The organism is Bailinhaonella thermotolerans, from assembly GCF_003594875.1.
GTDB lineage: Bacteria > Actinomycetota > Actinomycetes > Streptosporangiales > Streptosporangiaceae > Bailinhaonella > Bailinhaonella thermotolerans.
This window is the reverse complement of sequence record NZ_QZEY01000018.1, coordinates 111119-168789: the sequence shown is the minus strand read 5'-3', so window position 1 is coordinate 168789 and position 57671 is coordinate 111119. Positions and strand designations below refer to the sequence as shown.

The window sequence follows — 57671 nt, the reverse complement described above, 5'->3', positions numbered from 1 at the left end:
CGAATGGCGCTCCTCGGCCTCCTGAAGGCCACCGGCCCGGCCAGCGGCTATGACCTGGCCAAGCTCTTCGACAGCTCGATCAACAACGCCTGGAAGGCGGGGCACAGCCAGATCTATCCGGAGCTGGCGAGGATGACCGAGGACGGGCTCGTCACGGTCGAGGCCGACGGCCCGCGCGGCCGCAAGACCTACACCCTCACCGACGCGGGCTGGGAGGCGCTGCGCCACTGGCTCGTCGGGCGCGAGCCGGAGCGGCACTGGCGCAGCGAGGCCGCGCTGCGGGCGTTCCTGCTGCCGCTCCTGGACGCCCGCGAGGCCGCCGCGTGGCTGCGCCGGGAGGCGGAGTACTACGCCGAGCGGCTGCGCTCGCTGGAGGAGCTGCGCCACGCCGACGGCGAGGAGTACCCGATGAAGCGGGCCGGGTTCGGCAGGTACGCCCTGGAACTGGGCATCAGCCAGAACCGCCTGCTGCGCGACTGGGCCCTGGACAGCGCCGCCGACCTGGAGCGCCGTGCCGCCGAGGAGGAGAACGAGACGGCGACGGGAGAGGACGCGGCGGAGCGCCGCGCCGGGGACTGACCGCTCAGCCGCAGGACTCGGGCTTGGGCAGGCCCAGGCCGGGAGTGAAGCCCATCCCGCCGAGGTGGCGCTTGAAGAGCACGCGCATCGTGCCCTCGCGGTAGATGCCCTGCACGGCCTTGTTCACGAGGAGGCAGGAGCGCTTGTCGCCGAGGCGCAGGCCGACGCCGTACCGCTCGTCGCTGAGGCGCTCGCCCAGGATCCGGAATCCGCCGCCCGCCTGGACGCCGAACCCGGCCAGGATCATGTCGTCGTTGACGATGGCGTCCACCCGGCCGTCCCGGAGCATGCGGGTGCAGTCGGACAGGTTCGCCGCGTCCACCGGCACCAGCTTCGGGGACCTCTGCCGGGCGCGGGCCACGCCCAGCGACCCGGCCGGCGCGCACAGCCGCTTGCCGTTCAGGTCGGCCAGCCGCTTGACCCGGTCGTCGGCGCGCACCATGACGTCCTGGTGGGCGACGAGGTACGGCCCGGCGAAGGTGACCTTGTTCCGGCGCGCCTGGTTGATCGAGTAGGTGGCCAGGACCAGGTCCACCGCACCGCTCTCCAGCGCGCTCTCCCGCGCGATGCCGACGCTCTCGAACCGCACCCTGTCCGCGGGCACGCCCATCCGCTTGAGGAGTTCGAGGGCGACGTCCACCTCCAGGCCGGCGTACCCCATGGGCCCGCCGCCGAGCAGGGACAGGCCCGGCAGGTCCTCCCGCACGCCGACCGTGATCGTGTCCCCGCCCGCGATCTTCTCCGCCAGCGTCTCCGCGCGCGGGGGCTGGGGCTTGGCCGTGGGACCGGAGGTGGCGGGCGGGCCGCCGCCGATGTTCTGGCTCGCCCACAGGCCGCCGCCGCCCGCGAGCACGAGCGCCGCGGCGGCCGCGGCGTACCACCGGGCCCGGGAGCGCCGCCGCCGTCCGTCCGGCGGGGTCTTCGCGGGGGCCGGGGTCGCAGGAACCGGGGCGGCCGGGGCCGGGGGCTCGCCGGAGGGCCGGGTGGCCGCGGGAACGGGCTTCATCAGCGTGGGCGTGGCCGCCTCGGCGCCCTCGCTCAGCACCTCCTCGGACACGGCGGGGGCGGGGGGCCGGTGCAGGAGGCGCAGCAGGATCTCGTCGGTCTTGGGGCGGTCCTCCGGCCGCTTGCTCAGGCAGTCGGCGATGACCTCGCGCAGCGGCCCGGACAGCGCGCCCAGGTCGGGCTCCAGGTTGAGGATCCCGTTGAGCACGGCCGCGATCGAGTTCGCCCCGAACGGCGGCGCCCCGGTGGCGGCGAAGACGATCGTGGACGCCCAGGCGAACACGTCGGTGGCGGTGCTGACCGGGAGGTTGGAGATCTGCTCGGGGGCCATGTACGCGGGGGTGCCGATGGCCTGGCTGGTCAGCGTGCCCGTGCCGTCGAGCATGCGGGCGATGCCGAAGTCCACGACCCGGGGCCCGTCGGGGGCGAGCAGCACGTTGTCGGGCTTGAAGTCGCGGTGGACGATGCCGGCGTGGTGGATCGCGGTGAGCGCGGTGGCCGTGCCGATCGCGAGGCGGTCCAGCGGGGTCCCGCTCAGCGGGCCGCTCGTCTCGACGACCTCGCGCAGGGAACTGGCGTCGATGTATTCGCTGGCGATGTACGGCGCGTCGCCCTCGATGTCGAAGTCGAGCACGCGGGCGGTGCAGAACGGCGCGACGCGCTTGGCGGCGGCGAGTTCCCGGCGGAACCGGGCGCGCGACGCCTCGTCACCGGCCAGCCGCACGTGCATCAGCTTCACGGCCGCCAGCTCACCGGTGTCGCTCTTGCCGAGGTAGACGATTCCCTGACCGCCCTGGCCAAGCCGCCCCGCCAGCTCGTAGTCACCGAGCCTGCTCGGATCCCCCGGGTGAAGCGGCACGATGTCCGGCATCACGCCCCCTGTGGAAGTACATCCCCGGCCAAAGGGTACTTGAGCGGGCAGGCCGCCGATCCCCGCGCCGCCCCATCGTTCAGCGTCCGTTACCCACGCGAGACCCCGGAGCCCCTTACCGGTGCGGCTCCCGCCCGCCGTACGGCGTGAGCCCCGCGAGGGGCGCGGACGGGTCCCGGGCGACGCGGCGGGGGCGCCCCGGCCGCGCGGGCCGGGCCCCGCCTCACAGGTCGGGGTCGGTGAGCTTGGCGACCAGGTCGTCGATGCGGACGGTGTTGGCGGCCACGGCGGCGTACATCTGGTCGGACTCCAGGAAGCCGAGGTGGCGGGCCACGAGACGGGAGGCGCCGCTGGCCTCCAGGTCGAGCAGCTCCAGGCCGCGGGCCTCGATGGCCTTGGCGAGCATGCGGCGGCCCACGGTGGAGACGTCGTCGGCGCGCTGCTCGGTGAGGGCGCGGTGGATGAGGAGGCGGGCCGCGGGGGTCTTGACGTCGCGCAGCCACTCGGGCGAGGGGTTGGCGTCGGGGGCGGTGAGGATCTCGACGACCGCGCCGTTGTAGAGGCGGGAGTTGAGGGCGGCCAGCCGGCCGTTGACCAGGACGCCGATGGCGTGGTTGCCGATCTCGGGGTCGAGGGCGTAGGCGAAGTCGATCGGGGTGGCGTGGGCCGGCAGCGGGATCACGTGCCCGCGCGGGGTGAAGGTCGCGATGGAGCCGGGGCGCAGGTCGCCGCGCAGGCTCTCCAGGAAGTCGGCGGAGGTGGCGTCGTTCTGCCAGGCCAGCAGGCGGCGCAGCCATTCGAGGTCGATGCGGCCGGTGACGGTCTCGGCGGCGCTCGCCGAGGCGGCGTCGGCGATCGAGGCGGCGATGCCGTACTCGGCCATCCGGTGCATCCGGGTGCTGCGGATCATCACGTCGAGGACGCTGCCGCCCTGGTCGATCACCCGGGTGTGCAGCGAGCGGTACATGTTGAAGCGCGGCAGGGCGATGAAGTCCTTGAGGTGGCCCGGGATCGGGTGCAGCGCCGCGTGGACCGCGCCCAGGGCCACGTAACACTCCTGGTCCAGGCCGTCCACCAGGACCAGGATGCGGAACATCTCGGCGGGCAGGAGGCCGTCGAGGTTGCCCTTGGTGTCGGTGTGGATGGCGTACAGGTGGCGGCGGTGCAGGACGACCTGGCCGCTGACGTTGCTGTCGGCCAGGGCCTCGCGGAAGCGCTGGAGGGCGGGTTCGAGCTGGCGGCGGGCCTCCTCCTCGCCGGCGGCCACGGCGGCGGCGCAGGCGGCGTGCTCCTCGGGGAAGAGCGAGGCGAAGCACAGGTCGTCCATCTCGCGTTTGAGGGAGTACATCCCCAGGCGCTCGGCGAACGGCACGAGGAGTTCGAGGCTGGCGCGGGCGATGCGCTCCTGCTTGTGGCGGGGCTGGAAGCCCAGGGTGCGCAGGTTGTGCAGCCGGTCGGCGAGCTTGATGACCAGGACCCGCAGGTCGGCGGCCGAGGTGAGGATCATCTTGCGGAACGTCTCGGCCTCGGCCGTGACCCCCCATTTGGAGCCGTCGAGCTTGGTCACGCCGTCCACGAGGACCGCGACCTCCTCGCCGAACTCGGCCCGCAGCTCCGCGATGGTGTAGTCGGTGTCCTCGACCGTGTCGTGGAGCAGGGCGGCGGCGATGGTCGGGGTGTCCATGCCCAGGTCGGCCAGGATCTCGGCGACCGCGAGCGGGTGGGTGACGTACGGCTCGCCGGACTTGCGGAGCTGGCCGTCGTGCAGGCGCTCGGCGACGAGGTAGGCCCGGCGCACCACGCTCAGGTCGGCCTTGGGGTGCTGGAGGCGGTGGTTGCGCAGCAGGCCCTCGGCGGGGCGCAGCTTGTCGGCGTCCGGCCTGGGCCGCGCCAGCCTGCCCGCCGCCGCCCGGAAGCGGCGCGTGGCGCCGCCTTGGCCGCCTCCTGGGCCGCCCCCTGCACTCGCCATGTATTTCCTCCGACACGCCACCGGTTACCGCTGATGATAGGCGGTTCCGTAGAGATGCCACCCGGCGGACGGGATCCCCGTCTCCGGATGGATGCGAGCTCGATTTCCAGTCGCAACAGAATCAAGGAAAAGGGCCACCCGGATACCGGGTGGCCCTCATCTCAACGTCCTCAGGCGGACATCTTCTTCCGCAGGTTCTCGTCCAGGGCGGCGAGGAAGTCCTGGGTGGTGAGGTACGGCGTGTCGCCGCCGACCAGGAGCGCGAGGTCCTTGGTCATCTGACCGGCCTCGACGGTCTCGACGCAGACCTGCTCCAGCTTCTCGGCGAACTCGGTGACCTCGGGGGTGCCGTCGAGCTTGCCGCGGTGGGCCAGGCCGCGCGTCCAGGCGAAGATGGACGCGATGGGGTTGGTGGAGGTGGGCTTGCCCTGCTGGTGCTGGCGGTAGTGGCGGGTGACCGTGCCGTGGGCGGCCTCCGCCTCGACCGTGCGGCCGTCGGGACTCATGAGCACCGAGGTCATCAGGCCCAGCGAGCCGAAGCCCTGCGCCACCACGTCGGACTGCACGTCGCCGTCGTAGTTCTTGCAGGCCCAGACGAAGCCGCCGTCCCACTTGAGCGCCGCGGCGACCATGTCGTCGATGAGGCGGTGCTCGTAGGTGATGCCGGCGGACTCGAACTCGGCCTTGAACTCGGTCTCGTAGGTCTCGGCGAAGATGTCCTTGAAGCGCCCGTCGTACGCCTTGAGGATCGTGTTCTTCGTGGACATGTACAGCGGGTACTTGCGGTCGAGCGCGTAGCGCATGGTGGCGCGCGCGAAGTCGCGGATCGACTCGTCGAAGTTGTACATGCCCATGGCGACGCCGCCGCCGGGGAAGTTCGCGACCTCGAACTCCATGGGCTCGGAGCCGTCCTCCGGCTTGTACGTGATCGTCACGGTGCCGGGGCCGGGGACCACGAAGTCGGTGGCGCGGTACTGGTCGCCGTGGGCGTGACGGCCGATGATGATCGGCTTGGTCCAGCCGGGCACGAGCCGCGGGATGTTGGACACGACGATCGGCTCGCGGAAGACCACGCCGCCGAGGATGTTGCGGATGGTGCCGTTGGGCGACCGCCACATCTTCTTGAGACCGAACTCCTCGACGCGGGCCTCGTCCGGGGTGATGGTGGCGCACTTCACGCCGACGCCGTACTGCTTGATCGCGTTGGCCGCGTCGATCGTGACCTGGTCGTCGGTCGCGTCGCGGTGCTCGATCCCGAGGTCGTAGTACTTGAGGTCGACGTCCAGGTAGGGCAGGATCAGCTGGTCCTTGATGAACTTCCAGATGATCCGCGTCATCTCGTCGCCGTCGAGTTCGACGACGGGATTGACTACCTTGATCTTGGACATGTGTTGTGGTTCTCCTTCTGCGAAACCGGCCAGCTTGTTCTTTTTGGGAGGCTCACTGGCCGTGAGGTTATCGGACGGCCGGACACGCTCCGGATGGTGGGCGTGCCGCCGTCACGGTGGACGTCTCCCCCCGGCGCTTCCCCCGGTCCGCCCCGTGCGGGCTTCCCGGGGACGAGGCTCAGGCCGTACCGAGTCGGCGCTTGTGCGAGTCAGTCCGATATGAGCGACATCAAATAGGGCGCCCCGAGGATGAGGGCGGCCAGCCCGGTGAGGGTCAGCACGTCGAGCACCCGGCCGCGGACCGCCAGCAGCCCGGCGCGCGCCCCGGGCAGCACGGCCCGGAGCACCGCCCCGGCCAGCAGCGAGCCCGCGATCACCGGCAGGCCCCGCTGGTGGCCGTACAGCGCGACGACCCCGAGGCCGGCCAGCACCCCGAGGAACACCAGTGTGTACGGCACGGCGGCGAACCTCGGCGGGCGCTCAGCGCGTGAACTCATGTATCTGCCTACCCCCGCTCGGCAATCGGCACCCACTTCTGGTCGCGTTCGCCGATGTACTCGCTGTCGGGGCGGATCAACCGGTTGTCGGCGTGCTGCTCGATCACGTGCGCCGTCCAGCCCGCCATGCGGCTCACCGAGAACACCGGCGTGAACAGGTCAGTCGGGATGCCCAGGTAGTGGTACACGGTCGCGGCGTAGAAGTCGACGTTCGGCCGCAGCCCCTTCTCCGCCAGCACGACCTCCTCCATCTCGTGCGACATCCGGTAGTAGCGGTCGTCGCCCGAGGCCTCGGCCAGCTCCCTCGACATCCGCCGCAGGTGCGTCGCCCGGGGGTCCTCGGTCTTGTAGACGCGGTGCCCGAAGCCCATGATCTTCTCGCCGCGCGCGAGCCTGTCGCGCGTGGACTGCGCCACGTGCGCCGGGTCCAGCCCCTCCAGGGTACGCATGACCTGCTCGTTCGCGCCGCCGTGCAGCGGGCCCTTGAGGGTGCCGATCGCGGCGACCACGGCCGAGTGCATGTCGGACAGCGTCGCGGCGCAGACCCGCGCCGCGAACGTCGAGGCGTTCATGGTGTGGTCGGCGTGCAGGACGAGGCAGGTGTCGAAGATCTCCACCTCGCGCGGGGACGGCTGCCTGCCGGTGATCTGGAGCAGCAGGTTGGCGGCGGTGCCCTGGGCCGGGTCGGGGGTGGGGGCCTCGGCGCCGGTGCGCGCGGCGTGGTAGCGGCCGACGAGGACGGCCTGCTGGGCGGTCAGCCGGGCGGCCTTGCGCAGGTTGGCGTCGGGCTCGTTGGAGTTCTTGTCCGGGTCGTCGGCGCTGCCGAGCGAGATGAGCGTGCGCAGCGCCTCCATCGGGGACTGGCTCGCGGCCACCTCGTCGATGTTGGCCTCGGCCAGCGCGCCCAGCTCGCGGCCCGCGACCAGCTCCGCGGAGTAGGCCTCCAGCTCGGCCCGCGTGGGCGGCGCGCCCCGCTGCAGGAGGTGGGCCACCTCCTCGAACGTCGCGTTCCCGGCGAGTTCGTGGATGTCGTAGCCGCGGTAGAACAGACGACCGGCGCGGCCGTCGATGTCGCTCAGCGCGGTCGACGCGGCGACGACATCGGCGAGGCCTTTGGTGGGCTTCTCCGCCATAGGTGAATCCTCCTGAGGAAATCGGACGAAGTCTACCCGCGAGATACACCAGCCGACCGCTTTGGTCCAGACCACTGGATGGGCTCGATTCTCCTTACGTACAAGGCGATTCCGCATCCCCACTGCGGGGTAAGCCGGGTGTGTAGCGACAGTGACGGCGGGCTGGCCTTCAGGAGGTACTGCCGTGGAGGGGCCGTTTATCCGCATCGAGGACACCGGCGAGGTGTCAGCGCTGCGCCCCGAGGTCACAACGGTCGGACGAGGCCGCGGCGTCGACGTACGTCTGAGCGATCCCAGCGTGTCCAGGTTGCACGCCGAGTTCGTTCGGCGGGGTCCGTACGTCTACGTGGTGGATCTCGGCCTTTCTCGCAACGGCACCAGGGTCAACGGCCGTCCGATAGCGCGAAGAGTGCTTGAGGACGGCGACGTGGTGTCCTTCGGAGCCGCCCGATGCAGGGTCGGCGGCCTCCCCCGGGAGGACGTGTCGCCCGACCTCGAGCTGCGCCGCGCCGCGGCGCCCGAGCTCACCCGGCGCGAGGTCGACGTGCTGACCTCGCTGTGCCGGCCGGCCCTGTCCGACGAGGCCTTCGTCGCCCCCGCCACCGCGCGGGAGATCGCCGAGGACCTCGTCGTCACGGAGGCCGCGGTCAAGCAGCACCTGCTGCGGCTCTACCAGAAGTTCCGCATCCCTGAGGGCACCAACCGGCGCACCCGCCTCGCCAACGAGGTGGTCGCGCTGGGCCTGGTCAGGCCGATGCCGGTGGTCCCGTCCCAGCGGGACCGCAGGGCCAGCTAAGCCGGGCTGGACCGCTCCAGGCCCCCGGGGAGGCGAGGCCCCGGGGGAGTCGCGGGCCTTGGGCGTACGCGTGCCCGGGGAGCGGCCGGCACGGCGGCGCGCCTAGCGGAGGGAGCGTTCGGCGGACTCGACGACGTTGGCCAGGAGCATGGCGCGGGTCATCGGGCCGACGCCGCCCGGCATGGGGGCGACGTATCCCGCGACGTCGCGGACCTCGGGGGCGACGTCGCCGACGAGGCCGGCGTCGGTGCGGGTGATGCCGACGTCGAGCACGGCGGCGCCGGGCTTGACCATGTCGGCGGTGATCAGGCCGGCCACCCCGGCGGCGGCGACGACCACGTCGGCGTTGCGGACGTGGGCGGCCAGGTCCCGGGTGCCGGTGTGGCACAGGGTGACCGTGGCGTTCTCGCTGCGCCGGGTGAGCAGGAGCCCGAGGGGGCGGCCGACGGTGACGCCGCGGCCGACCACGGTGACCTCCGCGCCCTTGAGCTCCACGCCGTACTCCCGCAGGAGGGTGACGATGCCGCGCGGGGTGCAGGGCAGCGGGGCCTCGTGCATGAGGACGAGGCGGCCGAGGTTGACCGGGTGGAGCCCGTCGGCGTCCTTGGCCGGGTCCATGCGCTCCAGCACCGCCTGGGTGTCGATCTGGGGCGGGAGCGGGAGCTGGACGATGTAGCCGGTGCAGGCGGGGTCGGCGTTGAGCTCCTCCACCGCCCGCTCGACCTCGGCCTGCGTGGCGTCGGCCGGCAGGTCGCGGCGGATCGAGGCGATGCCGACCTGGGCGCAGTCGCGGTGCTTGCCGGCCACGTAGGCCTGGCTGCCGGGGTCGTCCCCGACCAGGACCGTCCCCAGCCCGGGGACCACGCCCTTCTCCGCCAGGGCCGCCACACGTCCCGCGAGATCGGCCTTGATCTTGGCCGCGGTCGCCTTGCCGTCGAGAATCTGCGCGCTCACGTGAGTAATCCTGGCAGGCGGCCCGGCGGAGCCGCCACCCAGGTCCGCCTGCGGCCCCGAGCGGGGGCCGCGGCGGCGCGGGTCACTCGCCCGGGTCGGGGGCGGGCTTGCGGCGCACCGGCAGGTAGTCCATCGCGACGCCGCCCATGAGCACTCCCGCGGCGCCCGCGCCGAGAACCGCGAACTCGCTGTGGAGCGCGGCGTTCATCAGGGCGAAGGCGTTGAGCCAGATCTCGATCACGAGGGGACTCCTTGGGGAGAGGAGGGAGCGGCTTCGGCAGAGCCTACGTGGCGGGGCGGCGTGCTTTCTCCCCCTTCGCCCGAATCGATCATGAACGGCCGCGGTGCGCGAGTGAGTTCGGACACATCCGGCTTTGCTCTACAGCTTGTAGTACTACAGTTAGTGGTACGACAACGTGTAGAGCCTCCGGGGGCGATGAATGGACGCGCTTGACCTGGCCCGATGGCAGTTCGGTGTGACGACCGTCTACCACTTCCTGTTCGTCCCGCTGACGATCGGGCTCTCGGTGCTCGTCGCGGGTCTCCAGACCGCCTGGCACCGCACCGGCGACGAGAAGTACCTCCGCCTCACGAAGTTCTGGGGCAAGCTCTTCCTGATCAACTTCGCGATGGGCGTGGTCACCGGCATCGTGCAGGAGTTCCAGTTCGGCATGAACTGGAGTGAGTACTCCAAGTTCGTCGGGGACGTGTTCGGCGCCCCGCTCGCCCTGGAGGGCCTGCTCGCCTTCTTCCTGGAGTCCACGTTCCTGGGCCTTTGGATCTTCGGCTGGGACCGGCTGCCCAAGCGGATCCACCTGGCCACGATCTGGTGCGCCGCGATCGGCAGCAACCTGTCGGCGTTCTTCATCCTGGTCGCCAACGCCTGGATGCGGCACCCGGTCGGCTACGAGATCGACCCGGTCACCGGCCGCGCCGAGATGAACGACGTGGTCGCCGTGTTCACCAACCCGACCGCGCTCATCACCATCCCGCACGTCGTCGCGGGCGCGTTCCTGGCCGCCGGCGGGTTCATCGCCGCGATCAGCGCCTGGCACCTGCTGCGCCGCCGCGAGACCGGGGTCTTCCGCACCTCCCTGCGGCTGGGCCTGGCCGTGGTCGCCGCCGCCGGGCTGGTGTCCGCGGTGACCGGCGACCTGCAGGGCCGGATGACCGTCCACGACATGCCGATGAAGATGGCCGCCGCCGAGGGGCAGGCGCACGACGCCGAGGCCGCCGGGTTCTCCGTGGTGAAGGTCGGCGACTTCGACCTGCGCGTGCCGTACGTCCAGAGCTTCCTGGCCACCGGCACCCTCGACGGGCGGGTCGAGGGCGTCGAGGACATCCAGAAGAGGTACGAGAAGATCTTCGGGCCCGGCGACTACCGGCCCAACCTGACCGTCGTCTACTGGTCCTTCCGCTTCATGATCGCCTTCGGGATGGCGTCCTTCGGGCTCGGCCTGCTCGGGCTCTGGTTCACCCGGCGCCGCCGTACGGCACCGCGCTGGCTGCTGCGGGCCGCGCTGCTGGCGCTGCCCGCGCCGTTCGCCGCGATCATCACCGGCTGGATCCTCACCGAGATGGGCCGGCAGCCGTGGACCGTGTTCGGCGAGCTCCAGACGGCCGCCAGCGTCTCCCCCGGCGTGAGCCTGGCGCAGGTCGCCACCTCACTGACGATCTTCACCCTGCTGTACGGCGCGCTCGCCGCCGTCGAGGGCTACCTGATCGTCCGGCACGTGAAGGCGGGGCCGCCGCCGGTCGAGCCGGAGCCCCGCGAGGGCGCCGGCGAGCCCGCCCCCGAGCCCGCGCTCATGTACTGACCCCCCGCCCCCGCCCCGCTGACCTCCCCTGACCCCCTCTGACCCCCTCTGACCTCCGCTGATCCCCTCTGAGACTTCTGACAAGGGCCGACCATGGAACTCACCACCATCTGGTTCGTCGCCATCGCCTTCCTGTGGACCGGATACTTCGTGCTGGAGGGCTTCGACTTCGGCGTCGGCGTGCTGCTGCCGCTGCTGGGGCGGCGTGAGCACGAGCGCCGCGCCGTACTCGGCACCATCGGGCCGGTCTGGGACGGCAACGAGGTCTGGCTGATCGTCGCGGTCGGGGCCAGCTTCGCGGCCTTCCCCGCCTGGTACGCCGGCATGCTCAGCGGCTTCTACCTGCCCATGCTCGCCGTGATCGTGGCGCTGATCCTGCGCGGCGTCGCCCTGGAGTACCGGTCCAAGGTGGACTCCGACCGCTGGCGCGCCTGGTGCGACCGGGGCATCTTCGCCGGCAGCCTCGTGCCCGCGTTCGTCTGGGGCTCGGTGTTCACGACCATGGTCCGCGGCGTGCCGATCGACGCCGAGGGGGTCGTCCGGCTCGGCGCCCCCGACGCCGCCGCGCTCCTCGGCGGCGCGGCCACGCTGGCCCTGTTCACCCTGCACGGCGCGGTCTTCCTGGCGCTGAAGATCGAGGGCCCGCTGCGGCGCCGCGCCCGCCGCGCCGCGCTGGCCGCCGCGGCCGGGGCCGTGCCCGTCGTCGCCGCGCTGCTGCTGGTCATCCAGCGGGAGCAGGGCGACGACCTGACCGCCACGCTCGGCCTGGGCGCGATCGTCGCACTCGGGGCCGCCACCTTTCTCACCTGGTTCCAGCGGGACGGATGGGCGTTCGCCGCGACGGCCGGAGGGATCGTCCTGACCAGCGTGACGGTGTTCCTGTCCCTGTGGCCGAACGTGCTCCCGTCCTCGATCTCCCCGGCGTACGACCTGACCGCCGAGGCCGCCGCCGCCGGGCCGTACACGCTCACGATCATGAGCTGGGCGGCGCTGGTGCTGGTGCCGTTCGTGCTCGCCTACCAGGCGTGGACCTACTGGGTCTTCCGCAAGCGCCTGGTCGCCTGACCGCCCGTGCGCCCCGCCCCGCCGTACGGCGGGCCCGCCGCGGACCTGGGGATCGGCGGTCCCGGCGGGGCGGGGCGCACGCGGCGAGGTGGCCGCCTCCCGGCACTCGGGGGGCGGCCACCTGTTTCTCCGGGGGTGTCAGGGCGTGGGGCGCCGGGTCAGCAGTTGCCGTCGGTGGAGCGGCCCTTGAGCCGGTCCTCGATCCACTGCTGTGTCGGGCCGAGCGCGGTGTACATCAGGGCGGCGTGCTCGCCCCGGAGGTACTGCCGCCACTCCAGGTTCGCGCCCTTGCCGCACCACTCCGCGCGCAGCGTCTTCGCCTGGGCGAACGGGATGATCTCGTCGATCAGCGAGTGGTACATCAGCACGGGCATCGCCGGGGCGACGCCGCCGAGGCGGTTCTCCTTCAGCCGGGCCTGCCAGGCGGGGGTGTTGAGCAGGTCCACGTCCACGAAGTCCGACATCCGCTTGCCGATGCCCTTGGGGATGGCCTCGGCCAGGCAGTCGTCACGGCCGTCCTCCAGCAGTTCCCGGCCCTTCTCGTTCAGGTGCTCCTCGAACGGCAGCTCGGGGTAGGCGCTGGTCAGCCCCACGGCCGCCGCCGCCAGGAACATGAAGAACGGGCTCCCGTCGAGCGACTTCGCCACCGCGTCCAGGTCCGCGGGGGTGCCTCCGGCCGCCACGCCCTTCACCGGCAGCTCGGGCGCGTACGACGGGTGGAGCTGGGCCGCCCAGCCCGCCGACGCCCCGCCCTGCGAGTAGCCGACGACGGCCATCGGGGCGTCCGGGCGCGCGCCGTACCTGGGGAAGCGGACGGCGGCGCGCAGGGCGTCGAGCACCACGCGGCCCTGGGACTGGCCGACCATGTAGGTGTGGTCGCCGGGGGTGCCGAGCTTCTCGTAGTCGGTGACGACCACGGCCCAGCCCTTCTCCAGGTAGGACTTGATCGCCAGGCCCTCGTAGTCCTGCCCGAGCGTCAGGCCCCAGGACGGCGCGCACAGGTCGCCGAGGCCCTTGGTGCCCACCGCGAAGGCGACCAGCGGGCGCTTGCCCAGGTAGATGCCCTTGGGGACGAAGTACGACCCGGTGACGGCGATGCGCTCGCCGGTCGCGCTGGTCGAGTGGTACATGATCCGCCAGGAGTGCGCGTCGAGCCTGAGCGTCTTGGCGGGGTCCGCGTACGCCGTGATCTCCTCGTGCCGGATCAGGTCACCGGGGTTCCCCGGCGGCAGCGGCGACGGCGGCTGGTAGAAGGGATGGGTCTGGGGGGGCGCCGCGTGCGCGGGCGGCACCAGGGCGGCGGCCACGCAGACCGCCGGGAGAAACGCTGCGAAGAATCGCGCCCAACGTCGTCTCATGCCCGCAGATGCTCCGCGAAAGCGACATCACGGGCTATTCACGCCCCTCATACAAAGCGGCACGCGACTGCTCATGTGACGTACAACACATCCCCTGGCCCATGGGCGGGCCAGGGGCGCGTCCGGTACGGCTCACGCCGGGCGGGAGCCGTACCGGACCTGACAGGCGGCCGGGGGCCGGGACCGTCAGTGGAAGAAGTGGCGGGCGCCGGTGAAGTAGAGCGAGATGCCCGCGGCCTCGGCGGCGGCGATGACCTCGTCGTCGCGGATGGAGCCGCCGGGCTCGACGATCGCGCGCACGCCCGCCTCGGCGAGGACCTGGAGGCCGTCGGCGAAGGGGAAGAACGCGTCGCTGGCCCCGACCGACCCGGCGGCCCGGTCACCCGCGCGGGCGACCGCGAGGCGGGCGGAGTCCACCCGGTTGACCTGGCCCATCCCGACGCCGACGGTGGCGCCGCCCGAGGCGAGCAGGATCGCGTTGGACTTGACCGAGCGGCAGGCGCGCCAGGCGAAGGCCAGGTCGGCCAGCACCTCCTCCGAGACCGGCTCGCCCGCCCGCAGCTCCCAGCCGGCCGGGTCGTCGCCCGCGGCGTCGATCAGGTCGGCGGACTGCATGAGCACGCCGCCGGAGATCGGCCGCCACTCGGCACGGGGCAGGGCGGACGGCGCGGCGCACTCCAGCAGGCGCAGGTTCTTCTTCTGGGTGAGCAGGTCCAGGGCCTCGGGCGCGAACGACGGCGCCACCACGACCTCGGTGAAGATCCCGGAGATCTGCTCGGCGAGCTGGAGGGACACCTCGCCGTTGACCGCGATCACGCCGCCGTACGCCGACACCGGGTCCGTCTCGTGCGCCTTGCGGTGGGCCTCGGCGACGTCCGCGCCGACCGCGATGCCGCACGGGTTCGCGTGCTTGATGATCGCCACGCAGGGCTCGGTGAAGTCGTAGGCCGCGCGCCGCGCCGCGTCGGCGTCCACGTAGTTGTTGTAGGACATCGGCTTGCCGTGCAGCAGCGTGGCCTGCGCCAGTCCCGGGGCCGCGCCCGCGTCGGCGTAGAGCGCGGCCTTCTGGTGCGGGTTCTCGCCGTACCGCAGCGTGCCCCGCCGCGTCCACACCGCGCCGGCCACGTCCGGCCAGCCCGACTCGGCCGCCTCGGTGTCGGGGGCGTACGCCGAGGCGAACCAGGAGGCCACGGCCACGTCGTAGGCGGCGGTGTGGGCGTAGGCCCCGGCCGCGAGCCGGGCCCGCTCCTCCCGCGTGAACCCGCCCGCCTCGACCGCCTTGAGCACCTCGCCGTACGACCCGGGGTCCACGACGACCGCGACCGTGCCGTGGTTCTTGGCGGAGGCGCGGAGCATCGCCGGGCCGCCGATGTCGATCTGCTCGACGCACTCGGCCGGGGACGCGCCCGAGGCGACGGTCTCGCGGAACGGGTACAGGTTCACGACCACGAGCTGGAACGGCGCGATGCCCAGCTCGTCGAGCTGCGCGACGTGCGCCGGGTTGCCGCTGTCGGCGAGCAGGCCCGCGTGCACGGCGGGGTGCAGCGTCTTGACCCGGCCGTCCAGGCACTCGGGGAAGCCGGTCACCTGCTCGACGGGCGTGACCGGCACGCCCAGCCCGGCGATGCGGGCCGCCGTGCCGCCGGTGGAGACGATCTCGACCCCCGCCTGGTGCAGGCCCCGGGCGAGCTCCTCCAGCCCGGTCTTGTCGTAGACCGCGATCAGTGCGCGCCGGATGGCGATGCGGGTCACGTGAAAGATCCTCTCCGGTGTTCGGTGACGCTGCGGTGTTCGGTGACGCTGCGGTGTTCGGTGACGCTGCGGTGTTCGGTGACGCTGCGGTGTTCGGTGACGCTGCGGTGTTCGGTTGGCGCCGGCCCCGGGACGCGGCGGACCGCTGCCGGGGCCGGCGGGTGGGAGGCCGCCGGTGGGCGGTCAGGGGGCGCCGATGCGGACCTTGCGGCCGGAGACGGTCCAGCCCTCGCGCGCCATGCGGCCCACGACCTCGACGAGCAGCGCGCGCTCGACGTGCTTGATGCGTTCGTGCAGGGCCGCCTCGTCGTCGCCGGCGAGCACCGGCACGACCTCCTGCGCGATGACCGGGCCGGTGTCCACGCCCTCGTCCACCAGGTGGACCGTGCACCCGGTCACGGTCACGCCGTACGCCAGGGCGTCGCGGACCGCGGTGGCCCCGGGGAACGACGGCAGCAGCGCGGGGTGCGTGTTCACCACCGGCCAGCGGCTCAGCACCGCGGGGCCCAGGATCTTCATGAACCCGGCCGAGACCACCAGATCGGGCTCGTGCTCGGCGATCGCGCCGGCCAGCGCGCGGTCCCAGTCCGGGCGCGTAGGATGATCGGACAGACTGACCGTGAAGGCGGGCACCCCGGCGCGTTCCGCGCGGGACAGCCCCTCGATGCCGGCGCGGTCCGCGCCGACGGCCACCACGCTCGCGCCGTACTCCTGGTCACGGCAGGCGTCGAGCAGTGCTTGCAGATTGCTTCCCGTGCCGGAGACCAGCACGACGAGCCGGGCGGACAGGGCTACTCCTCGGGGCTGAGGCGGGCTGTGGACGCGCGTGGACGGTGCACACGGCGTCAGCGGGCACACTGGAGTGCGGGCGCACGCGTGCTGCGTGCTTCCGATCCGTCGCGGTCACCATATCGGTCCCCCGCGCGAAGGAGGAGGTCAGGTTGGCGACACTCGGGCAGACGCCCACCCAGCAGCCCGTCGAGACCGAGGGGCGCAGGTCTCTGCTGCTCGGAGTCGCGGGCCTGGTCCTCACGGTGGTGATGCTCCCCGTCGGGCTCGCGCTCGACGTGCTCGCGCTCCTCATCGGCCTCCGCGCGCGCCGCCGGGCCCGCCGCGACGGCCACCGGCTGGCCACCGCCCGCTGGGCGATCGTGCTGGCGGTGATCGGCCTGGTCATCGGCATCCCGGCCCTCGCGACGCAGGCGTACATGTGGAACGAGGTCGTCGCCTACAACGACTGCGTCACCGGCGCTAACACGATCGCCGCGGAGAACGCCTGCGTGGACGGCCTGGAGAAGGCGTTCGAGAAGAAGTTCAGCCTCCCCGAGGGCAGCCTGAACCTCCCGTTCCGCCCGTAACCCCCCGCAACCAGGCGTCTCGTGGCCGGGACCGCGTCAGTCCCGGTCCCAGGCGTACGGGTCGAGGTAGATGCGGTGCCCGCCCCGGTCGTCCGACTCGTCCACGATGTCGGACCTGGGGCGCGTCTGCGGCGGATCCACCCGCACCACGGGGATGGGCTGCGTGTCCGCCTCCGTCGCGTCCATCCAGTGCGCGCCGCCGCCCCGCTGCCCCGCCCTGGCGATCCGCCGTACGGCCGTCGCGGCCCTGGCCGCCTTCCCCGGTGACGCGCCGGCCGAGCGCCGGATCAGGTACCAGTTCCACAGGCCCGCGCCGACGGCCGCGCCCATGCCCACCTCCAGCGCGGCGCTGAACGCCACCTGCCAGGGCGACGGGCCCACCTCGGCCAGCCGCCCCCCGCCCAGCGGCCCGCCGGACAGCGCGGCCAGCGCCGCGGCCGCCGCCGCCGCGCACACGCCCACCACGAACCCCCACAGCGGCGCCGCCTCCAGCGCCGGGGTCGGCAGCATGCGGATCGTCGTGACGCCCCCCGCGATCCCCGCCGCGAACGGCACGGCCAGCACGGCGAGCGCCCACGGCGACGCCGGTCCCGGCTCGGGCAGCGCCGCCAGCAGCGGCAGCGCGGGCACCCCGCCGAGGCTGACCCCGGTCGGCGCGACCAGCGTGCCCGCGCCGACGGCGAACCCCGGTCCGAGGACGTACGACATGCCCCAGATCGCGGCGTTGGGCAGGAAGAGGAGCTGGATCAGGATCAGCAGCACGCCGCCCACGAAACCGGGCGCGAGCACGGACGACAGGTCCGCGGCCTGCCCCAGGTTGGCCGCCAGCGCGACCACGACCAGCAGGAACCCCCCGCCCAGCAGTACGGCGACCGCGCACGCGGCGCCGGCGGCCAGGGACCGGGCGCGCTCGGTCAGCAGCCGCATGATCGAGCGCCAGGGGCCGAGCGTGCGGCCGGTGGCGATCGCCCCGCCGGCGAACGCGATGACGAAGTGGCCCAGCAGGGCCTGCCCGACGGACGGCGTGGTGAGCGGGTTCCGCGCGATCAGCGCGAGCAGCCCGGCCAGCAGCGCGTACGGCGCGCCGAGCGAGACCCCGCCCTGGAGCACCAGCCTCCACTGCGCGCGGCGGTCCTGCGGCGCGGGGCGGCGGAACTCGGCGTCGCGCGCCATCCACACCCCGGCGCGGTAGAGCAGCCAGCAGGGCAGCGCGGCGAGCCCGAGCGGGAGCAGGCCGACCGTCCCGCCCTTGATGGCGAACCCGGCGTGGTGGGCGACCAGCCACAACTGCGCGGACGTGCTGAAGACCCCCGGCAGCCCGGGGCCGAGGCCGCCGCTCGGCGAGGCGATCCAGCCGAGCAGCGTGATCGTGGTCAGGACGGCCAGGCCGACGCCCAGCGTCCAGACCGCCGCCAGGAACCCGGACACCGGCAACGGGCGGCGCGGCTCGTCGTCCCCGGACTCGCCGGGCAGCCCCGCCGCGCTCCGGATCTGCTCGATAAGGGCGGTCACGCTACCCAATGGTCGCAGCCCCGGGTCCCAGGAACCCGGTACGAACCACGCGTGTCGCGCGTATCCCTCCCCCGCGTCCCCGCCCGGCCCTCCCCCGCGTCCCCGCCCGGCCCTCCCCCGCGCCGATCCCGCGCTTTCGCGCCCGCGTGGCCCGCGCGCGGAGACGGAGACGCCCCGGCCCCCGCGAGGGGAGCCGGGGCGCGGCCGTACGGCTGTCGCCTAGCGGGACTTCATGATCTCGCGCATGAGGCGCGCGGTCTCGCTGGGGGTCTTGCCGACGCGGACGCCGACCTTCTCCAGCGCTTCCTTCTTCGCCTGGGCGGTGCCGGAGGAACCGGAGACGATGGCGCCGGCGTGGCCCATCGTCTTGCCCTCGGGGGCGGTGAAGCCCGCGACGTAGGCCACGACCGGCTTGGTGACGTGCTGGTCGATGTAGGCCGCCGCGCGCTCCTCGGCGTCGCCGCCGATCTCACCGATCATGACGATGGCGTCGGTCTCGGGGTCCTCCTGGAACGCCTGGAGGCAGTCGATGTGCGTGGTCCCGATGACCGGGTCGCCGCCGATGCCCACGGCCGTGGAGAAGCCGATGTCACGCAGCTCGTACATGAGCTGGTAGGTCAGGGTGCCGGACTTGGACACCAGGCCGATGCGGCCCTCGGTGGTGATGTCGGCCGGGATGATGCCCGCGTTGGACTTGCCGGGGGAGGCGATGCCGGGGCAGTTCGGGCCGATGATCCGGGTGCGGTTGCCGGTGGCGACCGCGTGCGCCCAGAAGGCGGTGGTGTCGTGCACCGGGACGCCCTCGGTGATGACCACGCACAGGCCGATGCCCGCGTCGATGGCCTCGATCACCGCGTCCTTGGTGAACTTCGGCGGCACGAAGACGACCGACACGTCCGCGCCGGTCCGCTCCATCGCCTCGGCGACGGTGCCGAACACCGGCAGGCCCTCGTGGGTCGTGCCGGCCTTGCGGGCGTTCACGCCGCCCACGATGTTCGTGCCAGCGGCCAGCATGCGGCGGGTGTGCTTGGTCCCCTCCGAGCCGGTCATGCCCTGCACGATGACCTTGCTGCTGTCGTTGAGCCAGATCGCCATTACCGCACGCTCCCCGCGGCAAGCTCGGCCGCCCTGCGGGCCGCCTCGTCCATCGTGTCCACCTGCTCCACCACCGCGATGTTCGCGTCGGTGAGGATCTGCCGGCCCAGCGCGGCGTTGTTGCCGTCGAGGCGCACGACCAGGGGCCGGTCCACCGTCTCGCCGCGCTCGCCGAGCAGCTTGACCGCCGACACGATGCCGTTGGCCACCGCGTCGCAGGCGGTGATGCCGCCGAAGACGTTGACGAAGACGCTCTTGACGTCGGGGTCGGACAGCACGATGTCCAGACCGTCGGCCATCACCTCGGCCGAGGCGCCGCCGCCGATGTCGAGGAAGTTGGCCGGCTTCTGCCCGCCGAACTCCTCACCGGCGTACGCGACGACGTCGAGGGTGGACATGACCAGGCCCGCGCCGTTGCCGATGATGCCGACCGTGCCGTCGAGCTTGACGTAGTTGAGGTCCTTGGCCTTGGCCTTGGCCTCCAGCGGGTCCTCGGCGGCCTTGTCGGCGAACCGCTCCTCGTGGTCGGCCTGCCGGAACGCGGCATTGTCGTCGAGGGTCACCTTGCCGTCGAGCGCCATCACGCGGCCGTCGGAGGTCAGGATCATCGGGTTGACCTCGACCAGGGTGGCGTCCTCGTCGACGAACACCATCCACAGCTTCTCGATCAGCTCGGCGGCGCCGTCCAGCGCCTCGGCCGGCAGCCCGCCCGCCTCGGCGATCTCCCGGGCGCGCGCCCGGTCCACGCCGGTCAGCGCGGACACCGGGATCTTGGCGACCTTGTCGGGGGTGGTCGCCGCGACCTCCTCGATGTCCATGCCGCCCTCGGCCGAGCAGATGGCCAGGAAGGTGCGGTTGGCACGGTCGAGCAGGAACGAGAAGTAGTACTCCTGGGCGATGGAGCTGGCCTCCTCGATCAGGACCTTGTGGACCGTGTGGCCCTTGATGTCCATGCCGAGGATGTCGGTGGCCTTGCCGTACGCGTCGCTCGCGTCGTCGGCCACCTTGACGCCGCCGGCCTTGCCGCGGCCTCCGGTCTTCACCTGCGCCTTAACGACGACCCGGGAGGAGCCGGCGGCGGCGAACTCCTCCGCCAGCGCGCGAGCCTGCTCCGGGGTGTGGGCGACCTTACCGCGCGGCACCGCGATGCCGTACTCCGCGAAGAGCTCCTTCGCCTGGTGTTCGAACAGGTCCACGAGGGTCCGTCCTTGCCTTTATAGGTCTTGTTGCTTGCCTTGCGCCTACTGGTGTGCGTGGCTCTTTTCCGCTGGTGAAGCCTAGCCGTCGGGCGGGTGTGAATATGCCGGAGGGTCCATGTTCACCGGCGGCCAGGTGGCGCAGGACTGGGCGAACCCCCACGAACCAGGCTATGCCGCCGCCGTCAGGGCGCCGCGGACCCAGTCGACGATCTCCGTGGTGGTCGCGCCGGGCGTGAAGACGCGGGCCACGCCGAGCCGTTCCAGCTCGGGGATGTCCGCCTCGGGGATGATGCCGCCGCCGAAGACGACGATGTCCTCCGCGTCGCGCTCGGCGAGCAGTTCCATCACGCGGGCGAAGAGGGTCATGTGCGCGCCGGACAGGATGGACAGGCCGATCGCGTCGGCGTCCTCCTGGATCGCGGCGTCCACGATCTGCTCCGGCGTCTGGTGGAGGCCGGTGTAGATCACCTCCATGCCCGCGTCGCGCAGGGCTCGGGCGACGACCTTGGCGCCGCGATCGTGCCCGTCCAAACCGGGCTTGGCTATGACCACGCGAATCCTTGCCAGGGCACTCATGGACGGCAGCCTAACCGCCGCCTATCCCCCGCTCCACACCCGCCCGGGCCGCTCCGGGACCTCGCCGAATGGTCACTCAAGGAACCGGACAAATACCTCAGAGAAGCATTTATCTCCAATTCATCGGTACGGCGTGAGCCCCGACGGCACCGGGCTTCCCGCTCTCCAGTGGCCGAAAACCGCGATCTCATAACTTTTCCAAGTTACATGGGTCAAATCGTGATGCCCCTGAGACGAAAGCGCGGCATGATTTCGGCCGTCCCTAGCAGTCGAGCACCCCTCTGACGGGGAGAGGTAACTCTCTGATGAAGCGTTTCACCACCCTGGCCGCCTCCGCGGTCATCGTTCCCGCCCTCGGGCTCGCCGCCGCCCCGGCCGCGTCGGCCGCCCCCAAGCCGGCGCCCGCCCCCAAGAACCCGGTGGAGGCCCTGGCCAAGGCGCTCGCCAAGGGCACGACCCTGACCCGCAACGCGAACGCCACCATGGACTTCGGCGACGGCGTCAAGCTGACGGTCTCCGAGTCGGGCGTCCTCAAGCTCAACTCCAAGGGCGTCTTCGCCGCCGACACCACCTCCAAGGCCGCCGCCTCCCGCGCGGACAAGGGGACCGAGGTCCTCCCGCTCCTCGGCGCGTCCCGCACGATCCTGCTGAACGGCACCGCCTACCTGCAGAGCCCGATCTTCAAGGACCGGCTGCCCGCGGGCAAGACCTGGCTGAAGGTCACCGGCAAGGACCTGCACGGCACGCAGATCTCCGGCGGGTCGGCCTTCGGGCTCGTGGACGTCTTCGAGCCCGGCGTGGCCAAGTACCTCGTGACCAAGTCGGCGGTCAAGCCCGGCGGCGCGGTCGACGGCGTCAAGAAGACCACGCTGTACTCGGGTTCGGCCACCGTGGCCGAGCTCGCCAAGGTGTCCAAGACCCTGCGCGACGCGCTCGGCCGGGACGCCAAGGGCAAGGAGGCCAAGCAGACCATCGTCAAGTGGGGTCTGTGGGCCGACGCCAACCAGCTCCCGGTCCGCCTGACCACGAGCATGGGCCTCAAGGGCGACAAGGCCCCGCTGATCAAGGGCATCGAGCAGTTCAAGAAGTGGGGCGCGCCGGTCAGCATCGTCGCCCCGCCGGCCGAGCTGGTCGCCACCCTCGACGAGCTGCGCGACGGCAAGGACGAGGAGAGCCAGGAGAGCTTCGGCAACCCGCGCTTCCTGCCCAAGCTCTTCATCGACAAGAAGTGACCCGAGCCGCCGCCGGCTCATAGCGGTCCACTGCTCCTGAGAAACCCGTTCACCACCTTCAGATGACGCCCGTACGGCCCGGCGGCGGCCGTACGGGCGTCCTCCCGAACGAGGAGTACGTGTCATGAAACGCTGGCTCACGGTGGGGTCCGCCGCCCTGCTGATCACGCTCGGGGCCTCACAGGCGTACGCCGCCGAGGCCGCGGTCGCGCCGAAGAAGCCGAGCGGCCCGGTCGAGGCCCTGGCCAAGCAGTATTCCAAGGGCACCTCGCTCCGGTCGTCCCACTGGATGACCTTCCGGAGCTCGGGCCAGGTCCTCGCCCGCACGCACCAGAGCGGCAAGGTGCGCGTCGGCAGGTACGGCCCGGTGGCGTCCGACCGCACGACCAAGATGACGGTCGCGGCGCTCGGGCAGCTCGCCCCGGCCAGCCGCGTGATCACGATCAACGGCGCCAGCTACATCACCGGCGGGGGCCTGGAGAAGGTCCTGCCCCCGGACAAGAAGTGGCTGCGGGTCCACCGCAACCCCGGCAGCTACGGCGACATCAACACCGCCGACCTGATCGACGTGCTGGAGCCCGGCACCTTCAAGACCGTGCTCGCGCGCGGCGGCCGCAAGGTCGGCAAGTACAGCTACGCGGGCAGCATCACCGTCGGTGAGCTGCAGAAGTTCTCCAAGAGCTTCCGCGAGAAGTCGGCCGGCATCACCATGACCGCCCAGCAGCGCCGCACCCCGGTGCGCTGGAAGCTCTGGGTCGGCGCGGACCAGCTCCCCACCCGCATGACCGCGAGCTACGACTACACGTACAAGCGGGTCAAGGGCACCATGACCTTCGAGTCCACCTACTACGCCTGGGGCAAGCCCGTCTCCATCGCCGCCCCGCCGGAGTCCGAGGTCGCCGACAAGGACGACCTCAAGGACCGCGGGCCGGGGAACATCCCCAACCTGCCCGGCATGCCGCGCCTGGTCACCACGGTCGAGCGTCTCTGACCGCCTCGTTCGCCGAGAAAGGGCGCGCCCCCCACCCCGGGGCGCGCCCTTTCCCTTTCCGTGCCCGTTCACCCGTGCCCGTTCGCCCGCGCCCCGGGCCGTACGGCCTGAGCCCGTACGGCCTGAGCCCGCACGGCCCGGGCCCGCGCCCGCCGTACGGCCTGAGCCCGCACGCCCGCACGGGCGCGTCCGGGGTCAGGGGTAGGGGCTCCTGATCACGGCGACGGAGAAGCGGTAGCTGTACTCGCCGCTCTTGGCCCAGGTGAGGTCCCAGCGGCGGCCCTCGACGGCGGTGAGGCCGAGCGAGCCGAGCTTGTCGTCGCCGACGAGGTCCTCGTCCCACAGCTCCAGCGTGAGCTGGGTGTTGGGGGCGACGACGAGGTTGGCCCAGTTGATGTTGTGGTCTCCGGCCGCCCGCACGTTGCTGCCCTCCGGGCAGTCGGCGCGGGAGGAGTCGAAGACGATGCAGTCGTTCTGCGCGGTGCTGATGCCGGGGTACTCGCCGGGCCAGACCAGGCCGTTGCCGCGCCGGAGCAGGTACAGCTCGTCGTGCCCGGACTCGGAGATGTCCTGGGCGTAGACGCTGATGAGGCGGACCAGCAGGTCGCCCGGGGCCTGGGCGCGCGCCGGCGCCGCGTGGATCAGCGTGAGCGCCGCGAGGAGGGCTGTGAGGGCGGCGATGCGCCGCCGTACCGTCGTCATGCGCCCAGCCTGGCGGCCCCCACTTGCCGATCGTTTTCGGCCGACTAGTGGGGCCCGTGCCCGCACGGCGGGCGGCGGGGCGCCGCCGGCCGTGCGGGCGCGCGGGTCAGAGCTTCTCCACCGGGGCGTAGGCGAGGAGGAGGGTCTTCTCTCCCACGTCGCCACCGAAGTCGATCTTGGCGCGGGTCTTCTCGGCCGCGCCCTCGACGGCGGTGACCGTGCCGAGGCCGAACGAGTCGTGGGTGACGCGGTCGCCGACCTGCAGGGAGGGGACGACGCGCGCGGCGCGGGAGGCGGCCGTGGCGCCGCCGCGGCTCACCGCCGCGGTCTTGGGGGTGCGGCGGGGGTCGTTGCGCCATTCGAGCAGGTCCGCCGGGACCTCGGAGATGAACCGGGACGGCGGGTTGGCGGCGGGCGCGCCCCAGGTGCTGCGCATGGTCGCGCGGGTGATGTAGAGGCGCTCCCGGGCGCGGGTGATCCCGACGTAGGCCAGCCGGCGCTCCTCCTCCAGCTCCTTGGGGTCGCCCAGGGAGCGCATGTGGGGGAAGACGCCGTCCTCCATACCGGACAGGAACACGACGGGGAACTCCAGGCCCTTGGCGGTGTGGAGCGTCATCAGCGTGACCACGCCGTCGCTCTCCTGCCCGCCCTCGGGAATCTGGTCGGCGTCGGCCACCAGCGACACCTGCTCCAGGAAGTCCACGAGCGTGCCCTCGGGGTTGGCCTCCTCGAACTCGCGGGCCACGGCCACGAGCTCCTGGAGGTTCTCGATCCGGCTCTCGTCCTGCGGGTCGTCGGAGGCCTCCAGCTCGGCGAGGTAGCCGGTCTTGGTCAGCACCATCTCGGCCAGCTCGGCCGGCGGGGTCTCGGCGGCGGCCGCGCCCAGCTCGTCGAGCAGCGCGGCGAAGTCCTTCACGGCGTTGAGCGAGCGGGTGGCCAGCCCCGGCACCTCGTCCACGCGCGCGATCGCGTCCCGGAACGCGACGCGCTCCCGCGAGGCGAACGCCTCCAGCATCGCCTCGGCCCGGTCGCCGATGCCGCGCTTGGGGACGTTGAGGACGCGCCGCAGCGACACCGTGTCGGCCGGGTTGGACAGCACGCGCAGGTAGGCCAGCAGGTCGCGGACCTCCTTGCGCTCGTAGAACCGCACCCCGCCGACGACCTTGTACGGCAGGCCGCAGCGGATGAAGATCTCCTCGAACACGCGGGAGGCGGCGTTCGTCCGGTAGAACACGGCGACGTCACGCGGCCGCACGCCCTCGTCGTCGGAGAGCTTGTCGATCTCCTGGGCGACGAACATGGCCTCGTCGTGCTCATTGTCCGCGACGTATCCGATGAGCTTGGGCCCGGCGCCCTGGTCGGACCAGAGGTTCTTGGGCTTGCGCGAGGTGTTGCGGGAGATGACGGCGTTCGCGGCGGTCAGGATGTTCTGGGTGGAGCGGTAGTTCTGCTCCAGCAGGATCGTGCGCGCGTCGGGGTAGTCGCGCTCGAACTCCAGGATGTTGCGGATCGTCGCGCCCCGGAAGGCGTAGATCGACTGGTCGGCGTCGCCCACCACGCACAGCTCGGCCGGGGCCACCGCGCCCTCGCGCACCACGTCGCCGTCGGCCGTGCGCAGCTCCGGGCGGCCCACCAGCTCGCGGATCAGGACGTACTGCGCGTGGTTGGTGTCCTGGTACTCGTCCACGAGGACGTGCCGGAACCGCCGCCGGTAGTGCTCGGCCACCTCGGGGAAGAGCTGCATGACCGTGACCGTGAGCATGATCAGGTCGTCGAAGTCCATCGCGCCGGCCTGGAGCAGCCGCTGCTGGTACTCCCGGTAGGCCTGGGCGAGCGTGCGCTCAAGGTGCGTGCTCGCCTGGTCGGCGGCCGACTCGTAGTCGATCAGCTCGTTCTTCAGGTTCGACACCTGGGCCGAGAACGACCGGGGCGGGTAGCGCTTGGGGTCCAGGTCGAGCTCGCGGCAGACCATCGCCATGAGCCGCTGCGAGTCGGCCTGGTCGTAGATCGTGAAGCTGCCCGGGTAGCCCAGCCGCTTGGCCTCCGACCGCAGGATGCGCACGCACGCCGAGTGGAACGTCATCACCCACATGGCCCGGGAGCGGGGGCCGATCAGCTTGTCGACCCGCTCCTTCATCTCCTTGGCGGCCTTGTTCGTGAAGGTGATCGCCAGGATCTCGCCGGGGTGGGCGCCGCGCTCGGAGATCAGGTGGGCGATGCGGTGTGTGAGCACCTTGGTCTTCCCCGAACCTGCCCCGGCGATGATGAGCAGCGGGTTTCCTTCGTGGAGCACGGCCTCGCGCTGCTGGGTGTTGAGACCGTCGAGCAGCGGGTTGTGATGGGTTCGGGTGGGCACCCTCCAAGGGTATGGCCGTCCGCCGGCATCCTCTCCCCGATCACTCCCGCCGGTGTACGGATCGTCCTCCCTAGGATGGAGAACATGCTGGACGACGCGGAGGTCAAGAAGGTCCTGGTCGTTACCGCCCACCCTGATGACGTGGACTTCGCCGCCGCCGGCACGGTCGCCGCGTGGACGCGCCGCGGGGTGGAGGTCGTCTACTGCGTCGTCACCGACGGCGACGCGGGCGGCTTCGACCGGCTCGTGGACCACGGCGGCATGGCGGCCCTGCGCCGGGCCGAGCAGGAGAACGCCGCCAAGGCCGTGGGCGTCACCGACGTGCGCTCCCTGGGCTATCCCGACGGCGTGGTCGAGGCCACGCTCGGGCTGCGCCGCGACATCACCCGCGTCATCCGCCAGGTGCGCCCGGACCTGGTGCTGACCCAGAGCCCGGACCGCGACTACGCGCGGATCGCGCCCAGCCACCCCGACCACCGCGCGGTCGGCTCGGCGGCGCTCGACGCGGTCTACCCCGACGCCCGGAACCCGTACGCCTTCCCCGAACTCCTCCTGGAGGAGGGCCTCGCGGCGTGGACGGTCCGCGAGGTGTGGCTGTCGGGCGGGCCCACGGCCGACCACTTCGTGGACATCACCGACACCTTCGAGCAGAAGGTCGCCGCGCTCCGCGCCCACGAGAGCCAGACCGGCCACATCGAGGACGTGGCCGGCTTCCTCCGCCCCTGGCTGTCGGCCAACGCCGAGCGGGCCGGCCTCCCCGCGGGCCGCCTCGCCGAGGCGTTCCAGGTCGTGGACACCGCCTGATCCCCCGGCGTACGGCTCACGCCCCGCCCCTCCCGCGACGGGCGGCGGTGGCACGGCGGGTCGCGGCGGGCGGCCCGCCGTACGCCCAGGGCCGGGTCAGCGGGGCTGGCGCTGGCGGGACAGGTCGGCGGACCCGACGATCTCGTCGTACGCGGTGGAGTGCTTCGGGTCGGCGGCGAGGGTGTAGAAGACGACCTTCTCCGGCGCGGCCAGCCACACCTTGACCGTGAACCTCTTGCCGTTCTTGCACGGCACCTCCCACTCGCGGTAGTCGAGGCGCGGCCCGCCGATGCGGCGGGTGCTCGACTTGCTCACGAGCTTGGACCCCGCCACGTCGGCGAGGTCGGAGTCCGTCGAGCCGGGGGCCATGCAGTGCGCCGGGTCGCCCGGCACCCAGCCGTCCTTCTCGTTCAGGCGCTTGGCGGGCCAGTCGGTCCGCTCGTACGGCTCCAGCAACTGCTTGATGTTGAGCGCCGGGCCGCCGGACTTGTCGCGCCCGGGCGGGAGCACCTCGGCGTTCGTCGCGTTGACGCCGCGCAGCTTCCACCCCTCGGGCAGGCGCATCGAGATCCCGTGCCAGGTGGAGGCGTCGTCCGCGGAGGCCGGCGGCACGGATGGCAGTGACGACTCGGGACCCGGCGTCTCCGCCGGCGCGGCGGTGGCCACCGCGGTGGGAGTGGGCGACGCCGACGTGGTGGGCGACGCCGCCACCGCACCCGGTCCCTGCTCTGTGCCACAGGCCGCAACCGTCCCCGTCAGGGCGACCAGGCCCGCCACGGCCCCGATCCGAACTCGCACCCGGACTCCTCCCGTCGTCGGAGCCGCCCATAATAGCCAGTTCACCCCCACCCCCGAAGAAGATCGGCAAGGTCGGGCCTCTCCCCCGAAAACCAGCAAACCCCACCAAGAACCTTCCCGTGATCTCGCGATTCCGCGCCCACCCCCGTCGTCCCCGACACCTCCCGTGGCGCAAGCCCCGGCACGGAATCGCGAGATCACGGGGATGGGGCCGCCCGGCGGACCCGGAGGTCGAACCGCCCGGCGGGCCGGGGAATGGAGGGCCGCCCGACGCGCTCCGGAGCGGGGACCGCCGGGGGTCCGGGGACAGGCACGGTCGCACGCGATCCAGGCGGGCGGAGGCGCGGGACCGGGCTGCGCGGCGGAGCCACGAGGCGGGGCCGCACGGCGCGGAGCACGTCACGCGAACCACGAGGCGGAGCCGTGAGGCGGGAATCGCGGGGGGCCACACGGCGCGGCTCATGGTGCCTGGCTGCGCGGGGCGGGCGGTGGGGAGAAGGTTAGGGGAGGGGCTTTCGGCTGGGGGCCGGGGGGCGGTTCAGGGTCCAGGCGAAGGCGTAGCCGAGGGTGTTGGTGGCCAGGTGGAGGGCGGCGGGGGTGAGGAGGCTGCCGGTGCGGGAGCGGAGTTCGCAGAAGAAGGCCCCCGCCAGCGCCGTCAGGGCCACCGAGCCGGTCACGACCTTGGCGCGGTCGAGGCCGCCGACCATCTCGCTGTACGCGGGGTTCTGCTCCACCAGGCCCTGGGCGGGGAGGACGTGCCAGAGGCCGAACAGCGCGGAGGAGGCGGCGCTGGCCGCCGTGTGGCCGTGGGTGCGGCGGAGCATGCCGTACAGCACGCCGCGGAACGCGGTCTCCTCCAGCAGGACGGTGCCGAAGGGGACGTTGACCAGGGCCTCGGTGAGCAGGGCGCGCGGGGTGAGCTTCGCGGCGCGCTCGTCGCGGAAGAAGCGGCGGGTGGCCGGCAGCGCGGCGCCCGCGGCGTAGGCCGCGCCGACGAGGCCGAAGAGGGCTCCGCCCACGGCCAGGCCCCGGCGGGCGTTCGCGGCGCCCAGCCCCAGGTCCTCCCAGGTGCAGCCGTCGCGGCGGGCGATCGCCACGAGGGCGGCGGAGGCGGCCACGGAGGTGGGAACGTACAGGCGCGGGGCCAGGCGGTTGTTGAGGACGTTGGCGGCGGTCAGGACGGCGAGGGACTGCCAGAGGGCGCTGCGGGTAGCCACTCGACCAGGTTAAGGTCCTCCGGCCCGCGGATGACGAAGTCGTTCACGTCGCGCGGCACGCCCCCGGCCACGGCGACGATCCGGGCCGCCGCCGCGCCCACCTCGGCCATCAGCTCGCGCGTGGGCCGCTCGTCCTCGTCGCGCATCGCGAACGCGTAGACGTGGCTCCCGTCGGCGGTCCCGTCGCGCTCGAAGTACACCTCGACGGGCGAGGAGTCCCCGGTCAGCCAGTAGCTCTCGGCCGGGTCCCCCGCCGTGTCCCAGCGCAGCCCCGGGAACCAGGGCTCCAGCAGCGCGATCAGGTCCCGGGCCGGGAGCGCCCGCGACGCCCCGCCGATCTCCAGCAGGTCCACGTCGTGCTCGGGCGGCGCGGGCGGGTGGCAGAGGCCCGCCAGCCGCGCCGCCAGGCCCCGCCGGAGCTGGTTCCCGGTCGCCGGGGGCCCTGCGACGTGGAACCCGACCGGCCAGCCGGGCGGGACGCCGTCCGTCCCCGGCGGGATGTCCACGGGCCCCCGCACGGTCAGCACGCCCGCCGCGCGGATCACGTCCCCGTCGAGGTAGGCGTCCGGGTCCATCAGCCGCACGTATTCGAGCAGGCCGGGCGCGTCCACGACGTACGGCAGGAGCACGCTCGGGCCCTTGCGCACCGACCTCAGCCGGCCGTCTCCGAAGATTCCCACCCGGGGACGGTGTCACGCGGCGCTTGTGACCGACTTGCGCCGCGATTGCCGCCATCCGACCGGAAAGCGGGACATGCGCCTCTCCTGCGGCGTCATCCCGCCCCAGATGCCCTCGGCCTGGCCCGTGCGCTGCGCGAACGCGTGGCACTCCCGCACCACCGGGCACCTCGCGCAGATCTCCTTGGCCCGCCCGACCTGCTCGGCCGCGAGCACGTTGAGCGGAAAGAAGATCTCCGGGTCCGCTCCCTGGCACGCCGCCCGCTTCGACCATTCGTTCCCGACGGCCATCGCCCCTCCTCCATCGAATACCGATCACGCTAGGAGGAACGGTCATGCCGGGCATCCGCCGCGGGAAGGCTTCGCACCACCTTCCCGCGGCGTACGGCCACGCCCTCGGACTCCCCCTCGCGAGGTAGTCTCCGGCGCTCCCCCAGTCGCCGACTTGCCGCCGTCTTGGCGTCCCGGCCCCGCGTCCGGCCCCGTCTGACCTGGTACGGCTCACGCCCGCCGCGGCCCGTACGGCGGGCGCGGGCCGTACGGCGGGCAGGCGGACGGGCGGGCAGGCGGACAGGCGGAACGGGGGGCAGGCGGGACGGGAGGTCAGGCGGGACGGGAGGTCAGGCGGACGGGGCGGGGGCGGGGGCGCGGCGGCGGGGCCAGTGGAGGACGAGGGCGGCGCCCAGGGTCATCGCGGCGATCAGGAGGAGGAGCTGCACGTCGTAGTGGATCTCCCGGGTGGGGAAGAGCCGCACCGCGAAGTGGAGGCCGGCGTGGACGCCCGCGGACATCCAGACCGCGCCGGTCCGGGCCCGTGACGCGCCGCACGCCAGGCCGAGCGCGACCGCCTGGAGCACGTACAGCAGCTTCTCGCCGGTCCCCTCCGCCGCGCTGTTGGAGATGATGTGCAACGCGCCGAACACGACCGACGTGACCAGCAGGACGGCCGCCGGCGACAGCGAGCGGGACAGGGTGCCGAACAGGTGCCCGCGGAACAGCACTTCCTCGGGGAACGCCTGCCCCAGCACCGGGATCGCCAGGATCAGCGGCAGCAGGGCCAGGTCCTCGCCGCCCAGGAAGGGCGTCCACTCGGCGGCGCCCAGGGCGACGGCCGCGGCCGAGGAGGCCACGACGGCGCCCATGCCGACCAGGACGCCGGCCACGGCCTGGGGGAACGCCCGGCGGTTCCACCGCAGGCCCACCTCGGCCCACGGCTCCCTGGTCGCGTACTTGCGGTAGAGGGCGACCAGCGTGAGCGCGACGACCGTCGTGGCGATCGGGTACACGATCTGGAACGCCGTCGAGCGGCCGAGCAGCGCCATGGTCAGCAGGCCGCTGCCGAGCACGGAGACGAACATGGCGGCGACCGTGATCAGGGACGCCCACAGCGGATGGGTGAGTCTGCGCATGCCGGCGACGCTAGGCGCGCGTCCCCGCCGGGGACATCGGGCCCGCGGACGAATCAGGCATGACCTTCGTCATGGGACCCGCGGCGGATGTGGGCGCGGACGGGCGTTGACTAGGGTGCGGGGCGTGGCGCTGTTTCGCGATCCGGATCGCCCCCCGCTGCTGCACGCGGTGTTCTGGCTGGTGTTCCTGACGACGGTCGTGCTGCGCCTGATGGTCCCCGCCCCGCCGGAGGTCCTGGCCGCCTTCGGCGCGCTGATGGCGGTGGTCGCCGGGCTGTGGACGGCGCTGGCGTGGTCCCCGGCGGCGAGCCCGCGGCGCAAGGCCGTCGCGTTCGCCTTCCTGGTCGCGGCCACCCTGATCGGGCACGTCTGGAGCCGCACGCACGCCGCGCTGGTGCTGCTCGCGATGGCGAACATCGCCCTGGTGTACGGCACGCGCGTGGCGGCCGGGGTGCTCGTGGCCTACTTCACGGCGTCCTTCCTCACGATGCCCCTCCTCCTGGGCCAGACCTGGGAGATCGCGGCGACCGACACGGTGTGGATGTCGCTGATGTCGGCGTTCGTGCTGGGCATGGCGGCGGCGATGCGGGAGGCGCGGCGGCGGCGCGAGGACGCCGAGCGGCTGCTCGAACGCGTCCGGGAGCTGACCGTCGCCGAGGAGCGGGCGCGGATGGCGCGGGACATGCACGACTCGATCGGGCACCAGCTCACCGTGATCAAGATGGGGCTGGAGAACGCCGAGCGGTTCCGCGACCGCCGCCCGGACGACGCCTGGGCGGAGGTGCGGCAGGCCAAGGCGATGACCGCCGAGGCCCTGGCCGACGCGCGGCGCTGGGTCCGGGCGCTGCGGCCGCTGGCCCTGGACGGGCACGTGGGCCGCGCGGCGCTGGAACGGCTGGCGCGGTCGTTCGACGGGACGGGGGTGCGCGTGACGTTCGAGGTGGACGGGGACGAACGCCGCCTGGACCCGGACGCGGAGCTGGTGCTCTACCGGGTGCTCCAGGAGGGGCTGACGAACGCGCTGCGGCACGCCCGGGCCCGGCGGGTCACGGCCCGGCTCAGTTTCGGGACGCGGGAGGTGACGCTGGTCGTGGGTGACGACGGGGCCGGGGACGACCGGCAGCGCGGGTCCGCGGCGTACGGCTTCGGCCTGTCGTCGCTGGCCGAGCGGGTGCGCGCGGCGGGCGGCACGCTGCGGGCGGGCGACGCGGACGGCGGCGGGTTCGAGGTGCGCGCGAGTCTCCCGGCGGCGCGGTCGTGATCCGCGTGCTCCTGGTGGACGACCAGGTGCTGATCCGCGAGGGGCTGCGCAAGCTGCTGGAGATCGAGGACGGCGTCGAGATCGTGGGCGAGGCGGCGGACGGGGAGGAGGCGCTGGCGCTGGTGGCCGGGTGCCGGCCGCACGTGGCGCTGGTGGACGCCCGCATGCCGCGCATGAACGGAGTCGCGCTGATCTCCCGGCTGACGGCGGAGCACCCCTCGGTGGCGGCGCTGGTCCTGAGCACGTTCGACGAGGACGAGTACGTCTTCGGGGCGCTGCGCGCGGGCGCCCGCGGCTACCTGCTCAAGGACTGCTCGCCCGAGGAGCTGGTCGCCGCCGTCCGCAAGGCGCACGAGGGCGAGACGGTCCTGGACGGGCCGGTCGCGGCGCGGCTGGTGTCGGAGCTGGCCCTGACGCCGCCGCGGCGCGCCCCCGCGCCCGGGGACCGGCGGCTCTCGGCGCGGGAGCTGGAGGTGGCCGCGCTCGTCGCCCGGGGCGCGTCCAACCGGGAGATCGCCGCCGCGCTCCGCATCACGGAGGGCACGGTCAAGAACCACGTGAGCAGCACGCTCCGCAAGCTCGCCCTCCGCGACCGCACCCAGCTCGCGCTGCACTTCTCCGAGGGCTGACCCGCGCCGCCCTCCCCTGCCGGCGCACGCGCCCCGCCGTACGGCATGAGCCCCGGCCGTACGGCATGAGCGCGCCCCGCCGGCCGTACGGCGTGGGCGGGGCCGGGGCGGGTCAGACGAGGCGGCGGGCGGTGGCCCAGCGGGACAGCTCGTGGCGGTTGGAGAGCTGGAGCTTGCGCAGGACCGAGGAGACGTGGGTCTCGACGGTCTTGACCGAGATGAACAGCTCCTTGGCGATCTCCTTGTACGCGTAGCCGCGGGCGATCAGGCGCAGGACCTCGCGCTCGCGCTGGGTCAGGGAGTCCAGCTCGGGGTCGATGGGCGGGGCCTCGGTGGAGGCGAACGCGTCCAGCACGAACCCGGCCAGCCGCGGCGAGAAGACCGCGTCGCCCTCGGCCACGCGCACGATCGCGTCGGTCAGCTCGCTCCCGGAGATGTTCTTGGTGACGTATCCGCGCGCCCCGGCCCGGATCACGCCGATGACGTCCTCGGCCGCGTCCGACACCGACAGCGCGAGGAACCGCGAGCCCGTGGAGAGCGCGCGGCGCAGCACCTCGATCCCGCCGCCGCCGGGCATGTGCACGTCGAGCAGGACCACGTCGGGCTTCAGCTCCCCGATCGCGGCGACGGCGGAGTCCACGTCGTGGGCCTCCCCCACCACCTCGACCACCGCCCCGAGCTCGGCCCGCACCCCCGACCGGAACAGCCGGTGGTCATCCACGATCACCACTCGAACGCTCATGCCTGCTCCCTCTTGACCGTCAGCTGCCATTCGGTGCCCTCGCCCGGGGACGTGCGCAGCCGGGCGGATCCGCCGTTGCGTTCCATCCTGCCAATGATCGACTGGCGCACGCCCATGCGGTCCTCGGGCACGTCGGCGAGGTCGAAGCCCTTGCCGCGGTCGCGCACGAAGATGGTGACCTCCTCGGGCTCCGCCTCGGCGTACACCGAGATGACCGGGGTCTCGGCGTGCTTGGCCGCGTTGACCAGCGCCTCCCTGGTGGACTGGAGCGCCGCGCCGAGCCGTTCGTCCAGCGGGCAGTCGCCCACGCACACCACCTCGACCGGGATGCCGTGGTCGTCCTCCACCTCGGCCGCGATCCGCCGTACGGCCGCCGCGAGCGTGGCGTCGGCGTCCTGCCTCGGCTGGTAGAGCCAGTTGCGCAGCTCCCGCTCCTGGGACCGGGCGAGCCTGGCCACCTCGCGGGGGTCGTTCGCGTTGCGCTGGATCAGCGTGAGCGTGTGCAGCACCGAGTCGTGCAGGTGGGCGGCCATCTCGGCGCGCTCCTCCTGCCGGATGCGCTCGCGCCGCTCCCGCCGCAGCTCGGCCATCAGCCGCATCAGCCAGGGCGCGGCCACCAGCGCGATCCCGGCGACCACGACGACCGTGAACAGCAGCCCGGACGAGGCCCGGACCAGCTCCCCCTTGGCGGCCAGGAACCCGACGAGCCCGCCGGCGATCAGCAGGACCCCGGCGAGGATCCGCAGCCAGGCCTGCCGCGTCTGGCCCATGGTGGAGCTCATCCACCGCTGCCGCTGCGCCGGGTCCGCCTGCTGGAAGAGGATCAGCGCGCCGATGCCGCCCACCGCGAGCGGCCAGAACGCCACCCCGCCGGCCCCCGCGCCGGTCAGCGTCGAGATCGCCCCGAGCGCCACCCCCAGCGCGATGTACGCCGCGAACTGCGACCAGTCGCGCCGGGGCTCCTCGCCCTCGTACGGCTCGCTGGGGGTGAAGATCCACAGTGCCGCGTACGCGAGCACGCCCACCCCGTCCAGCACCGTCAGCAGCAGGAACGCCAGCCGCAGCACGACGGGGTCGAGCCGCAGTTGCCGGGCCATGCCCTGGCACACCCCGACGAGCAACCGGCCCTCGGCGGCCCGCACCATCCGGCCGCCCTCTTGTTCCCGCACCTCACGCATGATGCCGCCATACAAACACGGCCGCGCGCCCGCCCACATCCGGGCCGTCCCCTGACAACACCCTGACCTCCGCGGGCACTCGTGATCCGCGCGCCCCGGCCCGCGCCGCCCCAGGTCGGGGCCCCGGGCGGCGGAGTCGGCCCGTGACCCGGATCGGGGTCGGGTCAGGGTCGTCCCGGATGGCGGCGGGCCCCGGGGTGGCGGGACGATGGGTGTCATGGACGAGAACGCGCCGGCGGCGGCCGGACCCGGCGAGGGGGCCGCGGAGCCCCGCCGGCTGCACCGGGCCGCCGAGGGCCGGATGGTGCTGGGGGTCTGCGCCGGGCTGGGGCGCGCCACCGGCATCGACCCCGTCCTGTTCCGGGTGGGGTTGGGCCTGCTGGTGCTGGCCTCGGGCGTCGGCGTCATGCTGTACGCCGCGGGGTGGCTGCTCATGGGGGACCCGCAGGGGCGGCCCTCGTACCTGGAGCAGTGGACCTCGCGCCGGTTCGAGCCGGAGACGGTGCTGGCGCTGATGGGCGCGGTGTTCGCGCTCGGGGTGGTCGTCAACCTCGGGGCCGGGGGCGTCGGCCGCCCCACGATCGTGGTCGCGACGGTGTTCGTGATCGTGCTGCTCGCCGCGCACGCGCGGGGGGCGGACCTGCGGACCCTGATGCGGACGCTGCCCGAGCGGGTCTCGCGGAGCCGGGTGACGCCCGAGGAGGCCAACCGCCCCTCCGCGCCGCCGCCGGTGCCGGGGCCCGCGGACGAGCCGTTCGCGCCGCACGGGCCGTACGCCGGCCGCGCCGCCGACGGGGCCTACCGCTGGTCGCGACACCACGCGGCGGCGGCCGCCGCGCCCCCGGCGGGCGCTCCCCCCTCGCCCGGAGCCTCCGTTCCGCCCGGCGCCCCGCCCGCGCGCGGCGCCTCCGCGGCGGGCGCGCCGTACTCCTGGCCGCCGTCCGCGGCCGCCGGGGGCGCGCCCCACGCGGGCGGGGCGCCCGTGCCGCCGGGACCGGCCCGGGCCGGGACGGGCGCGCCGCCCCCGCGCGGCGGGGCCGTGCCGTACGGCGAGGCGATGCCGTACGGCGGCGCGGGCGCCGCGGCGCCACCGGCGAAGCGCGGCAAGGCCGGGAAGGAACGCCGGCCCCGGACGTTCCTCGCGCTGCTGACGCTGCTCGCGGCGGTGGCGGTCGGGGCGGCGGTGGCGGGACACCTGCCGGGCAGGCAGGACATCGCCTCCCCCGTGCTGGGCGGGGCGGTGCTGATGACGGTGGGAGCCGGGCTCGTGGTCTCGGCCTGGTACGGACGGGCGACGTCGCTGGTCGCCGTGGGGACGGTCATGTCGCTGGTGCTCATCGGGGGGTCGGCCGTGAGCGGGACGCCCAAGCGGTTCGGGGATCAACGGTGGGAGCCCGCCGGGGTTCCCGAGGCCCGGCAGGAGCACAACCTGGCCGTGGGCAGCGGCCGGCTGGACCTGACGCTGCTGACGCTGGCCCCGGGGTCGCGCACCCGCGTCGAGGCGGCCGTGGGGCTGGGCGAGATGGAGGTCATCGTGCCGGCGAACGCCCGGGTCGAGGTGACCGCGACGTCGATGCTGGGGGACGTGCGGATCGACGGGCGCATGCGCGGCGGCGCCAACGTGCGGCACGAGCGGGTGATCGAGGCCGAGCCGGACGCCGGGCCCAACCCACCGGTGATCGAGCTGCGCGTGCGGGCGAGCCTGGGGGACGTGGAGGTGCGCCGTGGGTAAGCGCCTCCACCCGACGGACTGGTTCGCGCTGCTCTGCGGCGTGATGTTCATCGGGATCGGGTGGCGCTACGCCGCCGGGCCCGAGCCCGACCCGCTGGTGATCCTGCCGGTGCTCCTGGTCGGCCTGGGGTTCGCGGGACTCCTGGCGATCATCGCCAAGCTCGTGCGCAAACGCTGAGGCCGCGCCGGGGCCGCGCCGGGGCCGCGAACCCCGTGAAGGGTCTAGGCGGGCCCTCCGTACCGGCATACGTTGGCATTCATCCCCTGATCGGCCCCCTGTGCTGTGGGAGGGCGAATGGCCAAGATCAATGTCAACGTCGACGGGGTCGGGCACGAGGAAGAGGTGGAGCCGCGCCTGCTCCTCGTGCACTTCCTCCGCGACCGGCTGGGCAAGGTGGGCACCCCGGTCGGCTGCGACACCGGGAACTGCGGCGCCTGCACGATCTCCATGAACGGCAAGAGCGTCAAGAGCTGCTCGGTCCTGGCCGTGCAGGCGGACGGCGCGCACCTGGTGACCGTGGAGGGGCTGGCGTCGAACGGCGACCGGCACCCGCTCCAGAAGGCCTTCCACGAGGAGCACGGGCTCCAGTGCGGCTACTGCACGCCCGGCATGCTCATGGCCGCGCTCGACCTCCTCAAGGAGAACCCCGACCCGGCCGAGGAGGACATCCGCGCCGGCCTGGAGGGCAACCTGTGCCGGTGCACCGGCTACGTCAACATCGTCCGGGCGGTGCAGCGCGCGGCCCGGGAGATGGCGGGTGAGCGGCCGTGACCGTCACCCCGACACCCGCCGAGGTCCGCCAGTCCGAGGTCGGCCGGGCGCGCCGCCGCAAGGAGGACGCGCGGCTGGTCACCGGGCAGACCCGGTGGACCGACAACATCCAGGCGCCCGGCCTGCTGCACATCGCCTTCCTGCGCAGCCCGATGGCGCACGCGCGCATCACCCGCGTGGACGTCTCCGCCGCGCGCGAGATGCCCGGCGTCGTGGCGGCGTTCTCCGGGGCCGACTTCGGGGCCGAGCAGGGCAGCCTGCCGTGCGCCTGGCCGGTCACCGAGGACATCGTGATCCCCGACCACCCGCCGATGGCCACCGAGACCGTCCGGTACGTCGGGGAGGCCGTGGCCTGCGTCGTCGCCACCGACCGGTACCGCGCGGCGGACGCGCTGGAGGCCATCGAGATCGACTACGAGCCGCTGCCGCCCGTGCTGGACCTGGAGAAGGCGCTGGACGCCGACAGCCCGCTCGTGCACGACGCGGGCAACCGGGCGTACACCTGGACGCTGAGCAACGGCGACGTGGAGGCTGCCTTCCGCGACGCGCCGGTGGTGATCTCCCGGACGTTCCGGCAGCAGCGCCTCATCCCCGCGGCCATGGAGCCGCGCGCGGTCGTCGTGACCCCCCTCGGCGACGAGTACACCGTCCACACCTCCACGCAGATCCCCCACATCCTGCGGTTCCTGCTCGCCTCGGTCACCGGGGTGCCCGAGCACCGGCTGCGCGTGATCGCGCCGGACGTCGGCGGCGGCTTCGGGTCCAAGCTCCAGTGCACCGCCGAGGAGGTGCTCTGCCTGCTGGCCGCCAAGCGCCTGGGCAGGCCCGTGAAGTGGACCGAGTCGCGGTCGGAGGGCAACCTGACCGTGCACCACGGCCGCGACCAGCTCCAGCGGGTCCAGATCGCCGCCGAGGCCGACGGGCGGCTGCGCGGGATGAAGATCGACCTGCTGGCCGACATGGGGGCGTACCTCATGCTGGTCACGCCCGGCATCCCGCTGCTCGGCGCGTTCATGTACAACGGCGTCTACAAGATGGCCGCCTACGACTTCCGCTGCACCGGCGTGTTCACGACCAAGATGCCCACCGACGCCTACCGGGGCGCGGGCCGGCCCGAGGCCACGTTCGCGATCGAGCGGCTCATGGACGAGCTGGCGGCCGAGATCGGCGTGGACCCGGTCGAGGTGCGGCGCCGCAACTGGATCACCCATGGGGAGTTCCCGTACGACACGGTCGCCGGGCTCACCTACGACTCGGGCGACTACGAGGCGGCGACGGAGAAGGCGCTGCAGCTCTTCGGCTACGACAAGCTGCGCGCCGAGCAGAAGGACCGCCGCGACCGCGGGGACACGGTGCAGCTCGGGATCGGGATCTCGACCTACACCGAGATGTGCGGGCTGGCCCCCTCCAGGGTGCTCGGGCAGCTCGGCAACGCCTCCGGCGGCTGGGAGCAGGCGGACGTGCGCGTGCTGCCCACCGGCAAGGTCGAGGTCGCGACCGGCGCGACGCCGCACGGCCAGGGGCACGTTACCGCCTGGAGCCAGATCGCCGCCGACGCGCTGGGCGTGCCGTTCGAGGACGTCTCGGTCGTGTACGGCGACACCGCCGTGGTGCCGCGCGGCTGGGACACGTACGGCTCGCGCTCGCTGGCCATCGGCGGCGTCGCCGTACACCTGGCCTGCGAGAAGGTCAAGGAGAAGGCGCGCAGGGTGGCCGCGCACCTGATGGAGATCGACCCGGGCGACCTGGAGTACGCCGAGGGGGCGTTCCGGGTCCGGGGCGCGCCCGCGGAGCAGGGACGCTCGATCCAGGAGCTGGCGGCGGCCGTGTTCAACGCGCACGACATGCCCGAGGGGATCGAGCCCCGGCTGGACTCCAGCGCGACCTTCGACCCGGCGAACTTCTCGTTCCCGCACGGGACGCACCTGTGCGCGGTCGAGGTGGACACCGAGACCGGGTTCACGAAGATCAGGTCGTACGTCGCGGTGGACGACGTCGGGACCGTGGTGAACCCGCTGATCGTCGACGGGCAGGTGCACGGCGGCATCGCCCAGGGCATCGGGCAGGCGCTCTACGAGGAGGCGGTGCACGACGCCGAGGGCAACCTGCTGACCACCACGCTCGCCGACTACCTGGTGCCGTCGGCGGCGGACCTGCCGGCGTTCGTGACCGGGAGGACGGAGACGCCGGCGACCTCGAACCCGCTCGGGGTGAAGGGCGTGGGCGAGGCGGGCACGATCGCCTCCACCCCCGCCGTCGTCAACGGGATCGTGGATGCCCTGCGCCACCTCGGCGTCCGCGACGTCCAGATGCCGTGCACGCCGGAGCGCGTGTGGCGCGCGATCGGAGGGGCCTCGTGATTCCCGCCCGGTTCGACTACGCGCAGCCGACCTCGCTGCCCCAGGCCGTGAGCGTCCTCTCCGACGCGGGCGAGGACGCCAAGGTGCTGGCGGGCGGGCAGTCGCTGCTGCCCCTGCTGCGGATGCGGCTGGCGTATCCGTCCGTGCTCGTGGACGTCGGGTGCGTCTCCGAGCTGCGCGGTGTGCGCGACGAGGGCGACCACCTGTTCGTCGGGGCGATGACCACCCAGCACGACCTGGTGCGCGACCCCCTGATCCGGGAGCACTGCCCGCTGGTCTCGCTCACCGCCGCGACCGTGGCCGACCCGGCCGTACGCCATCGGGGGACCATCGGCGGCTCCCTGGCGCACGCGGACCCGGCGGGCGACCTCCCGTCGGTCGCGGTCGCCCTGGACATGGTCTTCGTCACCCGCTCGCCCAGGGAGGAACGCCGGATCGCCGCGGCCGACTTCTTCCTGGACTACCTGGAGTCGGCGCTCGAGACCGACGAGATCCTGGTCGGCCTGGAGATCCCCAAGCTCGGCCCGGGGTGGACCTACCACTACGAGAAGTTCCACCGCACGGCGCAGGCCTGGGCGATCGTCGGGGCCGCGGTCGCCGTGCGCCGGGCCGACGGGCACATCGCCGAGGCGCGGATCGGCCTGACCAACATGGCCCCCGTGCCCGTCCGCGCCTCGTCGGTGGAGGCGGCGGTCGCGGGCGCCGCGATCGACGACGACGTGCTCCGCCGCGCGTGCGCCACGGCCGACGAGGGCACCTCCCCCGCGTCGGACCTGCACGCCACCCCGGAGTACCGCCGCCACCTGGCCCGGGTCCTCACCCGCCGAGCCCTCGCCACCGCCGCCCGAGCCTGACCCCACCCACCCCTCGGACGCAACCACCCCAGGCGAGCCCCCCTCGCCGTGATCATGCGGTTTTACGCACAGGTTGTGACGAAAACTGCATGATCACGGCAAGAGGAAAGGACCGCCGCAAACGCCACCACCACGACGGGCACCAGCCCGTTCCCGCCAGGCAGTTTCCCCGCCAGGCAGTTCCCCGCCAGGCGGTTCCCCCGCGAGCCGGTTTCCCCACGAGCCGGCTCCCCCGCGAGGTGGCTTCCCCGCGAGGTGGCTTCCCCATGAGGTGGTTTCCCCATGAGGTGGTTTCCCCATGAGGTGGTCCTCCAGGGGGTCCCTCCTTCGTCGTGATCATGCAGTTTTGCGCACACGGTGTGATCAAAACTGCATGATCACGGCGAGAGGGAAGGACCGCCGCGGACGCCACCGCCGCGACGGGCACCAGCCCGTTCCCGCCAGGCAGTTTCCCCGCCAGGCGGTTCCCCCGCGAGCCGGTTCCCCCGCGAGGTGGTTTCCCCGCGAGGTGGTTTCCCCATGAGGTGGTTTCCCCATGAGGTGGTTTCCCTATGAGGTGGTCCTCCAGGGGTCCTTCCTTCGTCGTGATCATGCAGTTTTGCGCACACGGTGTGATCAAAACTGCATGATCACGGCGAGAGGGAAGGTCCGCCGCACGGCGAGGGTGAGGGGCTTGGCGGGTGAGGGGATGGGGGGAGTCGGGGGGTTCGGCGTACAGAGGGTGACCGAACGTGCATGATCGGGGCGAGAGGGTGGATTCACGGGATCGGGGGGTGTCGGTAGGGTCTGCGTAGCGTTGAGGAGGCGGGTATGGCGATGCGGTTCGAGCACGAGTTCACGGTTCCGGTGCCGGTGGAGCGGGCCTGGGTGACGTTGCTCGACGTCGAGGAGGTCGCGCCGTGCATGCCGGGGGCCACGCTGGACTCCCGCGAGGGCGACGTCCTCACCGGGCGCATCAAGGTGAAGGTCGGCCCGATCACCGTGACGTACCGGGGCCGGGCCGAGTTCACCGAGGTGGACAAGGACGCCTATACGGTGACGATCAAGGCGGCGGGCAAGGAGGCGCGGGGTCCGGGGACCGCCGACGCCACGGTCCGGGCCCAGCTCCACGCGGACGGCGAGCGGACCCGGGTCGCGGTGCGCACCACGTTCTCGGTGACCGGGCGGCCCGCCCAGTTCGGCCGGGGCGTGATGGCCGAGGTCGGCGCCAAGCTCATCGACAAGTTCGCGGCCAATCTCGCCGCCCGCCTCCAGGCCCCGGCCCCCGGTGACGCCCCCGCGTCCGGGGCCCCGTCCCCCGCCGCCGAGGCCGCGCCGGCACCCGCCGCCACGGGGGCCGCCTCCGTCGCCGGCCGGGAGACGGCCGACCCCACGGCGGTCGCGGCCGCCGCCGTCGCGGCCGGGCCCGAGACCCCGCCCGCCGCGCCCGCCCCGGCGGACCAGCCCGCCCCCGTGCCCTCCGAGACCGCGGCCTCCGAGACCGTGCCCTCCGAGACCGCGCACCAGACCGCGCGCGAGGCCACCCCCTCCGAGGCCACCCCCTCCGAGGCCACCCCCTCCGAGACCGCGTCCCCCGAGACCGTGTCCCCCGGATCGACCCCCTCAGCGGGCGCGCCCTCCGAAAGCACGCCGGCCGCCGAGGCGGGCGGGAGCCGTACGGCGGGCGAGGGGAGGCGGCTGAGCGCGGTTCCCGAGCCCGGGCGGCCCGCCGAAAACGAGGCGCTGGACCTGCTGGAGGTGGCGGGCGCGCCGGTGCTGAAGCGGGCCGCGCCCGTGCTCGCCGCGCTGGCCGCGATCTTCGCGATCGTGTGGATCGCGCGCCGCCTCGCACGTCGCCGGTAATCCGCCGGACAACGGTGATCAAGGCCCTGACCAGGCCAGTTTGCCGTCTCTGCCGGTCGGGTAGCCCCGGGTTCGGAAAGGCTCGTCACCGATCGTTCGGGGGGACGGATGACACGGCCCGATTGCAGCGTGCTCGTCATCTCACGCGGCTGCGCGGAGCGGCTGCGGCGGGCGGTGGAGTCGGTCCTCGGGCAGTCGCTCCGCAACCTCGAGGTCATCGTGGTGGACCCCGCCGGCGACGCGCGCGCGACCGTCGCGGAACTGGCCGAGGAAGACCCGCGCGTGCGCCACCACCGCCCCCCAGGCGACGGCGACCCCCGCGCCCAGCGCGACGACGGGCTGGACGTGGCGCGCGCGCCGTACGTGATGTTCCTGGAGTCCGGCGACGAACTGTCCCCGCACGCCTGCAAGAGCCTGCTCCTGGAGATCGAGCGCACCGGGGCGGACTTCGTGACCGGCGCGGTGCGGCGGGTGGCCGAGGGCGAGAGGCGGGGCCCGCTGTGGCACCCGCGCCTGTTCACCCCGCAGCGCGTGGTCGCCGACGTGCGCGACGAGCCGGAGGCGCTGTTCGACTGCCTGGCCACCAACAAGATCTACAGCCGCGACTTCCTGGAGCGGAGCCGGATGCGGTTCCGCGACGGCGCCCGCCACGAGGACCCGCTCTGGGCGATCCAGGCGTACTGCCTGGCCCGCCGCTACGGCGTGGTGCCGTGGGTGGTCTACCACCGGCGGGTGAGCCGGGAGGGCGGGCCGGGCTCCGGCGGCCGGGACCACCTGTCCGGCCTGGAGCGGCGGATCGCGGCGGCCCGGCTCGCCGACGGGTTCCTGGCCGCGTCGGGCCGCGCCGGCCTGCGCGCGGCCGCGGACTTCCGCTTCCTCCGCCAGGACCTGCGCCCGTACCTGGGCGACCTGCCCGGGCGCCCCGCCGAGTGGGTGCTCGGCCTCGCCCGCGTGGCCGTGCCGTACCTGGACAGGATCCGCCCGGCGGCGATCGCGCGGCTGCCCCGGATGGAACGCGTCTGCGTCCGGCTGCTGCGGTCCCACCGGCTTGAGGAGGCCGTGGAGGCCGCCCGCTGCTTCGACGGGGAGCTGCCCCCGCGCCACGTCTCGTACGCCGGGGGCCGGCCGTACTGGGGCGGCGAGCCGGGGGACCCGGAGCTGGACCTGACGGAGCTGGGGCTGCTGGACCGCCCGTTCGCCCAGGCGCCGCTGCGTCACGACTGCGAGGTGCTCGGGCTCGGCGGCACGACGCTGGCGCTGCGCGTCCGGACCTACGACCCGGCGCGCGTGCTGCCCGCCGGCCCCGTCACGGCGGAGCTGCGGGTGGCCGCGCGCCCGGGCGATCCGCTCCGCCACCGGTTCGAGCTGGAGCCCGCGGGCGAGGGCCGCTTCACCGCGCGCGTCGAGGTGGACCTCGGGCTCGTGCCGTACGGCGGGCGGGGCCCGGACCGGACCGACGAGCCGCGGATCGTGATCGCCCGGGGAGGCCGGGAGAACGCGGCCCCGCTGCGGCCCGCCCTGCCCGCGCGATTGACCGCGGAGGTGGGCGGGCCGGGACGGCGGCGCACCGTGCGGGTGATCGCGGGGTCCACGCTGAAGGTGGGCTGGCGGCGCGCGGGGCTCGCGCGGATGCCGGAGGCCGCGGCGGGCCGGGCGCGGCGGGCGGGCGCGGCGATCTCCCTCCACGTGCCGGACCGGCTGGTGTACGCCCTGGCGGCGAGGCTGCCGATGCGGCGGGACCTGGCGGTGTTCGACGCCGCCGGGCGGTACGACGGGGACCCGCGCGCGATCTACGAGGAGGCGCGGCGGCACGGGCTGCCGCTGAAGGCGGTCTGGGTGCACGACGGCTCGGCGCGCGGCTTCCCCGGCGACGCCGAGGTGGTCCGCCGCCGGAGCCGCCGCCATCTGGTCGCGATGGCGCGGGCGCGGTACTGGGTGGCCGACCACGGCCTGCCGCCGCTGTTCGCCAAGCGGCGCGGCAACCGGTACCTGCGGACGGGATACGGGCAGGACCTGGAGCCGGCCCTTCTGGAGCCGCGGGCGGGTGAGAAGCCCGCGGCGCGCTGGGACGCCCTCCTCGCCCCGAGCGCCGGCTTGGAGCGCGCGTTCGCGCCCCTGCACGAGCACACGGGGGAGATCCTCCGGACCGGCTCCCCCCGCAACGACGAACTGGTGCGCTGGGACGAGCCCGGGCGGCAGGAGACCGCGGCGGCGGCCCTGCGCGCGCTGGAGATCCCGGCCGGGCGCCGGGTGCTGCTGTACGCCCCGGCGGGCCGCGACGACGCGCGCGGCCGGCGCGCGCGGCCGGACCTGGACCTGGACCGGCTGGCGGCGGCGCTGGGCGGCGAGTGGATCGTGGTCCTGCGGCCGCACCCGTCCGGGCGGCACGCGATCCCGCCCCGGCTGCGGGGGTTCGTCCGGGACGGCATGGGCCTGCGGCTCAACGACCTGATCCTGGCCTCGGACGCCCTGCTGACCGACCGCTCCCCGCTGACGCGGGACTACGCGGTGACCGGCCGGCCGATCCTGCTCCACGCGGCCGGCCGCGAGCGCCGGCCGGACGACGGGGACCTCGTGCCCGGCCCGGTGCTGGAGACCGCGGACGAGGTGGTCGCGGCGCTCGGCGACCTGGACCGGGTGCGCGCCGAGTACGCCGAACGGTACGCCGCGTTCCAGCGCGCCTGGTGCGAGCGGGAGACCGGGTACGCAGCCAAGGCCGTGGTGGACGCGTTCTTCGCGGACGTGCCCCGGAGGGGCTGACCGATGCCGCGCGAGGTGATCCTGTTCGGCCTGGAGAACGACGCGGCCGGCGAGGAGCCGCGCGCGCTGCACCTGCTGGCGCAGGGCCTGGCGGTCCGGGGGCACCGGGTCACGCTCGCGGGCGTGCTGCCGGCCGCCGAGCCCGTCCGCCACGTCGCGGACCCGGCGTACGACCTGGTCACGCTGTACGACCGGCGTCCGGGGCGGCTCCTTCGCGACGGGCGGGGGCGGCTGCGGCGGGCGCGGGCCGAGATGGCGCGGCGGTTCGAGGCCGCGCGCGGCGGCCACGTGGTGATCGCGTCCCCGGGGGCGAGCGACTGGCTGCGGCACGTGCCCGCGCCGGGCCTGAGCAGGATCGGGCGGTGCGCCCGGTCGTACCGGCAGGCCCGGCTCGACCCCGCGCACCTGCGGATCATCCGCCGCGACTACCCGGGCATGGCCAGGTCGGTCTTCCTCACCGAGGAGGACGCACGCGCCTTCGCCGCCGAGCGCCTGCCCAACACGGCCGCGATCCCGGACCCGCTGGCCTTCTACCCGGCCGAGCCCGCCGCGCTGGCCCGGCCGCGCGTGCTCGGCGTCGGGCCGCTGACCTGGCGGGCCCGGTTCGACCTGCTGATCGGCGCCTTCGCGGCGGCGGCCGGGCGCGTGGACGAGGTCTGGGAGCTGCACCTGATCGGCGAGGGCCCGTGGGAGGAACGGCTGCGCGCGCTCGCGCTCCACCTCGGCGTCGCCGACCGGGTCGCGTTCCGGGGCCGGGCCCGCGACCTGGCCAGGGAGTGCGCCGAGGCCTCCATCGTCGCCGTGACCGGCGAGTTCGGCGGACCACCGCCCGCCCTGCCGGAGGCCGCGGCGTACGGCGTGCCCGCGGTGTCCTTCGACGGGCCGGGAGGGATCCGGTCCCTGGTCGCGCACGACCGGACCGGCGTCCTCGTCCCCCCAAGCGACGAGGACGCCTTCGCCGGCGCCCTGACCCGCCTCATGCGCGACCGCGCCCTGCGCCTGCGGATGGGCTCGCGGGCCCGCGAGCACGTCTCCCACCTGCGCCTCGAACGCGTCCTCGACCGGTGGGAGGAACTGTTCGAGGAGATCGAGCGCTGACCTGACCGCCCGTCCCCCGGCCGCCCGTCCCGGCGGCCCGCTCGGAGGCGGTGCGCTCGGAGGCGGTGCGCTCAGAGGCCGGGGAAGAGCCGGTCCACCACCCGCCCGGCGGCGTTCCCGTCGTCCAGGTGGCAGAACCTCTCCCGGAACGCCTCGTACCGCGTCCGGTACGGCCCGGCGTCGGGCTCCCGCAGCGCGTCGATCAGCTCGTCTCCCGTGCGCACGAGCGGGCCGGGGGCCTCGGACTCCAGATCGAAGTAGAAGCCGCGCAGGTCGTCCCGGTAGTGCTCCAGGTCGTAGGTGTAGAAGACCATCGGGCGGCCGGTCCCGGCGAAGTCGAACATCAGCGACGAGTAGTCCGTGACCAGGACGTCGGTGATCAGCAGGAGCTCGGTGACGTCCGGGTAGCGCGTGACGTCCCGCACGAACCCGGTCGCGTCCTCCGGCAGCGCGTTCGCCGTGTGCAGGTGGCCCCGGACCAGCAGCACGTGGTCCTCGCCGAGCGTGCGGCGGGCCCGGTCCAGGTCCAGGTGCACGTCCAGCCGGTACCGCCCGCCGCCGGCTCCCCGGTCGTCGCGCCAGGTCGGCGCGTACAGCACGACGCGCTTGCCCTCGGGCAGGCCCAGCCGCGCCAGCACCCGGTCCGCCGTCTCCTCGCGCCCCTCCTCCCGGTGGAGCGGGTCGTTGCGCGGGTACCCCGACTCCAGCACGGCGCCGCCGTACCGGAAGGCCCGCTGGAAGATCGGGGTGCTGAAGGCGTTCGGCGAGACGAGCAGGTCCCACTTGGCCACCTCCAGGGAGAAGCGGCGCAGGTAGTCGGACCCGGTGGCGAACCTGACGGTCCCGATGTCGTGGCCCACGCGCTTGAGCGGCGTGCCGTGCCAGGTCTGGACGTACGTCTGGCCGGGGCGCTTGACGTACCAGTCCGGCTGGTTGTCGTTGGAGATCACGTGCGAGGCGGTCCCCAGGGCCTCGTAGTGCTCCCGGCTGCCGCGCGCCACCACGCGCGTGCCCTCGGGCGGGACGACCTGCCCGTCCGCGCTCACCCAGACGCACTCGCCGGAGTACCCCCGCGCGACCAGCTCGCGGTGGATCTCCCGGGGGCTGTCGGAGTACTGCCGCCCGCGCCAGGACTCGAAGACCACCAGATCGCGTACGACCCTGGCCCGGTGCACCGGGTAGTCCCGCTCGGCCAGCACGCGCTGCGCGTACCTGCCCTCGGCCCCGCCCAGCGCGCGCTGCACCACCAGGCACGCCCGGTCGCCCCGGTAGAAGTGCGGCTGGAACCGGTGCATGCCCAGCTCGCGCGGGTCCGGCAGGTCCTCCAGCAGCCCCTGGGACAGGTGTACGGCGCGGTCGCCCGCCGCGCCCCGGGTGAGCAGGTCCCACGAGCCCGACCGCAGCGGCGTGAGCTCGCCGTACAGCGGCATCGCGGCCGGGGCGAACTCGCCGGTGAAGTGGCCGCCCGACCAGCGCAGCGGCACGCCGTGCTCCTCGCCGGTGCCGCGCCGCCGCAGGATCAGGCGGTCCGGGCGGTCCTCCGGGTCGGTGTAGTCGCCGGCGATCGTCAGGCGGCCCCCGGCGGTCCAGGCGACCTCGGTCAGCACGGCGCGCACCGAGCGCTCGACGAAGCTGAGGTTGCCCGCGCGGGTGCGCACGAGCGCGATCTCCCGGCTGCCGACGCCGAACCGCGTCTCGGCCAGCGCCCGGTCGGCCGCGACCCGCACCGGCCGCCGACCGTGCGTGTCCAGGTACAGGTCCCAGTGCACGCCCGCGTCCAGCACGTCGGTGGACGTGCGCACCGCGTGCTCGGGCGGCGTGGTCACGGCCAGCTCGACCAGCGGCACCCGGGCCCGGAACCCGCCGCGCACGCTCTTGTCCGCCTCGACCGGGACGCGCAGCTCCCGGGTGCCCCGCCGCAGCCGCAGCAGCAGCTCGCGGTCCTCCAGCGCCGGGCCCCAGCCGCGCAGCTCCAGCACGTCCCCGGCGAGCGCGCACACGCCGACCGCCGCCGAGACCGGCTGCACCTTCACCGTGAGCACGTCGTCCTCGGACGCCATCGCCCGCAGCCACACCCCGGGCGCGATCTCCCGGCCGGGCGAGCGCCGCGCCGGGCTCCCCGAGGGGACCGCGAGGCCGCCGCGCCGGGTGAGCCCCCGCGTCGTCACCTCGACCTGGAGCTCCCAGGACGACGCCGAGCCGGGGCCGAACGCCGCCGGGTCCACGTCCGCCTCGAACCCGGACCAGTTGTAGCAGACCACCGCCTGGTCCGACCCGGCGGTCACGTCCGGGCGGCAGACCCGCCGCACCGGCAGCGCGAGCCTGCGCCCGCTGCGGGTGTTGCGCAGCCACGCCTTCAGCTTCGCGTCGCGCTCCCCCGACAGGTCCAGCCCGGGCACGTAGGCGTGCCCGGAGACGCTCAGCCGCCCGTCGTCGCGCCACCGCACCCGGTCGGCCCGGCAGACCAGCTCCAGCTCGTCCTCGGCCACCCGGAACAGCTCGCGCGGGAACCGCCGGTCCTCCCGCAACGGGTGCTCGGCGTGCCAGCGGCGCAGCCGCCGCGCCACCGGGGCCTGGCCCCGCCCCTCGCGCGCCGCCCGCTGCTCGGCCCGCAGCTCGTCGGCCATGCCGTGGGCGACCAGGTGGTACATCAGCCGCTCGGCGAACGGCAGCGCCGACAGCACCTCCGGCGGGACCGTCGCCAGGTACTCCCCCACCAGCGTCAGCAGCCGCTCGCGGTACTCGTCGTCGGCGGCGTCGAACTCCTTGACGTACAGCGGCAGGTCGCTGCGGAGCACCAGCTCCTCGTACCGGTCGCGGAGGTACGGCGTCGCGTGGGAGCGCATGAAGTCGCGCACCCGGCGGATCGAGGCGAGCCGGGCCGCGAGGTTCTCGGCCTGCGTCCGGAGCTGGGTGATCGAGGGCTCGCCGGACTCGCGCTCGCGCCAGAAGTACACCGGCGCGCTGAACACGTCCACCGAGCGGGCGAGCACGTGCGCGGGGATCGTCACCGGCGCGTCCTCGTACAGCCCGGCCGGGAACTCCAGCCCGTGCTCGTCCCAGAAGTCGCGCCGGAAGACCTTGTTCCACGCCGTCCGGTCCAGCAGCAGGTCGGGGTCGCGGCTGACGTGGGTACGGCGGGCCGTGCGCCGGAACGGGCGCGCGTGCAGGGGCGAGGGGCGCACTGCCGTCGAGGTGAAGCGGCGGACGTTCCCGCAGGCCAGGTCGGAGCCGGTCTCCTCCAGCGAGCCGACGAGCTGCTCGTACGCGTAGCGCGGGAGCACGTCGTCGCTGTCGGCGAACGCCAGGTACCGGCCCCGCGCCTCGGCCGCCCCGGCGTTCCTGGCCGGGCCGAGGCCCCGGTTCTCCTGCGAGACCAGCCGGAAGCGAGGATCGCGCTCCGCCCAGGCCTTGGCGATGACCTCGCCGCCGTCGGAGGAGCCGTCGTCCACCAGGACGAACTCGACGTCGCGCAGGGTCTGCGCGGCGAGGGACTCCAGGCACTCGTCCAGGTACGCCTCGACGTTGTAGAAGGGGACGACGACGCTCAGCCTGGGCGTCATGGGGAAACCACTCCTCGTGTTCGGGGGGACGTCCGCGCCCGCTCCGGACCGGTCAGCGCCGGGTCATCTCCGCCGCGGAGGGGGCGGGCCCGGACGGCCCGAGCTTGATCGGCGCCATGATCTGGGTGTCGGCCTGGGCGCTGACCTGGCCGCCGGACCGGGCGCCGGGCTGCGCGTCGGCCGGAGCCCCGCCACCGGCCGCGGCCCCGGCCGCCGCACCGGTCGCGGCCCCGGCAGCGGTCCCGGCAGGGGTGCCGGGCTGGGCGGACACCTGCGGTGCGGCCGGTGCGGAGGGCGCCGCGGGAGCCGGGGCCTGTTCCGGGGCCGGGCCCTGCGCGGGCACGGCGGACTGGGCCTGGGCGGCGGACTGGGCCTGGGCGGCGGACTGGGCCTGGGCGGCGGACTGGGCCTGGGCGGCCGCCGGGAAGGCGTGCGTGCGCTCCTGGTCGCGGGCCGCGCCCCGGGCCGGGGCCGGGGCCGGGGCCGGGGCCGGCTCCATCGCGCCGACCTCGGCGATCACGCGCTCGAAGTCCTTGGTGGACAGCCACATCTTGTAGATCAGCGCCAGCTCGAACAGGACCAGCAGCGCCGCCGCGGCCACCGTCACCGGGATCAGGGCCGCGGGCCCGAGCAGCGGGCCGACCACGAACGCGCTCATGTGGAACTCGATCCCGCTGACCAGGTGCGGCCGGACGCGGTGCCGCACGCCCCACAGCCGGAACCGGTCGTACCACGGGAAGCGGGACCGGAACCCCTTGTGCAGGTCGATCACCCCGCCGCCCGCGCCCGCCTCGTCCGGGTCGGTCTCGGGGTACTGCCGCAGCAGGTCCTCCAGGAACACCACCCGCGCGTCGGGCCGCGACCCGGCCGGCGCGGCGGGCGCGGCCTGCGCGGGCCGGGCCGCCCCCGCGCTCCCGGCCGGCGCGGCCGGGCGGCCGTACTCCTCCAGCCGCTCCTCGATCCGGTTGCACATGGCCCGCCGCACCTTGGCGAGCTGCGGCCCGTGCATGTACCGGAACAGGTCCAGCACCACGATGAGCACGCCCAGGTAGACGAACTTCAGGTCGCCGCTCGCCTGGAACTGCCCGTACGCCAGGGCGAACGCGCAGGCCGCGGCGCGGACGCGGTCGAGGACGAAGTCGAGCCACTGGCCGAAGACGTTCCCGTTGCCCTTGAGCCGGGCCAGCTTGCCGTCCACGCAGTCCAGCACGAAGCCGAGGTGGAAGACGAGCGCGCCGAGCGCCAGCCAGGGCCAGGACGCCTGCGTGAAGCACGCGGCGGCGACCAGGCCCAGCGCGAACGCGCCCAGCGTGACCTGGTTCGGGGTGACGGACGTGCGGTTGGCCAGGAGCCGCACGATCGGGAGCGCGAGCGGATCGACCACCATCACGGTCCACCACGAGTCCCTGGGCTTGCACACCGCGCGAACGTCGGCCGGCGAGAACGTCGTCATGCCAGCAGGATCACCAGGACGGGGCGCGTCAGGCGCGCGAGTGGCCAGGCGCAAACCACGTCATGACCAGTTCTTGACGGGTGCGCGGGCGAATTCATCCCCTGTGCCGGGAGTTGCTGGTAGGCCCGGCTTTCCCTGAAGCGTTACCCGAACCAGTGGCATCATCCGCTACGCTCCACGACAGCGGTGCCCGGCGGCACAGCTTTTGTATCGGGTTACGGCGCAAGCCGCTCGTCACGAGGAGCCGTACGCATGACTCTTCGCCGCAGGGGCCGCCTGGCCATCGTCTCGGCCGGTATCACCGTCGCCGCGTTCGGGCTCGCCCCGGCCGCCGCGGCCGACCCCACCGCCGGGAACGGCGTTCTGCCGGTCCCGATCTCCGCGAACGTCTCGTTCACCCCCGGCCCGGGCACGCCCACCGCCACCCCCGGCGGGCCGGACGCCGCCGCCGGGACGTCCCGCCGCGTGGACTGCCGCCGCGTCAAGTGCGTCTCGCTCACCTTCGACGACGGCCCGGTCGCCGTGACCGGCAAGCTCCTCGACGTGCTCAAGAGGCACGGCGTCAAGGCCACCTTCTTCGTCATGGGCGAGCGGGCGAAGGTCCGTCCCGACCTGCTGCGCCGCATGGTCCGCGAGGGCCACGAGATCGGCAACCACACCTACACGCACGCGCGGCTCACCACGCTCTCCGACGAGGGCATCCGCAAGCAGATCGCGGACACGCAGCGGGTGATCCGCCGGGCCACCGGGCGCACGCCGAGGTTCATGCGCCCGCCGTACGGCGCGACCAGCGACGCCGTGGACCGGGTGACGGCCGAGCTGGGGGTGTCCCAGATCCTGTGGTCGGCGACCTCGCGGGACTGGCGGTTCAAGAGCGCCAGGTCCACCGTGGAACGCACCATCCTGCACGCGAAGCGGGACCGGATCGTGCTCATGCACGACCCCATCCCCTCGACGACCACCGCGATGCCGCACATCATCCGGGAGCTTCGCCAGCGCGGCTTCCACATCGTCCCGGTCGGCACGCTCCTGCGCGGGCGCACGCTCATCCCCGGCGAGCGCTACTGCTCGGGCGCGGGCGCGTGTAAGCGCGCCGACGACCCCGGGATCGTCCTGCCGCCGCCGCTCCAGCAGGATCTGGGCGAGCAGGTGTCCGACCTCCCGCGCGAGGAGATCCCCGAGCGGCGCCGCGAGGAGAGCCCGGCGGACGGGCCCGTGGACCGGCCGGTCGACCGGCCCGTGGAGGACGCCGAGGATCGGCGGACGGAGTCGCAGCCGCTCGTCGTGAGATAATCCGGATCGCCCGGGCCTTTTCGGCCCGGGAAGCGGGGCCGGGTTTCCCGCCGGACGACGGGCGCCCGGCCTACGCGCCCAAATCTCTCCCCCATCGGGTGAAGTTCTCCGCCTCGGTGGGGGTTTCTTCTACCTCCAGTACGGCGAGCACGGGCGCGAGCACCCGCAGGTACGCGGGGACCGGGTCGATCAGGTGCGCGGCGGCGGCCCCGGCCACGATGTCCGGCAGCCAGATCAGCGGCTCCTTGTCCGAGGTCTGGTGGTCGTACCTGAACCGCGGGGCCCGGCCGGCCAGCGCGCGCAGCAGCCGCCGGTCGAGCTTGTTCTGCGCCGCCTCGCGCGTGTGCAGCACCAGCCCGCCCACCTCCGGCTCCAGCCCGCGCACCAGCCGTTCCATCGCGCGGGCGCGCGCCGCCTCCTTGGCCTTGGGCTCGGGGAACCGGGCGGCGTGGACCGAGGCCCGCACCGGCAGCTCGGCGATCGCCCGCACCAGCCGCCAGCGCACCTGGGCCCGCTCGGCGTGCCAGTGCGGACCGCCGGGGAAGGGCGCCGCCGCCGACAGCTCCCGCTGCACGACCGCGCTCAGCCGTGGCTCCGCGACCACGCCCGCGACCACGTAGAGCCCGTGCCGGTCGTGGATCGACTCATCGACGTAGGCGACCCGAGTCACGTGCCCGTCTCCCGGAGCGGACTCTCCTCCTCATCCGGTACGGCGTCACGCCCGCGCGCACGCGGCGCGTCCTCCCGGGGAACGGCGTCGCGCCCCCGGCCCGCCGTACCGGCGTGGGCTCCGTGGGCCACGTGGCCCGGGGACGGGCCCGGGGACGGGGCGGACGGTGGGCTGACGGCCGGGACGGCCGGGGCGGGGACGGGGACGGGCGGCGCGGGGTCCGGGAGCGGGAGCGTGCGCAGGAAGGCGTAGAGCCGCTCGACGTCGGCGGCGGTCAGGTCCACCGGGAGCACGAGGCGGGCAAGACGGCCGCCGGCCAGGGGCAGGTCGTACTTCACGACGTCCAGTTGCGCGCGGGCGCGGGCGCCGCCCCCGGCGTAGGCGGCCGCGCGGCTCGCGCGGGGCGGCGCGACGTACTCGACCACGCTCTCGGCGGACTCGTCGCCCTCGCGGCCGTCCCGGTCGCCGCCGGCGTCCCCGGAGTCCGGGTCGCCCGCCTCGTCATGAGCGTCCTGGCCGTCCTGGTCGTCCAGGTCCTCCGGGCCGCCCGCGTCGTCCGGGTCGTCCGCGTCGTCCGGGTCCGCGGGCCCGCCGGCCTCGGGCGGGGTGCGGCCCCACTCGCTCAGGCCGCGGGCCTCCCAGAGGAACCCCTCGACCGCCCGCCGGAACCGGGAGCGGTACGCCTGGAGGGTGCTCTGGCTCAGCGTGCGCTCCTTGGCGCGGGTGAAGGCCCGCAGCGCGCCCTCGACGTCGAGCCGGGTGACGTCGATCGTCTCCCAGTCGGGGTAGACGGCGAGCACCCGCAGGCAGGCCGACCGCAGGGAGACGGCGGTGTTCTCCGGCACGATGCCCAGGTCGGCGGCGTTCTCCCAGTAGGCGACCAGATCGCGCCCACTGGTGCTCCGCCTGCGGCCCGTGCGACTCCCCATATCTCCCGATGCTTGCTATCAAGTAGGACAGCGTCAAGCGAAATCAAGCAATCAACCAATAAAAGACAAAGAAGAGGGGCGAATAGCACCTCATGTGCCATTCGCCCCTCTATGCCTGGATTTGCGTGATTACTCCCGCGCGCCGCCCGGGCTCACCCTCACGGGGTCACTCCCACTCGATGGTGGCCGGCGGCTTGCTCGTCAGGTCGAGGACGACCCGGTTGACCTCGCGCACCTCGTTGGTGATGCGCGTGGAGATGCGGGCGAGCACGTCGTAGGGCACCCGGGACCAGTCGGCGGTCATGGCGTCCTCGGAGGAGACCGGGCGCAGCACGACCGGGTGGCCGTAGGTGCGCTCGTCGCCCTGCACGCCCACCGACCGCACGTCGGCCAGCAGCACCACCGGGCACTGCCAGATCTCGCGGTCGAGCCCGGCGCGCGACAGCTCCTCACGGGCGATCGCGTCGGCCTCGCGCAGGATGTCCAGCCGCTCCTTGGTCACCTCGCCGACGATGCGGATGCCCAGGCCGGGACCCGGGAACGGCTGCCGCCACACCATCGCGGGGGGCAGGCCGAGCTCCTCGCCGGCCTGGCGCACCTCGTCCTTGAACAGCGTGCGCAGCGGCTCGACCAGCTCGAACTTCATGTCCTCGGGCAGGCCGCCCACGTTGTGGTGCGACTTGATGTTGGCGGTGCCGGTGCCGCCCCCGGACTCCACCACGTCGGGGTACAACGTGCCCTGGACGAGGAACTCCACCGGGCCCTCGGCCATGATCTCGCGCTGGGCCTCCTCGAAGACCCGGATGAACTCGCGACCGATGATCTTGCGCTTCTCCTCGGGGTCGGTCACCCCGGCCAGCGCGGACAGGAAGCGCTCCGCGGCGTCCACGACGTGCAGGTCCACGCCGGTGGCGGCCACGAAGTCCTTCTCGACCTGCTCGGCCTCGCCCTTGCGCAGCAGCCCGTGGTCCACGAACACGCACGTCAGCCGGTCGCCGATGGCCCGCTGCACCATCGCGGCGGCCACCGCCGAGTCCACGCCGCCCGACAGCCCGCAGATCGCGCGGCCGTTCGGGCCGACCTGCCGGCGCACGGCCTCGACGGCGTCCTCGACGATGTTGAGCATGGTCCACGACGGCCGGCAGCCCGCGCCCTCGTACAGGAAGTGGCGCAGCACCGCCTGGCCGTGCTCGCTGTGGAGCACCTCGGGGTGGAACTGGACGCCGTACAGCCCCCGGTCGGGGTTCTCGAACGCGGCGACCGGGGTGGCCTCGGTCGAGGCGGTGACGCGGAAGCCGTCGGGCGCGGCCGTCACGGAGTCGCCGTGGGACATCCAGACCGACTGTCGCTCGGGCAGCCCGTCGAACAGGACGCCCTCGGAGACCACGGCCAGCGGCGTGCCGCCGAACTCCGCCAGCCCCGTGCGCGCGACGGTGCCGCCGAGCGTCTGGGCCATCGCCTGGAAGCCGTAGCAGATCCCGAAGGTCGGCACCCCGGTCTCGAACAGGCCGTCCGGCACCTTCGGCGCCCCCTCGGCGTAGACCGAGGACGGCCCGCCCGAGAGAATGATCGCCTTCGGCTTCTTGGCCAGCATCTCCTCGACCGGCATCGTGGAGGGCACGATCTCGGAGTAGACATGGCATTCACGCACCCGGCGGGCAATGAGCTGAGCGTACTGCGCACCGAAATCTACGACGAGGACGGTGTCGAACTCGGACAACGGTATCCAGACCCCCAAACAAGGTGCCACGCACCGGGTGTGAACGGAGTTTCCCCAGTCTATGGCCTGCCCTCTCACCTCCGTCCGGCCGCTCCTCCCATTCCCCCGGTGACGCCTCCGCCCCTTCCATCCCTTCTGCCCCTTACGCCGCTTCCGCCCCTCGCGCCGCCGTACGGCGGGCGGCGGCTCCGCGCGCTGCCGGGGACCCGGCCGTGACCGCCCGCGCCGTCGGCAGGCGTACGGCTCTCGCCCTCCTCCTCGGGGCGGCCGCCGGCTGCGGCGCGTCGCAGGGCGCGACCGGGCCGGGCTCCGCCGGGAAGCCCTCCGCCCCGGGAGGCGGCGCGAGCCCCGGGAGGTCCGGACCGGCCGCACCCCGGCCGGGGACCTCGCCCGCCGCGCCGGGGCGGATCAGGACCGTCACGTCGGTCCGGGAGGGCCTGCCCGGAATGAGGCCGCTAAGGTTCCACAGCTCGATCGGGCCCGGCCCGGCCATCGCGCCGATCGGGCTCACGCCGGACGGGAAGGTCCTCGCCTCGCTGCTGGACGCGCGCGGTGTCGGCTCGGCGGTCGCCCTGGTGGACCCCGGGACCGGCGCGGCCACCGTGCTCTCCAGGTTCCAGGACGGGTCGGGCGGCGCGCTGAAGACCCGGCAGTCGTACTCCGGCGTGGCCGACGCGCGCCACGTGGCCTGGCTGGACTCGGCGGCGCAGGGCGAGGCCGCGGGCTGGCGGCTCATGGTGCACGACCGGGCCTCGGGCCGTACCCGCGTCGCGGCGCGGAGCGGGACGCCGGTCGCCGAGGCCGGGGACCTGAGCCTCGCGGACGGGCGGCTCCGCTGGTCGGCGTCCCGGGGCGGCTCCCGGTCGGCGATGGTCATGCGGCCCGGCGACTCCGCTCCGAAGGTGTGGCGGGCGAAGACGGGGGCCGCGCAGCCGTACGGCCGGGACGTGGTGGCGGTGGCGGGCGACCGGCTGGTGCGGTTCTCGGCGGAGGGGCGCCGGCGCGAGGTGCTCGCGGAGTACGTCACGGCGTTCGCGGCCGCCGGGGACGTGCTGGCCTGGTGCCCGGGCGAGGGCGTGATCGTGCGGCTGGGCGACGGGTCCCGGCTGGAGCTGCCGGAGGAGCCCGCGCTGACGATGTCCGCCGACGGGCCGCTGGTCGCCTGGCAGGCCGAGACCGGCGGGGCGGTGCTGGACACCCGCACCCGCGTGCTCACCCGCCTGCCGAAGGCCACGTCGTTCGTGCTCGCGGCGGGCGGCCACCTGCTGTGGGGCGTGGCCGACCGCGCCGGTGACCCGCAGCCGAGGTCGCGGACGACGTACCACCTGGCGAGGATCGCCTGAGGCCGTGCCCAGGACGCCGGGGCGGGGCCCGGCTCAGAACGGGGGCAGGGGCGGGAGTCCGCCGTCGGCCAGGGCGCGGGCCTGCTCGGCCAGCAGGGCCCGTGTCTCGGGGTGGGTGAGGATGAGGAAGCGCTCCTCCCGGATGCCCTCCACCACCAGGTCCGCCACGTGCGCCGGATCCACGCCCTTCTCGACGATCCGGTCGATCAGCTCCCCCGCGACGGCGGAGTCCTCGGTGGGGCCCGCGCCCGCGAGGTCCTCGGGCCGGTTGCGCCCGGCCTCGTGGATGCGCGTGCGCACCCCGGCCGGGCACAGCGCGCTGACCTTGAGCTTGGACCCGACGAAGGCCAGGTCGTGCGCGA

The 57671-nt window shown here is 73.7% G+C and carries 49 protein-coding genes (2 of these 49 running past the window's edge); 20 read left to right on the top strand and 29 right to left on the bottom strand.

The features are described 5' to 3' along the window. A protein-coding gene (locus D5H75_RS32700) for a PadR family transcriptional regulator (protein WP_119930445.1) crosses the window boundary here: on the top strand, positions 1-579 show its 3' portion. 9 nt of this gene lie to the left of the window's left edge; the window shows 579 of its 588 coding nt (coding positions 10-588); its start codon lies beyond the left edge, outside the window; it ends in the stop codon at positions 577-579. Positions 580-583: 4 nt separating this feature from the next. On the opposite strand, the gene D5H75_RS32695 is transcribed toward D5H75_RS32700, so the two are convergent. From D5H75_RS32695 to D5H75_RS32675, 5 genes are all read right to left on the bottom strand, one after another. After that, entirely contained in the window at positions 584-2455 is a 1872-nt protein-coding gene (locus tag D5H75_RS32695; protein ID WP_119930444.1) for a serine/threonine-protein kinase, read from the bottom strand. Between the two features lie 223 nt (positions 2456-2678). Continuing rightward, on the bottom strand, positions 2679-4424 hold the full coding sequence (locus D5H75_RS32690) for a RelA/SpoT family protein (RefSeq protein WP_119930443.1): 1746 nt from the start codon (positions 4422-4424) through the stop codon (positions 2679-2681). Between the two features lie 170 nt (positions 4425-4594). Then, positions 4595-5812 (bottom strand): NADP-dependent isocitrate dehydrogenase, encoded by a 1218-nt coding sequence (locus D5H75_RS32685; RefSeq protein WP_119930442.1) that lies wholly within the window; start codon positions 5810-5812, stop codon positions 4595-4597. A 209-nt stretch (positions 5813-6021) separates the two neighbouring features. Beyond that, the gene (locus D5H75_RS32680) at positions 6022-6309 is read right to left on the bottom strand and encodes a DUF3017 domain-containing protein (protein WP_119930441.1); all 288 of its coding nucleotides are present in this window, start codon (positions 6307-6309) and stop codon (positions 6022-6024) included. Between the two features lie 8 nt (positions 6310-6317). Beyond that, positions 6318-7442 carry a citrate/2-methylcitrate synthase gene (locus D5H75_RS32675; protein ID WP_119930440.1) on the bottom strand — a complete coding sequence of 375 codons (1125 nt, stop codon included), beginning with the start codon at positions 7440-7442 and terminating at the stop codon, positions 6318-6320. Between the two features lie 184 nt (positions 7443-7626). Here D5H75_RS32675 and D5H75_RS32670 point away from each other — a divergent pair, with 184 nt between their 5' ends. Beyond that, positions 7627-8238, top strand: coding sequence for an FHA domain-containing protein (locus D5H75_RS32670; RefSeq protein WP_119930439.1), 612 nt, complete (start codon positions 7627-7629; stop codon positions 8236-8238). Positions 8239-8340: 102 nt separating this feature from the next. On the opposite strand, the gene D5H75_RS32665 is transcribed toward D5H75_RS32670, so the two are convergent. After that, the gene (locus tag D5H75_RS32665) at positions 8341-9192 is read right to left on the bottom strand and encodes a bifunctional methylenetetrahydrofolate dehydrogenase/methenyltetrahydrofolate cyclohydrolase (RefSeq protein WP_119930438.1); all 852 of its coding nucleotides are present in this window, start codon (positions 9190-9192) and stop codon (positions 8341-8343) included. 82 nt (positions 9193-9274) lie between these two features. Then, positions 9275-9433, bottom strand: coding sequence for a hypothetical protein (locus D5H75_RS42145; RefSeq protein ID WP_202638721.1), 159 nt, complete (start codon positions 9431-9433; stop codon positions 9275-9277). Between the two features lie 199 nt (positions 9434-9632). Between D5H75_RS42145 and D5H75_RS32660 the strand changes: the two genes are divergently transcribed. Further along, complete coding sequence (locus tag D5H75_RS32660; protein ID WP_119930437.1) at positions 9633-11009, top strand: cytochrome ubiquinol oxidase subunit I; 1377 nt, start codon at positions 9633-9635, stop codon at positions 11007-11009. Between the two features lie 93 nt (positions 11010-11102). Continuing rightward, positions 11103-12074, top strand: a complete 972-nt coding sequence (cydB, locus tag D5H75_RS32655; protein ID WP_119930436.1) for a cytochrome d ubiquinol oxidase subunit II — start codon at positions 11103-11105, stop codon at positions 12072-12074. Positions 12075-12232: 158 nt separating this feature from the next. Here the strand turns inward: cydB and D5H75_RS32650 are convergent, their stop codons facing one another. The 3 genes from D5H75_RS32650 to purN all read right to left on the bottom strand — a co-directional run bounded on the left by D5H75_RS32650 (position 12233) and on the right by purN (position 15973). After that, positions 12233-13432, bottom strand: a complete 1200-nt coding sequence (locus D5H75_RS32650; protein WP_119930435.1) for a lipase family protein — start codon at positions 13430-13432, stop codon at positions 12233-12235. Positions 13433-13618: 186 nt separating this feature from the next. After that, on the bottom strand, positions 13619-15184 hold the full coding sequence (gene purH, locus D5H75_RS32645; protein ID WP_119930434.1) for a bifunctional phosphoribosylaminoimidazolecarboxamide formyltransferase/IMP cyclohydrolase: 1566 nt from the start codon (positions 15182-15184) through the stop codon (positions 13619-13621). Between the two features lie 183 nt (positions 15185-15367). Then, positions 15368-15973: a phosphoribosylglycinamide formyltransferase gene (gene purN, locus D5H75_RS32640; RefSeq protein ID WP_119930474.1), complete on the bottom strand. Its 606-nt coding sequence runs from the start codon at positions 15971-15973 to the stop codon at positions 15368-15370. A gap of 152 nt (positions 15974-16125) precedes the next feature. On the opposite strand from purN, the gene D5H75_RS32635 reads away from it, so the two are divergent. Next, entirely contained in the window at positions 16126-16542 is a 417-nt protein-coding gene (locus tag D5H75_RS32635) for a hypothetical protein (RefSeq protein WP_119930433.1), read from the top strand. Between the two features lie 36 nt (positions 16543-16578). Here the strand turns inward: D5H75_RS32635 and D5H75_RS32630 are convergent, their stop codons facing one another. The 4 genes from D5H75_RS32630 to D5H75_RS32615 all read right to left on the bottom strand — a co-directional run bounded on the left by D5H75_RS32630 (position 16579) and on the right by D5H75_RS32615 (position 20924). Then, entirely contained in the window at positions 16579-18054 is a 1476-nt protein-coding gene (locus D5H75_RS32630; protein WP_119930432.1) for a cell division protein PerM, read from the bottom strand. A gap of 219 nt (positions 18055-18273) precedes the next feature. Beyond that, positions 18274-19149 carry a succinate--CoA ligase subunit alpha gene (gene sucD / locus D5H75_RS32625; protein WP_119930431.1) on the bottom strand — a complete coding sequence of 292 codons (876 nt, stop codon included), beginning with the start codon at positions 19147-19149 and terminating at the stop codon, positions 18274-18276. Then, positions 19149-20345: an ADP-forming succinate--CoA ligase subunit beta gene (gene sucC / locus D5H75_RS32620; protein WP_119930430.1), complete on the bottom strand. Its 1197-nt coding sequence runs from the start codon at positions 20343-20345 to the stop codon at positions 19149-19151. The genes sucD and sucC overlap by 1 nt, the downstream gene beginning before the upstream one ends. A gap of 171 nt (positions 20346-20516) precedes the next feature. Next, positions 20517-20924, bottom strand: coding sequence for a coenzyme B12-dependent isobutyryl CoA mutase small subunit (locus D5H75_RS32615; protein ID WP_119930429.1), 408 nt, complete (start codon positions 20922-20924; stop codon positions 20517-20519). Between the two features lie 305 nt (positions 20925-21229). Between D5H75_RS32615 and D5H75_RS32610 the strand changes: the two genes are divergently transcribed. Then, positions 21230-22156 carry an SCO4651 family lipoprotein gene (locus tag D5H75_RS32610; RefSeq protein ID WP_119930428.1) on the top strand — a complete coding sequence of 309 codons (927 nt, stop codon included), beginning with the start codon at positions 21230-21232 and terminating at the stop codon, positions 22154-22156. A 124-nt stretch (positions 22157-22280) separates the two neighbouring features. Further along, the gene (locus D5H75_RS32605; RefSeq protein WP_119930427.1) at positions 22281-23147 is read left to right on the top strand and encodes a hypothetical protein; all 867 of its coding nucleotides are present in this window, start codon (positions 22281-22283) and stop codon (positions 23145-23147) included. Between the two features lie 195 nt (positions 23148-23342). Here D5H75_RS32605 and D5H75_RS32600 read toward each other — a convergent pair whose 3' ends face one another. Together D5H75_RS32600 and pcrA are read right to left on the bottom strand one after the other, a co-directional pair. Continuing rightward, on the bottom strand, positions 23343-23849 hold the full coding sequence (locus tag D5H75_RS32600) for a hypothetical protein (RefSeq protein WP_119930426.1): 507 nt from the start codon (positions 23847-23849) through the stop codon (positions 23343-23345). Positions 23850-23955: 106 nt separating this feature from the next. Beyond that, positions 23956-26205, bottom strand: coding sequence for a DNA helicase PcrA (gene pcrA / locus D5H75_RS32595; RefSeq protein ID WP_479688601.1), 2250 nt, complete (start codon positions 26203-26205; stop codon positions 23956-23958). Between the two features lie 84 nt (positions 26206-26289). Here pcrA and D5H75_RS32590 point away from each other — a divergent pair, with 84 nt between their 5' ends. Next, complete coding sequence (locus tag D5H75_RS32590; protein WP_119930425.1) at positions 26290-27009, top strand: PIG-L deacetylase family protein; 720 nt, start codon at positions 26290-26292, stop codon at positions 27007-27009. A 96-nt stretch (positions 27010-27105) separates the two neighbouring features. On the opposite strand, the gene D5H75_RS32585 is transcribed toward D5H75_RS32590, so the two are convergent. From D5H75_RS32585 to D5H75_RS32565, 5 genes are all read right to left on the bottom strand, one after another. Beyond that, positions 27106-27807, bottom strand: coding sequence for a hypothetical protein (locus D5H75_RS32585; protein WP_147425346.1), 702 nt, complete (start codon positions 27805-27807; stop codon positions 27106-27108). A gap of 500 nt (positions 27808-28307) precedes the next feature. After that, positions 28308-29024, bottom strand: a complete 717-nt coding sequence (locus tag D5H75_RS32580) for a CPBP family intramembrane glutamic endopeptidase (RefSeq protein ID WP_119930423.1) — start codon at positions 29022-29024, stop codon at positions 28308-28310. Further along, positions 28982-29704, bottom strand: a complete 723-nt coding sequence (locus D5H75_RS32575) for a hypothetical protein (protein WP_119930422.1) — start codon at positions 29702-29704, stop codon at positions 28982-28984. Before D5H75_RS32575 ends, D5H75_RS32580 begins: the two co-directional genes overlap by 43 nt. Positions 29705-29716: 12 nt before the next feature. Beyond that, positions 29717-29992, bottom strand: a complete 276-nt coding sequence (locus tag D5H75_RS32570; RefSeq protein WP_119930421.1) for a WhiB family transcriptional regulator — start codon at positions 29990-29992, stop codon at positions 29717-29719. Positions 29993-30321: 329 nt separating this feature from the next. Next, positions 30322-31110, bottom strand: coding sequence for a CPBP family intramembrane glutamic endopeptidase (locus D5H75_RS32565; RefSeq protein ID WP_147425345.1), 789 nt, complete (start codon positions 31108-31110; stop codon positions 30322-30324). 124 nt (positions 31111-31234) lie between these two features. On the opposite strand from D5H75_RS32565, the gene D5H75_RS32560 reads away from it, so the two are divergent. After that, positions 31235-32371, top strand: coding sequence for a sensor histidine kinase (locus tag D5H75_RS32560; RefSeq protein WP_202638720.1), 1137 nt, complete (start codon positions 31235-31237; stop codon positions 32369-32371). Continuing rightward, entirely contained in the window at positions 32368-33000 is a 633-nt protein-coding gene (locus D5H75_RS32555; RefSeq protein ID WP_119930418.1) for a response regulator, read from the top strand. The genes D5H75_RS32560 and D5H75_RS32555 overlap by 4 nt, the downstream gene beginning before the upstream one ends. Positions 33001-33112: 112 nt before the next feature. Here the strand turns inward: D5H75_RS32555 and D5H75_RS32550 are convergent, their stop codons facing one another. Then, positions 33113-33772, bottom strand: coding sequence for a LuxR C-terminal-related transcriptional regulator (locus D5H75_RS32550; RefSeq protein ID WP_119930417.1), 660 nt, complete (start codon positions 33770-33772; stop codon positions 33113-33115). Next, positions 33739-34920 (bottom strand): ATP-binding protein, encoded by a 1182-nt coding sequence (locus D5H75_RS32545; RefSeq protein ID WP_119930416.1) that lies wholly within the window; start codon positions 34918-34920, stop codon positions 33739-33741. The genes D5H75_RS32550 and D5H75_RS32545 overlap by 34 nt, the downstream gene beginning before the upstream one ends. Before the next feature lie 217 nt (positions 34921-35137). Here D5H75_RS32545 and D5H75_RS32540 point away from each other — a divergent pair, with 217 nt between their 5' ends. The 8 genes from D5H75_RS32540 to D5H75_RS32505 all read left to right on the top strand — a co-directional run bounded on the left by D5H75_RS32540 (position 35138) and on the right by D5H75_RS32505 (position 46338). After that, positions 35138-36652, top strand: coding sequence for a PspC domain-containing protein (locus D5H75_RS32540; RefSeq protein WP_202638718.1), 1515 nt, complete (start codon positions 35138-35140; stop codon positions 36650-36652). Continuing rightward, positions 36645-36830: a hypothetical protein gene (locus D5H75_RS32535; protein ID WP_119930414.1), complete on the top strand. Its 186-nt coding sequence runs from the start codon at positions 36645-36647 to the stop codon at positions 36828-36830. Before D5H75_RS32540 ends, D5H75_RS32535 begins: the two co-directional genes overlap by 8 nt. Before the next feature lie 117 nt (positions 36831-36947). Further along, positions 36948-37424, top strand: coding sequence for a (2Fe-2S)-binding protein (locus D5H75_RS32530; RefSeq protein ID WP_119930413.1), 477 nt, complete (start codon positions 36948-36950; stop codon positions 37422-37424). Beyond that, positions 37421-39784: a xanthine dehydrogenase family protein molybdopterin-binding subunit gene (locus D5H75_RS32525; RefSeq protein ID WP_119930412.1), complete on the top strand. Its 2364-nt coding sequence runs from the start codon at positions 37421-37423 to the stop codon at positions 39782-39784. Before D5H75_RS32530 ends, D5H75_RS32525 begins: the two co-directional genes overlap by 4 nt. Next, the gene (locus tag D5H75_RS32520) at positions 39781-40638 is read left to right on the top strand and encodes an FAD binding domain-containing protein (RefSeq protein WP_119930472.1); all 858 of its coding nucleotides are present in this window, start codon (positions 39781-39783) and stop codon (positions 40636-40638) included. The genes D5H75_RS32525 and D5H75_RS32520 overlap by 4 nt, the downstream gene beginning before the upstream one ends. 810 nt (positions 40639-41448) lie before the next feature. Beyond that, on the top strand, positions 41449-42480 hold the full coding sequence (locus D5H75_RS43670; protein WP_119930411.1) for an SRPBCC family protein: 1032 nt from the start codon (positions 41449-41451) through the stop codon (positions 42478-42480). Positions 42481-42609: 129 nt separating this feature from the next. Then, complete coding sequence (locus D5H75_RS32510; protein WP_202638717.1) at positions 42610-45240, top strand: bifunctional glycosyltransferase/CDP-glycerol:glycerophosphate glycerophosphotransferase; 2631 nt, start codon at positions 42610-42612, stop codon at positions 45238-45240. 3 nt (positions 45241-45243) lie between these two features. Beyond that, positions 45244-46338: a glycosyltransferase gene (locus tag D5H75_RS32505; protein WP_119930409.1), complete on the top strand. Its 1095-nt coding sequence runs from the start codon at positions 45244-45246 to the stop codon at positions 46336-46338. Positions 46339-46409: 71 nt separating this feature from the next. Here the strand turns inward: D5H75_RS32505 and D5H75_RS32500 are convergent, their stop codons facing one another. Next, positions 46410-49901 (bottom strand): bifunctional glycosyltransferase/CDP-glycerol:glycerophosphate glycerophosphotransferase, encoded by a 3492-nt coding sequence (locus D5H75_RS32500; protein WP_119930408.1) that lies wholly within the window; start codon positions 49899-49901, stop codon positions 46410-46412. A 52-nt stretch (positions 49902-49953) separates the two neighbouring features. Then, a complete protein-coding gene (locus D5H75_RS32490; RefSeq protein ID WP_202638716.1) occupies positions 49954-51354 on the bottom strand; it encodes a CDP-alcohol phosphatidyltransferase family protein in 1401 nt (466 codons plus the stop codon). A 252-nt stretch (positions 51355-51606) separates the two neighbouring features. Here D5H75_RS32490 and D5H75_RS32485 point away from each other — a divergent pair, with 252 nt between their 5' ends. Continuing rightward, positions 51607-52647, top strand: coding sequence for a polysaccharide deacetylase family protein (locus tag D5H75_RS32485; protein ID WP_119930407.1), 1041 nt, complete (start codon positions 51607-51609; stop codon positions 52645-52647). 70 nt (positions 52648-52717) lie between these two features. On the opposite strand, the gene D5H75_RS32480 is transcribed toward D5H75_RS32485, so the two are convergent. The 3 genes from D5H75_RS32480 to guaA form a co-directional block, all read right to left on the bottom strand. Further along, on the bottom strand, positions 52718-53317 hold the full coding sequence (locus D5H75_RS32480; protein ID WP_119930406.1) for a hypothetical protein: 600 nt from the start codon (positions 53315-53317) through the stop codon (positions 52718-52720). Next, on the bottom strand, positions 53314-54246 hold the full coding sequence (locus D5H75_RS32475; protein ID WP_119930405.1) for a hypothetical protein: 933 nt from the start codon (positions 54244-54246) through the stop codon (positions 53314-53316). Before D5H75_RS32475 ends, D5H75_RS32480 begins: the two co-directional genes overlap by 4 nt. A 166-nt stretch (positions 54247-54412) precedes the next feature. After that, on the bottom strand, positions 54413-55984 hold the full coding sequence (gene guaA, locus D5H75_RS32470; RefSeq protein WP_277949993.1) for a glutamine-hydrolyzing GMP synthase: 1572 nt from the start codon (positions 55982-55984) through the stop codon (positions 54413-54415). Between the two features lie 428 nt (positions 55985-56412). Between guaA and D5H75_RS32465 the strand changes: the two genes are divergently transcribed. Then, entirely contained in the window at positions 56413-57309 is an 897-nt protein-coding gene (locus D5H75_RS32465; protein WP_119930404.1) for a hypothetical protein, read from the top strand. Between the two features lie 33 nt (positions 57310-57342). Here the strand turns inward: D5H75_RS32465 and D5H75_RS32460 are convergent, their stop codons facing one another. Further along, positions 57343-57671, bottom strand: the 3' portion of a protein-coding gene (locus tag D5H75_RS32460; RefSeq protein WP_119930403.1) for an SDR family NAD(P)-dependent oxidoreductase. It continues 511 nt past the right edge of the window; 329 of the gene's 840 nt are visible here — the last part of the coding sequence; its start codon lies off the right edge, out of view; the stop codon is at positions 57343-57345.

Bases quoted from the DNA above. Each gene is read 5' to 3' on its own strand.
- D5H75_RS32485 (WP_119930407.1), top strand. From the start codon at position 51,607: ATGACTCTTCGCCGCAGGGGCCGCCTGGCCATCGTCTCGGCCGGTATC.
- D5H75_RS32605 (WP_119930427.1), top strand. From the start codon at position 22,281: ATGAAACGCTGGCTCACGGTGGGGTCCGCCGCCCTGCTGATCACGCTC.
- D5H75_RS32600 (WP_119930426.1), bottom strand. From the start codon at position 23,849: ATGACGACGGTACGGCGGCGCATCGCCGCCCTCACAGCCCTCCTCGCG.
- D5H75_RS43670 (WP_119930411.1), top strand. From the start codon at position 41,449: ATGGCGATGCGGTTCGAGCACGAGTTCACGGTTCCGGTGCCGGTGGAG.
- D5H75_RS32505 (WP_119930409.1), top strand. From the start codon at position 45,244: ATGCCGCGCGAGGTGATCCTGTTCGGCCTGGAGAACGACGCGGCCGGC.
- D5H75_RS32465 (WP_119930404.1), top strand. From the start codon at position 56,413: ATGAGGCCGCTAAGGTTCCACAGCTCGATCGGGCCCGGCCCGGCCATC.
- D5H75_RS32695 (WP_119930444.1), bottom strand. From the start codon at position 2,455: ATGCCGGACATCGTGCCGCTTCACCCGGGGGATCCGAGCAGGCTCGGT.
- cydB (WP_119930436.1), top strand. From the start codon at position 11,103: ATGGAACTCACCACCATCTGGTTCGTCGCCATCGCCTTCCTGTGGACC.
- D5H75_RS32565 (WP_147425345.1), bottom strand. From the start codon at position 31,110: ATGCGCAGACTCACCCATCCGCTGTGGGCGTCCCTGATCACGGTCGCC.
- D5H75_RS32680 (WP_119930441.1), bottom strand. From the start codon at position 6,309: ATGAGTTCACGCGCTGAGCGCCCGCCGAGGTTCGCCGCCGTGCCGTAC.
- D5H75_RS32530 (WP_119930413.1), top strand. From the start codon at position 36,948: ATGGCCAAGATCAATGTCAACGTCGACGGGGTCGGGCACGAGGAAGAG.
- D5H75_RS32675 (WP_119930440.1), bottom strand. From the start codon at position 7,442: ATGGCGGAGAAGCCCACCAAAGGCCTCGCCGATGTCGTCGCCGCGTCG.
- D5H75_RS32615 (WP_119930429.1), bottom strand. From the start codon at position 20,924: ATGAGTGCCCTGGCAAGGATTCGCGTGGTCATAGCCAAGCCCGGTTTG.
- D5H75_RS32610 (WP_119930428.1), top strand. From the start codon at position 21,230: ATGAAGCGTTTCACCACCCTGGCCGCCTCCGCGGTCATCGTTCCCGCC.
- D5H75_RS32540 (WP_202638718.1), top strand. From the start codon at position 35,138: ATGGACGAGAACGCGCCGGCGGCGGCCGGACCCGGCGAGGGGGCCGCG.
- D5H75_RS32685 (WP_119930442.1), bottom strand. From the start codon at position 5,812: ATGTCCAAGATCAAGGTAGTCAATCCCGTCGTCGAACTCGACGGCGAC.
- D5H75_RS32660 (WP_119930437.1), top strand. From the start codon at position 9,633: ATGGACGCGCTTGACCTGGCCCGATGGCAGTTCGGTGTGACGACCGTC.
- D5H75_RS32550 (WP_119930417.1), bottom strand. From the start codon at position 33,772: ATGGCAGCTGACGGTCAAGAGGGAGCAGGCATGAGCGTTCGAGTGGTG.
- D5H75_RS32590 (WP_119930425.1), top strand. From the start codon at position 26,290: ATGCTGGACGACGCGGAGGTCAAGAAGGTCCTGGTCGTTACCGCCCAC.
- D5H75_RS32545 (WP_119930416.1), bottom strand. From the start codon at position 34,920: ATGCGTGAGGTGCGGGAACAAGAGGGCGGCCGGATGGTGCGGGCCGCC.
- D5H75_RS32500 (WP_119930408.1), bottom strand. From the start codon at position 49,901: ATGACGCCCAGGCTGAGCGTCGTCGTCCCCTTCTACAACGTCGAGGCG.
- D5H75_RS32690 (WP_119930443.1), bottom strand. From the start codon at position 4,424: ATGGCGAGTGCAGGGGGCGGCCCAGGAGGCGGCCAAGGCGGCGCCACG.
- D5H75_RS32570 (WP_119930421.1), bottom strand. From the start codon at position 29,992: ATGGCCGTCGGGAACGAATGGTCGAAGCGGGCGGCGTGCCAGGGAGCG.
- sucD (WP_119930431.1), bottom strand. From the start codon at position 19,149: ATGGCGATCTGGCTCAACGACAGCAGCAAGGTCATCGTGCAGGGCATG.
- D5H75_RS32490 (WP_202638716.1), bottom strand. From the start codon at position 51,354: ATGACGACGTTCTCGCCGGCCGACGTTCGCGCGGTGTGCAAGCCCAGG.
- D5H75_RS32475 (WP_119930405.1), bottom strand. From the start codon at position 54,246: ATGGGGAGTCGCACGGGCCGCAGGCGGAGCACCAGTGGGCGCGATCTG.
- D5H75_RS32650 (WP_119930435.1), bottom strand. From the start codon at position 13,432: ATGAGACGACGTTGGGCGCGATTCTTCGCAGCGTTTCTCCCGGCGGTC.